Annotated in this window: 55 protein-coding genes and 1 pseudogene; 34 read left to right on the forward strand and 22 right to left on the reverse strand. The window is 66.8% G+C overall.

Features of this window, described 5'->3' with window-relative positions; genetic code table 11:
• The first annotated feature begins 145 nt into the window (after positions 1 to 145).
• The 3 genes from FHR72_RS25550 (at position 146) to FHR72_RS26375 (ending at position 1,365) form a co-directional block, all read left to right on the forward strand.
• On the forward strand, positions 146 to 685 hold the full coding sequence (locus FHR72_RS25550) for a hypothetical protein (RefSeq protein WP_183474292.1): 540 nt from the start codon (positions 146 to 148) through the stop codon (positions 683 to 685).
• A 176-nt stretch (positions 686 to 861) separates the two neighbouring features.
• Positions 862 to 1,029 (forward strand): sigma factor-like helix-turn-helix DNA-binding protein, encoded by a 168-nt coding sequence (locus FHR72_RS26845; protein WP_221194430.1) that lies wholly within the window; start codon positions 862 to 864, stop codon positions 1,027 to 1,029.
• 84 nt (positions 1,030 to 1,113) lie between these two features.
• Positions 1,114 to 1,365, forward strand: a complete 252-nt coding sequence (locus FHR72_RS26375; protein ID WP_260156251.1) for a hypothetical protein — start codon at positions 1,114 to 1,116, stop codon at positions 1,363 to 1,365.
• 264 nt (positions 1,366 to 1,629) lie between these two features.
• Here the strand turns inward: FHR72_RS26375 and FHR72_RS25560 are convergent, their stop codons facing one another.
• Complete coding sequence (locus FHR72_RS25560; protein ID WP_183474143.1) at positions 1,630 to 1,833, reverse strand: hypothetical protein; 204 nt, start codon at positions 1,831 to 1,833, stop codon at positions 1,630 to 1,632.
• A gap of 350 nt (positions 1,834 to 2,183) precedes the next feature.
• The gene (locus FHR72_RS25565; protein WP_183474146.1) at positions 2,184 to 2,825 is read right to left on the reverse strand and encodes a hypothetical protein; all 642 of its coding nucleotides are present in this window, start codon (positions 2,823 to 2,825) and stop codon (positions 2,184 to 2,186) included.
• Between the two features lie 80 nt (positions 2,826 to 2,905).
• On the opposite strand from FHR72_RS25565, the gene FHR72_RS25570 reads away from it, so the two are divergent.
• Positions 2,906 to 3,652 (forward strand): hypothetical protein, encoded by a 747-nt coding sequence (locus FHR72_RS25570; protein ID WP_183474149.1) that lies wholly within the window; start codon positions 2,906 to 2,908, stop codon positions 3,650 to 3,652.
• A gap of 42 nt (positions 3,653 to 3,694) precedes the next feature.
• Here FHR72_RS25570 and FHR72_RS25575 read toward each other — a convergent pair.
• Positions 3,695 to 4,539: pseudogene (locus tag FHR72_RS25575) on the reverse strand (DUF222 domain-containing protein).
• Positions 4,540 to 4,850: 311 nt separating this feature from the next.
• On the opposite strand from FHR72_RS25575, the gene groES reads away from it, so the two are divergent.
• Positions 4,851 to 5,153, forward strand: coding sequence for a co-chaperone GroES (groES, locus tag FHR72_RS25580; RefSeq protein ID WP_003929249.1), 303 nt, complete (start codon positions 4,851 to 4,853; stop codon positions 5,151 to 5,153).
• A gap of 89 nt (positions 5,154 to 5,242) precedes the next feature.
• Positions 5,243 to 6,868, forward strand: a complete 1,626-nt coding sequence (gene groL, locus FHR72_RS25585; protein WP_183474152.1) for a chaperonin GroEL — start codon at positions 5,243 to 5,245, stop codon at positions 6,866 to 6,868.
• Between the two features lie 50 nt (positions 6,869 to 6,918).
• Here the strand turns inward: groL and FHR72_RS25590 are convergent, their stop codons facing one another.
• Positions 6,919 to 7,197, reverse strand: a complete 279-nt coding sequence (locus FHR72_RS25590; RefSeq protein WP_260156255.1) for a hypothetical protein — start codon at positions 7,195 to 7,197, stop codon at positions 6,919 to 6,921.
• 245 nt (positions 7,198 to 7,442) lie between these two features.
• On the opposite strand from FHR72_RS25590, the gene FHR72_RS25595 reads away from it, so the two are divergent.
• Genes FHR72_RS25595 through FHR72_RS25605 form a run of 3 tightly spaced genes read left to right on the forward strand, consistent with a single transcriptional unit; the run spans position 7,443 to position 10,273 of the window.
• A complete protein-coding gene (locus tag FHR72_RS25595; RefSeq protein ID WP_183474155.1) occupies positions 7,443 to 8,498 on the forward strand; it encodes a 3-deoxy-7-phosphoheptulonate synthase in 1,056 nt (351 codons plus the stop codon).
• Positions 8,499 to 8,555: 57 nt separating this feature from the next.
• Positions 8,556 to 9,305 (forward strand): SDR family oxidoreductase, encoded by a 750-nt coding sequence (locus FHR72_RS25600; RefSeq protein ID WP_183474158.1) that lies wholly within the window; start codon positions 8,556 to 8,558, stop codon positions 9,303 to 9,305.
• Positions 9,305 to 10,273, forward strand: a complete 969-nt coding sequence (locus tag FHR72_RS25605) for a DUF4349 domain-containing protein (protein ID WP_183474161.1) — start codon at positions 9,305 to 9,307, stop codon at positions 10,271 to 10,273. The genes FHR72_RS25600 and FHR72_RS25605 overlap by 1 nt, the downstream gene beginning before the upstream one ends.
• Here FHR72_RS25605 and FHR72_RS25610 read toward each other — a convergent pair.
• The 4 genes from FHR72_RS25610 to FHR72_RS25625 form a co-directional block, all read right to left on the reverse strand.
• On the reverse strand, positions 10,212 to 10,559 hold the full coding sequence (locus tag FHR72_RS25610; protein ID WP_183474164.1) for a thiocyanate hydrolase: 348 nt from the start codon (positions 10,557 to 10,559) through the stop codon (positions 10,212 to 10,214). The two genes, FHR72_RS25605 and FHR72_RS25610, sit on opposite strands and share 62 nt — an antisense overlap.
• Position 10,560: 1 nt before the next feature.
• Positions 10,561 to 11,280 (reverse strand): thiocyanate hydrolase subunit gamma, encoded by a 720-nt coding sequence (gene scnC / locus FHR72_RS25615; RefSeq protein ID WP_183474167.1) that lies wholly within the window; start codon positions 11,278 to 11,280, stop codon positions 10,561 to 10,563.
• Positions 11,281 to 11,302: 22 nt separating this feature from the next.
• On the reverse strand, positions 11,303 to 12,142 hold the full coding sequence (locus tag FHR72_RS25620; protein ID WP_183474170.1) for an SH3-like domain-containing protein: 840 nt from the start codon (positions 12,140 to 12,142) through the stop codon (positions 11,303 to 11,305).
• A gap of 155 nt (positions 12,143 to 12,297) precedes the next feature.
• On the reverse strand, positions 12,298 to 12,588 hold the full coding sequence (locus FHR72_RS25625; RefSeq protein ID WP_183474173.1) for a WhiB family transcriptional regulator: 291 nt from the start codon (positions 12,586 to 12,588) through the stop codon (positions 12,298 to 12,300).
• Positions 12,589 to 12,978: 390 nt separating this feature from the next.
• Here FHR72_RS25625 and FHR72_RS25630 point away from each other — a divergent pair, with 390 nt between their 5' ends.
• From FHR72_RS25630 to FHR72_RS25640, 3 genes are all read left to right on the forward strand, one after another.
• Positions 12,979 to 13,779 carry a hypothetical protein gene (locus tag FHR72_RS25630; protein WP_183474176.1) on the forward strand — a complete coding sequence of 267 codons (801 nt, stop codon included), beginning with the start codon at positions 12,979 to 12,981 and terminating at the stop codon, positions 13,777 to 13,779.
• Positions 13,780 to 13,901: 122 nt separating this feature from the next.
• Complete coding sequence (locus FHR72_RS25635; RefSeq protein WP_221194431.1) at positions 13,902 to 14,480, forward strand: sigma-70 family RNA polymerase sigma factor; 579 nt, start codon at positions 13,902 to 13,904, stop codon at positions 14,478 to 14,480.
• Positions 14,473 to 15,678: an anti-sigma-D factor RsdA gene (locus FHR72_RS25640; protein WP_183474255.1), complete on the forward strand. Its 1,206-nt coding sequence runs from the start codon at positions 14,473 to 14,475 to the stop codon at positions 15,676 to 15,678. The genes FHR72_RS25635 and FHR72_RS25640 overlap by 8 nt, the downstream gene beginning before the upstream one ends.
• Before the next feature lie 25 nt (positions 15,679 to 15,703).
• Here FHR72_RS25640 and FHR72_RS25645 read toward each other — a convergent pair whose 3' ends face one another.
• Positions 15,704 to 16,108, reverse strand: a complete 405-nt coding sequence (locus FHR72_RS25645; RefSeq protein ID WP_183474179.1) for a DUF5319 domain-containing protein — start codon at positions 16,106 to 16,108, stop codon at positions 15,704 to 15,706.
• Between the two features lie 136 nt (positions 16,109 to 16,244).
• On the opposite strand from FHR72_RS25645, the gene guaB reads away from it, so the two are divergent.
• Entirely contained in the window at positions 16,245 to 17,798 is a 1,554-nt protein-coding gene (guaB, locus tag FHR72_RS25650; protein WP_183474182.1) for an IMP dehydrogenase, read from the forward strand.
• Positions 17,799 to 17,829: 31 nt separating this feature from the next.
• The gene (locus tag FHR72_RS25655) at positions 17,830 to 18,966 is read left to right on the forward strand and encodes a GuaB3 family IMP dehydrogenase-related protein (RefSeq protein ID WP_183474185.1); all 1,137 of its coding nucleotides are present in this window, start codon (positions 17,830 to 17,832) and stop codon (positions 18,964 to 18,966) included.
• 3 nt (positions 18,967 to 18,969) lie between these two features.
• Here FHR72_RS25655 and FHR72_RS25660 read toward each other — a convergent pair whose 3' ends face one another.
• Positions 18,970 to 19,578, reverse strand: a complete 609-nt coding sequence (locus FHR72_RS25660; protein ID WP_396888524.1) for a TetR/AcrR family transcriptional regulator — start codon at positions 19,576 to 19,578, stop codon at positions 18,970 to 18,972.
• Positions 19,579 to 19,650: 72 nt separating this feature from the next.
• On the opposite strand from FHR72_RS25660, the gene FHR72_RS25665 reads away from it, so the two are divergent.
• On the forward strand, positions 19,651 to 21,387 hold the full coding sequence (locus tag FHR72_RS25665) for a GMC oxidoreductase (protein ID WP_183474188.1): 1,737 nt from the start codon (positions 19,651 to 19,653) through the stop codon (positions 21,385 to 21,387).
• Between the two features lie 108 nt (positions 21,388 to 21,495).
• A complete protein-coding gene (locus FHR72_RS25670) occupies positions 21,496 to 21,993 on the forward strand; it encodes a hypothetical protein (protein ID WP_183474191.1) in 498 nt (165 codons plus the stop codon).
• Here the strand turns inward: FHR72_RS25670 and FHR72_RS25675 are convergent.
• Entirely contained in the window at positions 21,956 to 24,148 is a 2,193-nt protein-coding gene (locus tag FHR72_RS25675; RefSeq protein WP_311736258.1) for a sensor histidine kinase, read from the reverse strand. The two genes, FHR72_RS25670 and FHR72_RS25675, sit on opposite strands and share 38 nt — an antisense overlap.
• Positions 24,149 to 24,481: 333 nt before the next feature.
• On the opposite strand from FHR72_RS25675, the gene FHR72_RS25680 reads away from it, so the two are divergent.
• From FHR72_RS25680 to FHR72_RS25690, 3 genes are all read left to right on the forward strand, one after another.
• A complete protein-coding gene (locus tag FHR72_RS25680) occupies positions 24,482 to 25,162 on the forward strand; it encodes a response regulator transcription factor (RefSeq protein ID WP_183474194.1) in 681 nt (226 codons plus the stop codon).
• A gap of 177 nt (positions 25,163 to 25,339) precedes the next feature.
• Complete coding sequence (gene guaA, locus FHR72_RS25685) at positions 25,340 to 26,899, forward strand: glutamine-hydrolyzing GMP synthase (RefSeq protein WP_183474197.1); 1,560 nt, start codon at positions 25,340 to 25,342, stop codon at positions 26,897 to 26,899.
• Positions 26,900 to 27,224: 325 nt separating this feature from the next.
• Positions 27,225 to 28,160 (forward strand): alpha/beta hydrolase, encoded by a 936-nt coding sequence (locus FHR72_RS25690; protein WP_183474200.1) that lies wholly within the window; start codon positions 27,225 to 27,227, stop codon positions 28,158 to 28,160.
• Position 28,161: 1 nt separating this feature from the next.
• Here FHR72_RS25690 and FHR72_RS25695 read toward each other — a convergent pair whose 3' ends face one another.
• Genes FHR72_RS25695 through FHR72_RS25720 form a run of 6 tightly spaced genes read right to left on the reverse strand, consistent with a single transcriptional unit; the run spans position 28,162 to position 33,869 of the window.
• On the reverse strand, positions 28,162 to 28,725 hold the full coding sequence (locus tag FHR72_RS25695) for a TenA family protein (protein ID WP_183474203.1): 564 nt from the start codon (positions 28,723 to 28,725) through the stop codon (positions 28,162 to 28,164).
• A gap of 2 nt (positions 28,726 to 28,727) precedes the next feature.
• The gene (locus FHR72_RS25700) at positions 28,728 to 29,594 is read right to left on the reverse strand and encodes a MerR family transcriptional regulator (RefSeq protein ID WP_183474206.1); all 867 of its coding nucleotides are present in this window, start codon (positions 29,592 to 29,594) and stop codon (positions 28,728 to 28,730) included.
• Positions 29,595 to 29,601: 7 nt separating this feature from the next.
• Positions 29,602 to 31,104: a flavin-containing monooxygenase gene (locus tag FHR72_RS25705; RefSeq protein ID WP_183474209.1), complete on the reverse strand. Its 1,503-nt coding sequence runs from the start codon at positions 31,102 to 31,104 to the stop codon at positions 29,602 to 29,604.
• Between the two features lie 3 nt (positions 31,105 to 31,107).
• Complete coding sequence (locus FHR72_RS25710) at positions 31,108 to 32,046, reverse strand: ferritin-like domain-containing protein (protein WP_183474212.1); 939 nt, start codon at positions 32,044 to 32,046, stop codon at positions 31,108 to 31,110.
• 8 nt (positions 32,047 to 32,054) lie between these two features.
• Complete coding sequence (locus FHR72_RS25715) at positions 32,055 to 32,873, reverse strand: SDR family NAD(P)-dependent oxidoreductase (protein WP_183474215.1); 819 nt, start codon at positions 32,871 to 32,873, stop codon at positions 32,055 to 32,057.
• A 3-nt stretch (positions 32,874 to 32,876) separates the two neighbouring features.
• Positions 32,877 to 33,869 (reverse strand): alpha/beta hydrolase, encoded by a 993-nt coding sequence (locus tag FHR72_RS25720; protein ID WP_183474218.1) that lies wholly within the window; start codon positions 33,867 to 33,869, stop codon positions 32,877 to 32,879.
• 157 nt (positions 33,870 to 34,026) lie between these two features.
• Here FHR72_RS25720 and FHR72_RS25725 point away from each other — a divergent pair, with 157 nt between their 5' ends.
• The 3 genes from FHR72_RS25725 (at position 34,027) to FHR72_RS25735 (ending at position 36,797) form a co-directional block, all read left to right on the forward strand.
• Positions 34,027 to 34,728 carry a DnaE2-dependent mutagenesis accessory factor ImuA' gene (locus tag FHR72_RS25725; RefSeq protein WP_183474221.1) on the forward strand — a complete coding sequence of 234 codons (702 nt, stop codon included), beginning with the start codon at positions 34,027 to 34,029 and terminating at the stop codon, positions 34,726 to 34,728.
• 1 nt (position 34,729) lies between these two features.
• Positions 34,730 to 36,292 carry a DNA polymerase Y family protein gene (locus FHR72_RS25730; RefSeq protein ID WP_183474224.1) on the forward strand — a complete coding sequence of 521 codons (1,563 nt, stop codon included), beginning with the start codon at positions 34,730 to 34,732 and terminating at the stop codon, positions 36,290 to 36,292.
• A gap of 82 nt (positions 36,293 to 36,374) precedes the next feature.
• A complete protein-coding gene (locus FHR72_RS25735) occupies positions 36,375 to 36,797 on the forward strand; it encodes an organic hydroperoxide resistance protein (RefSeq protein WP_183474227.1) in 423 nt (140 codons plus the stop codon).
• Positions 36,798 to 36,856: 59 nt separating this feature from the next.
• Here FHR72_RS25735 and FHR72_RS25740 read toward each other — a convergent pair whose 3' ends face one another.
• From FHR72_RS25740 to FHR72_RS25755, 4 genes are all read right to left on the reverse strand, one after another.
• The gene (locus tag FHR72_RS25740) at positions 36,857 to 37,879 is read right to left on the reverse strand and encodes a nucleoside hydrolase (RefSeq protein WP_183474262.1); all 1,023 of its coding nucleotides are present in this window, start codon (positions 37,877 to 37,879) and stop codon (positions 36,857 to 36,859) included.
• Between the two features lie 5 nt (positions 37,880 to 37,884).
• A complete protein-coding gene (locus FHR72_RS25745; protein WP_183474230.1) occupies positions 37,885 to 39,894 on the reverse strand; it encodes an SDR family oxidoreductase in 2,010 nt (669 codons plus the stop codon).
• A 97-nt stretch (positions 39,895 to 39,991) separates the two neighbouring features.
• Positions 39,992 to 40,444 carry a hypothetical protein gene (locus FHR72_RS25750; protein WP_183474233.1) on the reverse strand — a complete coding sequence of 151 codons (453 nt, stop codon included), beginning with the start codon at positions 40,442 to 40,444 and terminating at the stop codon, positions 39,992 to 39,994.
• Between the two features lie 46 nt (positions 40,445 to 40,490).
• On the reverse strand, positions 40,491 to 41,312 hold the full coding sequence (locus FHR72_RS25755) for an SDR family NAD(P)-dependent oxidoreductase (RefSeq protein WP_183474266.1): 822 nt from the start codon (positions 41,310 to 41,312) through the stop codon (positions 40,491 to 40,493).
• Between the two features lie 210 nt (positions 41,313 to 41,522).
• Here FHR72_RS25755 and FHR72_RS25760 point away from each other — a divergent pair, with 210 nt between their 5' ends.
• From FHR72_RS25760 to FHR72_RS25795, 8 genes are read left to right on the forward strand one after another with little or no spacing between them, the layout of a single operon-like run.
• A complete protein-coding gene (locus FHR72_RS25760; protein ID WP_183474269.1) occupies positions 41,523 to 42,335 on the forward strand; it encodes an MlaE family ABC transporter permease in 813 nt (270 codons plus the stop codon).
• A gap of 9 nt (positions 42,336 to 42,344) precedes the next feature.
• Positions 42,345 to 43,193 (forward strand): MlaE family ABC transporter permease, encoded by an 849-nt coding sequence (locus tag FHR72_RS25765; RefSeq protein ID WP_183474236.1) that lies wholly within the window; start codon positions 42,345 to 42,347, stop codon positions 43,191 to 43,193.
• Between the two features lie 16 nt (positions 43,194 to 43,209).
• Positions 43,210 to 44,397 carry an MCE family protein gene (locus FHR72_RS25770; protein WP_183474272.1) on the forward strand — a complete coding sequence of 396 codons (1,188 nt, stop codon included), beginning with the start codon at positions 43,210 to 43,212 and terminating at the stop codon, positions 44,395 to 44,397.
• The gene (locus FHR72_RS25775; RefSeq protein ID WP_183474239.1) at positions 44,394 to 45,425 is read left to right on the forward strand and encodes an MCE family protein; all 1,032 of its coding nucleotides are present in this window, start codon (positions 44,394 to 44,396) and stop codon (positions 45,423 to 45,425) included. The genes FHR72_RS25770 and FHR72_RS25775 overlap by 4 nt, the downstream gene beginning before the upstream one ends.
• Entirely contained in the window at positions 45,425 to 46,507 is a 1,083-nt protein-coding gene (locus tag FHR72_RS25780) for an MCE family protein (RefSeq protein WP_183474242.1), read from the forward strand. Before FHR72_RS25775 ends, FHR72_RS25780 begins: the two co-directional genes overlap by 1 nt.
• Before the next feature lie 11 nt (positions 46,508 to 46,518).
• Entirely contained in the window at positions 46,519 to 47,970 is a 1,452-nt protein-coding gene (locus FHR72_RS25785) for an MCE family protein (protein ID WP_183474245.1), read from the forward strand.
• Positions 47,970 to 49,202, forward strand: a complete 1,233-nt coding sequence (locus tag FHR72_RS25790; RefSeq protein ID WP_183474247.1) for an MCE family protein — start codon at positions 47,970 to 47,972, stop codon at positions 49,200 to 49,202. The genes FHR72_RS25785 and FHR72_RS25790 overlap by 1 nt, the downstream gene beginning before the upstream one ends.
• A complete protein-coding gene (locus tag FHR72_RS25795; protein ID WP_183474249.1) occupies positions 49,202 to 50,725 on the forward strand; it encodes an MCE family protein in 1,524 nt (507 codons plus the stop codon). The genes FHR72_RS25790 and FHR72_RS25795 overlap by 1 nt, the downstream gene beginning before the upstream one ends.
• A 27-nt stretch (positions 50,726 to 50,752) precedes the next feature.
• On the opposite strand, the gene FHR72_RS25800 is transcribed toward FHR72_RS25795, so the two are convergent.
• A complete protein-coding gene (locus tag FHR72_RS25800) occupies positions 50,753 to 51,262 on the reverse strand; it encodes an Rv2253/PknI dimerization domain-containing protein (RefSeq protein WP_183474286.1) in 510 nt (169 codons plus the stop codon).
• Positions 51,263 to 51,451: 189 nt separating this feature from the next.
• Between FHR72_RS25800 and FHR72_RS26695 the strand changes: the two genes are divergently transcribed.
• The 4 genes from FHR72_RS26695 to FHR72_RS25815 all read left to right on the forward strand — a co-directional run bounded on the left by FHR72_RS26695 (position 51,452) and on the right by FHR72_RS25815 (position 53,682).
• Positions 51,452 to 51,784, forward strand: coding sequence for a hypothetical protein (locus tag FHR72_RS26695; protein WP_260156268.1), 333 nt, complete (start codon positions 51,452 to 51,454; stop codon positions 51,782 to 51,784).
• On the forward strand, positions 51,777 to 52,190 hold the full coding sequence (locus tag FHR72_RS25805) for an Rv2576c family protein (protein ID WP_183474251.1): 414 nt from the start codon (positions 51,777 to 51,779) through the stop codon (positions 52,188 to 52,190). Before FHR72_RS26695 ends, FHR72_RS25805 begins: the two co-directional genes overlap by 8 nt.
• Before the next feature lie 125 nt (positions 52,191 to 52,315).
• The gene (locus FHR72_RS25810) at positions 52,316 to 53,092 is read left to right on the forward strand and encodes an Rv1363c family protein (RefSeq protein ID WP_260156260.1); all 777 of its coding nucleotides are present in this window, start codon (positions 52,316 to 52,318) and stop codon (positions 53,090 to 53,092) included.
• Complete coding sequence (locus tag FHR72_RS25815) at positions 53,089 to 53,682, forward strand: hypothetical protein (RefSeq protein ID WP_396888525.1); 594 nt, start codon at positions 53,089 to 53,091, stop codon at positions 53,680 to 53,682. The genes FHR72_RS25810 and FHR72_RS25815 overlap by 4 nt, the downstream gene beginning before the upstream one ends.
• Positions 53,683 to 53,830: the final 148 nt, after the last annotated feature.

The following is a 53,830-nucleotide window of genomic DNA, read 5'->3' on the forward strand; positions in this document are numbered from 1 at the left end:
AGCAACCGCCTCGTCGAAGGCGCCATCGTGACCGGATGGAAGCACGCACTGGCAGCCCTCGTACTCAACTATCCAGACCGACTAGAGCCCTACATACTAATCAACCGCTGCTCATACACAGAAATCTTGACAAGCTCTGGCCAGAATGGGGGATTCGAGGCAAAAACCAATCACGTTACGCAATGTCATCGCCACAATCGCGGGCTTTACCGGCCTCATGCTGATAACGGCTTGTTCCACGTCTGATACCAGCACCGGGTCGACAAGCGCCAACGCGTCACCGACCGTGCCGGCCGCCACCGCTGCGCCCGGCGGAACGGTCGCACCCGCTACCACCGAGGCCGTCAGCACCAGGTACGCCCAACAGATCGAAACCGCAGTGCTCGACGGCCTGATGGATAACGACTACAACCGGCCCGCCGCCTTCAAAGATATGTGCACCACCGTCGTCGTCTGGGCGTGCGCCATCGGCAAGATCGAATCTGACGACCCCGGCAGTGTCAACATCACCCTCGCACCCGAAAGCGTCTGGATCGGCAAGTGGGAGGGGTCAACGGACTGGTACGACTTCGGCGAGCATGTCGCCCGAGGCGTCTATAACTTCACGCAGGGCGTTCAACCCCCTCTGACCCAGATTGACGTACTCACATCGACCGGCGACATTGCTTACTTAGGCAACTACTGAGCCGGTGCCCCGCCGACCATCCCACCCCTATTTCAGTGAAATGCAAGAGGCCATTCCGACTAGGAAGCCGTTTTGTGACTGTACGCAATGAGTACAGTCAGCGGTGGGGGTACCGACGGCAGGGTATGGCCGCCTGAATGTTTCCGGCATCCACCCATCGGAGGGAGAGCTACACAATGCCCCCTAGTCTGGAGCCCCGTAAACCGCTGACTCTCGCCATAATCGAGGATCTGAAGGGGAAGGGCTACAGCCAGTCGGAAATCGCACGTATGTATGGCGTTACACGTCAATATGTTTCGTGGATCAAGCACAACTACAACGGCCGACTGACCCCATCAGAGTAAGTCCTGCAGCACTTTCCGTTTAAGGTCGCTGCCTACCTGAGTCAGACCAGCCCCTATCGGCGCTTTCGCGAACACGGCCGGTACATGGCGACGTGTGGCGTCGGTATGGACCAGGGGACGTTGGGCCGTCTGCGCGGGTTCTACCGCAGGCTCATCGACCAGGTGGTGGAGTTCGACCCCAGTATCCCACCGATTGCGAGGGTGAGGCGCCGCGGTGGGTGGGCCTACCGCCCCCGGATGCCGGAAGACGGCGACCTGCTGATCCGCGTTAACGAGTACGCCGAACTGACCGTCGTGGGCCGCCAGATTTCGCGATTACCGGCCGTCATACCCTGAGGCGCGGGTGGGCCCACATCACGTGGAGCAGTGCGCCGAAGTCGGAAACCCGTAGACCGGCGGTGTAGCGAGCGTTCGCAGGAATGCCTAGAGGCCCCTACAGATAAACCCCATAAAGATGCCCGGCCTCTCGTGGCACACAGAGACCGAGCATCCGGCTCATGACCATTACGAGCGCAACCGACCACTCACAAGGATAGCCCCCTAGCCCACCACGCATCGAATCCCGCAGCGCAACACAGGCTTCGGCATCAACCCGCAGAGTCAGTTGGCAGCGGTGCGCTCATGCAGTCCGAACAACCTTGCCTGCTCATCGAGTTGCCGCAGCACCATCACAGAAGCGTGATAGTCACCGGCCATCGCATCAAGCCAGTTCGCGCGGATCAATGCCTCCGAGCCCCAGAACATCGCCCCCGCCTCCGAGGACAGGACCTCAAGACGGGCATCACCGGCCAATGCCTTCTGCATGATGGCGTGGACCGTGGACGACGACCGCAGACCCACTGCCGCCCCGGCCTCCCGTTACGAAGCTCCCGCCAGCACCAGCTGCACCACCCGCCGATGTCGACGCTCACGACCGCCGTCAACTGACTTCATACTGTTCGATGTTACGGTGCGCGTACAGGATTGCCGACGAGAACAAACGCCAGTTCAAGAGCGCCATCCGGACCGACCTGGAAGACGTTGTCGCAGAACAAAGTCGTTCGGCTGACCTCGGGTGGCTACCCCGACCAGGCGGCTAGGGCGGCGAGGAACGGGGAGAGTTTCGACCCACCCCCGGTCTGTCCCGGTGGGTCAGTTGGCGGTGACGGTGGTAGTCAGTCTTCGGGATACCAGCGGTCAAATGTAGCCAGGCTCGCGTCCTCGTGATGCCTGGGGTTACCTCGTGGTGTGCTCCAGTCCACGCGTTCCTCGATTCTGTGTGCGCGGCGCCCACCAATTGGTCCGAGGCGGTATGTGGACGCGCGCGCCGCTCGCAGGTCCGCCAAGTGTTCGCGAGCCTCTCGGTGAAAGTCCTGCAGCGCGCTCGGGAATTCGAATATCAAGACATTGCCGGCGTCGCTGATGAGGTCCGTTTGGCGTGTCAAGCGTTCGGCTTTGTAGACCACCGACGCCGTGACATGGTGGGCCTCGTCGTTACCCAACTTGGTCAGTACGTACCTGCCCGGGGTTTCCCAATCACCTTCCCAGTGGACATCGTGGCGCTCCGTCTCGCGCAGTTCACCGCGCCGGCTGATGTCGTTGGATTCCTCAGCGAGCTGCTTAGCGTCGGTCGCGATGGTGTTGGACTCGCGGGCCAGGTCATTGGCCTTCTCAGCCAACACTTTGGTGTCTTCGGCCGTCTGCTCCGACCTCTTAGCGATGGAGTTGCCAATGTGGGCGTACACAACCGCTCCAATTCCAATGGCGCTCCCGATCCCCCCGAAGACCAACCCAGCGATAGCTACTCCATCGGCCATGCGTCAGAATCTAGCGCGCTCTAACGGGCAACATGCAGGGACGGACCCGGCTGGGGTCTTTGCCCCGGCACAATACGTAGATGGACATAGGCTACGAACCGCGCCGAGGAGCCGTCGAGTGGTTCCGAGAGATCGGCGACCCGTGGATGATCAAGGGCAATGCGGATCGCCGTCCGCAGCCAGGGAGTGACCTGTTGGCCGACGGCCCAAATGCGGCGTCAGTGGCGCATCACAGCATCATCATGGCGCTGGATCAGTTGGGTTCGGTGGTGGATGCAATGGTGAGCGGAGAGCCGATGCGGCACTACGCGCCGTTCACCATTTTGCGGACCGTTCTGTTGGCATCGGCTAGGGCGATGTGGATGCTTCTTCCTGATACATCCCATGAACGGCAAACACGTTGCCTGCGAATCGAATACATTAACCTCGATGAACAACGCAAGGCGTTCAAGACGATATCCGGCGCCGCCGCCACCGAAGAGCTGAAGCGGCAGGCCGACCAGATCCTGTCCGACTTCGAGGCTCCGATGCAGGAATTCAACGCTCGCGCGCCAGAGCTAGGTATGGCGAAGCTGACCGCGCCACCCGACACAGTGACAATGCTTCAACAACTGGTCCCTGCCAACACTCCGGAAGGCTACGCCGCGCAGCATTTATGGCGTGTGGGATCGTCCACAGCCCACGGGTATTACTGGTCGGACACTCAACGTCCGAACCCGCATCTCTTCGATGAGAAAACGTTCGATACGGCGCTGTACGTGGCAACGCTGTTTGTCAAGGAGGCGATGAAGCTCTACGAGCAGCGAGCGACCGGCCGCGGGCACTAGGTGGCCACGACAGTCGTCGATCCCGCCGCAGCCGCTCCCGTCTTAGGCGCGGTTCGTGATGGCGGGCTGTACCGGCGGGCCGGGCCCGTGCCCGACGGAGCGCAGGATGCGGTGCCGAACCAGTTGCCGCAACCGCTGTTCCGGCATCTGCTGGGCTGCTTCCTCGACGGTCACGAACCCTTCGCGGTGTGTCTCGCCTCGTCCGATCGCCCCCATCGCATCGGAGCGCCGTTCCCCGGCGCTGCGCGGGTCGTGCGGACACACATCGGCCAGCATCGCGGCAAGCCGCGCCTTCAACGTGGCCGCGTCGGTGGGCAGCAGCTGGCCCCACACCGCCACGATCTCGTTGGGGTCGTCAAGGGCGCCGAATTTGATGTCGCGGCTCGCGATCACCTCTTTGGCCCGCTTGACCGCATCCGGGTCATAGCGCCCCACCACCGCATCGATGGCTCGCGCCAACTTCTCGTCCGAGAGTGCACCCCACCGGGTCCCCGCACGGACGATCGCCGCATCCACCGTGGCGGCCAACTCGTCGGTGACCAGTGCGGTACGCCAGGTGATCTCCGAGACCACCCGGACACTGAGCAGCCCCTGCGCGAACAAGCAGCGACCGCGGGCAGCCGATCGCGCAGCGCCACCGCGATCCGCATCTGCGCCGAGGCCCGCCGCGTACCGACCCCCAGCGCGGCCCCGACCTGGGCGGCTGTCGCCGCCCACGGATCACACGCCCATTCGCCGCGCACGTCGTCCTCGTCCACGGTCTGGTGCACCAGCTCGGCGATCGCGGCCAGCCGCCGCGCCGCGGCCACCGCCTCGGCCCGTGCGCCCTCAGCGATCGCCTCCACCACAGTGGACTCCTCCACGTCGGCGAACATACGATCGAACATACGTACGATTCTAGGACGGATCACCAGGCTGATCAGCGTCGATACCCGGATCTGTGGATAACCTCAGCCCCGAAACAAAGCTGTGGATAACCCACCCACGACCGACCCTCGCCGGGTAGGTGCGCCCCTGCGCTCTGCACCGCCCACTTACTTCCGCCCCGACCTTGAGCGCTAGCACTCTCGTGTATAGAGTGCTAGGCGGCAGGTCGGTTCACCCCTGTGTCGGCACCCGCGACGACGGCGCGAGGGTAGGCACCGGCCACCGTGTAAGCAGACACCCACATAAACAACAGAAGTGAAGGGGCTCCATCGTGGCGAGCGTGAACATCAAGCCACTCGAGGACAAGATCCTCGTTCAGGCCAACGAGGCCGAGACCACGACCGCTTCCGGTCTGGTCATCCCCGACACCGCCAAGGAGAAGCCGCAGGAAGGCACCGTCGTCGCAGTTGGCCCCGGCCGCTGGGATGAGGATGGCGAGAAGCGGATTCCTCTGGACGTGTCCGAGGGCGACGTGGTCATCTACAGCAAGTACGGCGGCACCGAGATCAAGTACAACGGCGAGGAGTACCTGATCCTCTCGGCCCGCGACGTGCTGGCTGTCGTCTCCAAGTAAGCGAACCGTGTTCCGCCCCGGACGTTCCCGCGTATGCGGGTGATGTCCGGGGCGGTGCGCGTTCCACCCGTCTCTAGGGAAAGACATTCATGAGTAAGCAGATTGAGTTCAACGAAACCGCGCGTCGCGCCATGGAGGTCGGCGTCGACAAGCTCGCCGACGCGGTCAAGGTGACGCTGGGCCCGCGCGGTCGCCATGTGGTCCTCGCCAAGTCCTGGGGCGGGCCGACCGTCACCAACGACGGCGTGACCATCGCCCGCGACATCGACCTCGAGGATCCGTTCGAAAACCTCGGCGCACAGCTGGTGAAGTCGGTCGCCACCAAGACCAATGACGTCGCCGGCGACGGCACCACCACGGCCACCGTGTTGGCGCAGGCGTTCGTCAAGGCGGGCCTGCGCAACGTGGCGGCCGGGGCCAACCCGATCGCCCTCGGCGCCGGCATCTCCAAAGCGGCAGAGGCTGTTTCAGAGGCGCTGCTGGCCGCCGCCACCCCGGTCAACGACGCGAAGTCCATCGGTCAGGTCGCCACGGTCTCGTCGCGTGACGAGCTGGTCGGCGAGCTGGTCGGCGAGGCCATGACCAAGGTCGGCACGGACGGCGTCGTCACCGTCGAGGAGTCCTCGACGCTGAACACCGAGCTCGAGGTCACCGAGGGTGTCGGCTTCGACAAGGGCTTCCTCTCGGCCTACTTCGTCACCGACTTCGACTCGCAGGAAGCGGTTCTGGAGGACGCGCTCGTCCTGCTGCACCGCGAGAAGATCAGCTCGCTGCCCGACCTGCTCCCGCTGCTGGAGAAGGTCGCAGAGGCCGGCAAGCCGCTGCTGATCGTCGCCGAAGACGTTGAGGGCGAAGCGCTTTCGACCCTCGTCGTCAACGCGATCCGCAAGACCCTCAAGGCTGTCGCCGTGAAGGCTCCGTTCTTCGGGGACCGTCGCAAGGCGTTCCTGGACGACCTCGCGGTCGTCACCGGCGGTCAGGTCGTGAACCCCGACGTGGGCCTGGTCCTGCGCGAGGTCGGCCTGGAGGTGCTGGGGACGGCCCGCCGGGTCGTCGTCGACAAGGACAGCACCGTCATCGTCGACGGCGGTGGCACCCAGGACGCCATCGAGGGCCGGAAGACGCAGCTGCGTGCCGAGATCGAGGTGTCCGATTCGGACTGGGATCGCGAGAAGCTCGAGGAGCGGCTGGCGAAGCTCGCCGGCGGCGTCGCGGTCATCAAGGTCGGCGCGGCCACCGAGACCGACCTGAAGAAGCGCAAGGAAGCCGTCGAGGACGCCGTGGCCGCAGCCAAGGCTGCCGTCGAAGAAGGCATCGTGGTCGGCGGCGGCGCCGCTCTGGTGCATGCCCGCAGCGCCCTGGACAAGCTCCGCTCGGAGCTCAAGGGCGACGAGGCGCTCGGTGTCGAGGTGTTCGCCGCCGGCCTGTCCTCACCGCTGTTCTGGATCGCCACCAACGCCGGTCTCGACGGAGCGGTCGTGGTGAACAAGGTCGCGGAACTGCCTGAGGGACAGGGCTTCAACGCCGCGACGCTGGAGTACGGCGACCTGATCGCCGACGGTGTGATCGACCCGGTGAAGGTCACCCGCTCCGCGGTCGTCAACGCCGCGTCGGTCGCCCGCATGGTGCTCACCACCGAGACCGCGGTGGTCGACAAGCCGGCCGAGGCGGAGGATGACGGCCACGGGCACGGCCACGGTCATCACCACCACTGAGTCAGTGCAACGAGACACCCCCGGTCCGAATGGGCCGGGGGTGTTTTCGTCTAGGCGGGCTTGCCGGCCGGATCGATCGGGGTGTACGAGAACTCGCCGTCGAGTTCGTTCTTCCAGGCCAGACCCATCTGCACCAATTCCTCGGCGGCGGCGAGATGTTCGTCGGGCAGCTCGGGGCGGTGTGCCATCACCTCGGCGGCCGACAGATGCCGCGCCTCGGTTCGCGAGTCCTCGGCGACCGCCGCGAGCCATCGTTGCCGAGCGGTGTCCTCGTTGTCGGTGTCCTCCGGGACGGCTTCGACGTCCGCGCTCTCCGATGATTCGCTCATACCGCCATTGTGCGCTTCGCCGACCGCGGTTTGTCCTCGGACCGGGCCCGGTATACCCTCGTCGCGTGAACATCGGTGTACGTGCCGCCTATTGGCGCTTTATCGAGGCTCCGGGTGGAGCCGATAACGCGCAGCGCTAACGCACGTATCCCCCCGGAGCCCAGGCAGTGACCATCAGGTCGCTGCCTTTCGTCATTCAAGGGCGCCGGTCGATACGCAGGTGCCCGTCACAGAAAGGCACCATCGTGAACCTGGCGCAGATCGCCGCCCCGCAGGAGACGTCCGACCGGCGGATCCGCCGCTTCAGCGAGATCCCCAGCCCCCACGACGTCGTCACCGAGTTCCCGCTGGGCGCCCGGCGGGCCGAGCGGGTGGCCCGCGACCGCGACGAGATCGCCGACATCCTCGCTGGGCGAGACGATCGGCTGCTGGTCGTGGTCGGCCCGTGCTCCGTGCACGACCCGGCGGCGGCGCTGGACTACGCGAGCCGGCTGGTGCCGATCTCCGATCAGCTGGGGGACCGGCTGAAGATCGTCATGCGGGTGTACTTCGAGAAGCCGCGCACCACGATCGGGTGGAAAGGCCTGATCAACGACCCCGCGATGGACGGCACCTTCGACGTGGCCCGCGGACTGCGCGTCGCCCGTCAGCTGCTCCTGGACATCATCGACATCGGTCTGCCGGTCGGCTGTGAGTTCCTCGAGCCGACCAGTCCCCAGTACATCGCCGACGCCGTCGCCTGGGGTGCGATCGGCGCGCGGACGACGGAATCCCAGGTGCACCGTCAGCTGGCCTCGGGACTCTCGATGCCCGTCGGCTTCAAGAACGGCACCGACGGCAACGTCCAGGTCGCGGTCGACGGCGTCAAAGCGGCTGCCGCGCCGCACGTCTTCTTCGGGATGAACGACCTCGGTCGCGGCGCGCTCGTGAGCACCACCGGCAACCTGGACTGCCACGTGATCCTGCGCGGCGGCACCGACGGGCCGAACTGCGACGCCGACTCGGTGACCGCCGCCGCTAACCGGCTCGCGGCAGCGGGTCTGCCCGCGCGCGTCGTCGTCGATTGCAGCCACGCCAACTCCGGCAAGGACCACATCCGTCAGGCCGGCGTCGCGACCGAAGTCGCGCAGCTGGTCCGCGACGGGCTGCCGGTGAGCGGCGTGATGCTGGAGAGCTTCCTGGTGGCCGGTGCGCAGGCGCCGGAGTCGCGTCCGCTGACCTACGGGCAGTCCGTGACCGACAAGTGCATGGACTGGGACGCGACCGAGGCGGTGCTGCGGGAGCTCGCCGATCGCCGCTGAGCGGACTATTTCGGCAATCGCGGCGCGCGATCTCGTCGAGAGCTTCATGATCAACCCATGCGAGTCGCAGTAGCCGGGGCGACCGGCAACATCGGTGCCCGCGCGGTGACGGCACTGCAGCGGCAGGGCCATCAGGCAGTGGGTATCAGCCGCTCCCTGGGCGTGGATCTGCTCAGCGGGGACGGGCTGGAGGCAGCGCTCGACGGCGTGGACGCGGTGATCGACGCGATCAGTTCGCCGCCGATCAGCCAGGAGGAGACCAAGCGGTACTTCGGCACCACCACGACCAACCTGCTGGAGGCAGAACAGCGGGCCGGGGTGCGGCATCACGTGCTGCTGTCCATCGTCGGCATCGACCGGATCTCGGGTGGCACCGACCACTACGCGGGCAAGCGGGAACAGGAGCGGCTCGTCGAGGCAGGCCCGGTGCCGTGGACCATCGTCCCGGCCACCCAGTTCCACGACTTCGCCGGACTGGCGGCCAGTTGGACCGAACACGACGGGGTGGCCACGATCGCGCCGCTGCTCGTGCAGCCCATCGCACCCGACGACATCGCCGAGGTGCTGGCCGAGGTCGCCACCGGAGACCCGCAGGGACGGCATGTCGACGTCGCAGGTCCGGAGACGCAGGATCTGGTGGACATGGCGCGTCGGACGCACCAGGTGCTCGGGCGCGACGTGAGGCTGGTTCCGACGTGGTCGGGTCCGCTGGGTGTGGAGATGGCGGGCAACGTGCTGCTGCCCGGCGACAACGCCCGTATCGCGCCGACGACCTTCGAGCAGTGGCTCGCCGCGGGCGCTCGTTGATGCCCCGCGTTCCCGCACTGGTGCTCGCGGGCGTGGTGGCGATGGGCGTCGCGTCCGGTTGCTCGGGGTCGTCGGGGTCCGGCGGCGATGCGCCCGCCAGCCCGATGATGCCCGGCGGTGGCGGTAGCGCCACCGACTCGGTGGTGGGCTCCGCGCCCGAATTCGGGCCGCCCCAGGCGCCCCCTCCGGCCGAGAAGCGAGACGTGGTCAAGACGGCGTCGATGACGATCACCGTCCAGGACCCGTCCGCGGCCGCCGATGACGCGGCCGTGATCGTCGAGCGCGTCGACGGCCGGGTCGACAGCCGCACCGAGGATGCGGGGTCGGGCACCGGGCGCGCCGTCACGTCGGTGGTGCTGCGGGTGCCGTCGGCCAAGCTCGACCAGGCGATGCGCGACCTGAAGGCGCTCGGGACCGTCGAGACGGCCTCGACCACATCCGAGGACGTCACCGCCCAGCGGGTCGACCTGGACGCGCGCATCAGGGCGCTGCAGACCTCGGTGGACCGGCTGCTGGGCATCATGCGCGACGCCCGCGATCCCGAGGCGCTCATCTCGGCCGAGAACGCGCTGTCGCAGCGGCAGGCGGAGCTCGACAGCCTGCGGGCCCAACGCGAGACGCTGGGAGACCGCATCTCCTACAGCACGGTGGACGTCAGCTTCTACGCCCAGGAGGAGGGCGGTCCCGCGCCGGAGAAGTACGAGGGCTTCCTCGGTCAGATCCACCGCGGATGGGACGGGCTGATCGCCGTCGCCGGTGGCGCGATCATGGTGCTCGGCCTGATGCTGCCATGGTTGGGTGTGGCCGCGGTGATCGGCGCTGCCGTGTACGGCATCGTGCGGTGGGCCCAGTCACGCGCGACTCGGGCACCCGCGCCTCACGCACGCGCGACCCCTGCGCCGGCCGTCACGCCTCCAGACGAGCCCGCACCGCCGCCATCTTCTGAGCCAGAGTCGCCTCGTCGATGACCCCGCGGGCCAGCAGCGAGTGTGCGAGGGACACCAGCTGGTTCTCCGGGTAGGGGAGTTCGGCATAGAGCGTCGAAGACAGCGCGTCCTCCTCGTCGCGGCGCTCCTGGAAGTTCGGCACCTCTGCGTCGCAGGCGGCGTGATCGAGGGCGTCGCAGAATCCGTCGAGGCTCGTCTTCCACGGCGGCACCGGGTTCTCCACGCCGTACTTGGCGGCCATCCTCGGCCACACCTGGTTTCGTTCCACGATGCCGTCGAGCACGTCGACCCTGTCGGGGGCGTCCATGTCAGTCCCCGATCGGGTGCACGGCGGGGCGGGTGTCGACGATGACGTTCGTCGTGACACCGGGTTTGGGCAGGGCCACCCCGATCAGGCAATCGCGGGTGACGATCTCGGCCAGCTGTTCCTCGCTCCAGCCGTCGGTGCCCTCCGGACGCATCGGCATCACCATGAAGCGGTGCTTCTGATTGGAATCCTGCACACGGACGTCCACGTCGTCAGGGAGGTAGAGGCCGAACTCGGCGAGCACCTGGCGCGGCCAACGCACAAGGCGCCGACGGTAATTCGGTGTGCGGTACCACTCGGGCGAATTGCCGAGGATGGGGCGGGGATAGCAGGAGCACAAGGCGCACACGATCACGTTGTGCAATGTCGCGGTGTCTTCGAGGATCGAGAAGGCGGTGAAGTCGCTCGGCGTTCCGAAACCCGTGGGTTCCATCCAGTCGACCCCGACCTGCTTGCTCGCGGTCATCGGCTCGCTGAGCGCGAGCTGTTTGAAATCCGGATCCAGCCACGCTCGCGCCACCAGCGTGGCGGCGGGCGTGGGACCGATCTGTTCGGCGAACTCGGTGAACCGCCGGTGTTCCTCGGCGGTGAAAATGCCCTTCTCGATACAGAGTTCGCGCAGGGCGATCTCCAGCACCTCGAAGTCGGTGACCTCGTCCACCATCGGCTTCACGGTGCGGTCGTGGTCGTGGTCGTGGTCGTGGTCGTGGTCGTGCGACATGAGCGTCCTCTCCGGCGTCGAGTCAGTGGGCGGCTTCGAGCCAGCGCTCGGGAATCTCGGTGCGCAGGACATCGGTCGCCGTTCCGGTGTATCCGTGCCACAGGTCGGACATCGTGAACGCGACGACGTAGAACCACTCCGGCTTGGCGTCGGGGCGGTCCCAGGTCTCGTCCTCGGCGGCGGGGCTCTCGTAGGCGACGGCCGCGATCTCCCCGCGGGCGCCGCGGACGTATTCGGGGGTGCGGGTGTAGAAGAGGACCGGGAGGTCGCGCACCGTCACCGGGTCGCCGACGGCGAACTTCGGATCACCGGCCAGGCCCGCGTAGACCTGCGGATCGCCCTTGCCGACGGCGTGCAGGTGGTGCTCATTGCGCTTGACCTGGGATCCGTCGCCCTCGGACTTCGGTTGCGCCACCAGCTTCCGCCCGTCGAGGCCACTGCTGTAGCGGCCCTGGACCTCGGCCATCCGTTCGCTCAGCTCGCCGAGACTGATGTGGTGCTTCTCGACCAGGACCCGGGCCACGGCGAGAAGCCAGCGGCCGTAATAGGGCAGCCCCAGGTACTCTGCACGTCCCACGTCGACGTTGCCGATGCGGCGCCGCTCCTCGGACAGCCAGATCCCCCGCCACGCGAGCACCTCGCAGATGACGTACGTCATCTCTTCCCACTGCTCGTACTGCTTGTTCTCGTACTTCATCGGGGCGTCCGGTTCGCCGCCGACGTCGTGGACGGGCTTGAGGTAGGCCTTGATGCGTGCGGCGTCGAGGAGGTCCGGGGTGGGCGCGTCCGGCAGCTCGGGGAACGCCGACTTCAGGCGCGCCACGAGTTCGAGTTGCGCCGCGCGCTCGGCCGCGGTGCTCACGGTAAGACCTTCGGGTGGTGTGACATGGCAATCCCGTCCCACGAAACGCAGAGCTGTCGCAACGAATGCTCTCAACTCTGCGCTTCGGGTGGGTGGCGTTTGCCCACAAAGCCCACCCCGGCGGCGACTCCGGGGTGGGCTCGGGGACGGTCGTCCTAGGCGGTGCGGCGGATACCGCGCTTGAGCAGAAGCTCGCGCTCGGCCTCGCTCAGGCCGCCCCAGATGCCGTAGGGCTCACCCACGGCAAGGGCATGGGAGCGGCACTGGGCGATCACCGGACAGCGGCGGCACATCTCCTTGGCGCGCATCTCGCGCTGTGCGCGGGCGCGGCCGCGCTCGCCGTCGGGATGGAAGAACATGGACGAGTCGACGCCCCGGCAAACACCCTGCATCTGCCAATCCCAGATATCAGCATTCGGTCCCGGAAGCTGCTGCGGCTGTGGCAATGGAAAACCTCTCCCTCAGACCCGATACGCGTCAATAGAAGCGCGAGTCGTGGAACAAATCCGAGCACAGTCGCCGATGACCACTCGTGCACACAACGTAGAAGGGCTTCCGAATTGCCGTCAATAGTCGCGCGGTGTGCGGAACCACATATCCGCAGGCAGAAAATTTACATCACGTTCATCGAAGTGTGGCTTTGCCAACGGAACTGGTGGTACGCGCGTGTGCCGAAGGCTCCGTCGACCCGCGGTTTCGGCCGGTGCGGCATTGCGACACAGGACATTTGCGCACGTTTGTCAGGTCTGCGGTTGATCTCGTTGTAACACGCCATCCATCAACTGTTAACTGACGCGATTTTCAAAACAGTCCGGAATTGATACGGTCGCGATCCGATGAGCACCGAACCGGCGGATTCCGCAAACGATCTCGCGGACGCGGCCTTCGGTGGCGACCCCGGCAGATGGCCGCTCCCGCCCGCTGCCGACGCGCGCGAGCTATGGCTGCGCGCGGTTGCGGCCGGCGGTCAGGGGCGTTACGCCAGCGCATTCGCAGACCTGGATCGGCTGCGCCGCGTGCCGGCCGGTGATGCCGTCGCGTCCCTGGCCCTGACGGCGCGGGCGTCGTTCGTTCGTCAACTCGGCTGGCACGACCTCGCACGCTCCTGGGACGGCGGCGCCGAGGCCCGCGCACGCTCCGGCGAGGCCCGCGCCGACGCTCTTATCGGACTGGCCGCCGACGCGTTGGGTGTGGGCCGCTTCGCCGCTTCCCAGCGGGCCCTCGAACGCGCCGCCCCGCTGGTCGCCGCTTCGGGGTCCGCCCGCCTCCCGGTCCGGCATGCCTGGGTCTCGGCCGAGCTGGCGATGTTTCGCGGTGACGGCGCGGCCGCAGTCGGGCACGCCCGTCGCGGGCTGCAGCTGGCCCCGGAGTCGGGCTCGGTACGACACGGGGTCAAGTCGCAGGTGGTGCTGGCGGCCGCACTGTGCAGCGCCGGCGACCTGTCGTCGGCACGCAGCGAAGGCGACGCCGCGCTGGAAGACACGCGTCGGTTCGGCCTCGTCCCGCTGCAGTGGGCCATCGCCAGCCTCCTCGCCGACATCGGCTCGTCCACGCTGTCTCCCGACCAGCTGGTGCGTCTGCGGGAAGAGTCGGCGCAGAAGGTGACCAGATGGGGCGGCGTGTGGCGTCCGCGCTAACGGGGTTGCGCCCCTCTCGGTCGTTATTGTTTAGCTGAGCCGGCGCCGCTTCGGTACCGGCCGGCACTGCCACCTCCCCTCCGGGATGTGGGCCCGACGTAACGCTGGAGAGCCTGTTCACGATGACAATTTCGGGAGAACGTCTCGATGCTGTCGTTGCTGAAGCAGTGGCCGGCGATCGGGACGCACTCCGGGAGGTGCTGGAGACCATCCGCCCCCTCGTCGTCCGGTACTGCCGGGCGAGGGTGGGAACCGCGGAACGTAGTGGTCTCTCAGCTGATGACGTAGCTCAGGAGGTCTGCTTGGCCGCCATCACGGCGCTGCCGCGGTACAAGGATCAGGGACGCCCGTTCCTGGCCTTCGTGTACGGCATCGCAGCGCACAAGGTTGCTGACGCGCACCGTGCCGCCGGTCGCAACCGGGCCGATCCGATGGATGTGGTCCCGGAGCGTTTCTCCGGTGAGGCGGGCCCCGAGCAATTGGCGATCGACTCGGAATCGTCGGCGCGGATGGCTGCGCTGCTGCAGATCCTTCCCGAGAAGCAGCGCGAGATCCTGATCCTGCGTGTCGTCGTCGGCATGAGCGCCGAAGAAACTGCAGACGCCGTCGGCAGCACCGCGGGGGCGGTGCGGGTGGCTCAACACCGCGCACTGACGCGGTTGAAGGCGGAGATCATGGCGACGGGGCGTGACCATGCCTGACTTCGGACGGTGGAACGCCGGTGGCGGCGATCCCTCACTCAACGAGATCAACCGCACCGACCAGTTCCTCGATGCGCTGGCCACCCAGGACCAGCCCTACGCGACGGACCACGGTGAGGCAGAGCTGGCTCAGCTGCTTGCGGGCTGGCGCGACGACGTGCGCGAGACCCCGATGGGCCACGTGCTGACGACCGAGCAGGCCGCGGCGGCGCTCGACCGGGTGACCCGGCCCGCCCCGAAGCGGCGGTTCCCGCTCGCGGTGGTCGGCTCGGCCGCCGCGGCGGTGCTCGCGATCGGCGGGGTCGGCGCAGTGGTGGCCGGGTCCGGTCCGGGCGACGCACTCTATGGACTGCGCACGATGCTGTTCGGCGAGCAGACCCAACCGCGCGACGACGCCGTCATCCTGGCCGCGCAGACCGAGATGCAGCAGGTGCAGCAGCTCATCGAGCAGGGTGACTGGCAGGGTGCCCAGGACAAGCTGGAAGCGGTGACGACCACGGTCGCGACCGTGGACGATGTTGCGCGCAAAGAGGAATTGATCGAGCAGTGGCAGGAGCTGACCGTCAAGGTCGAGGCTCAGAACCCTGTCGCGACGGTGCCGCCGGGTGCGCCCCTGCCCACGTTCCCCGAGGTGGTCGTGGACCCCGCGGTGACGGTGCCCTCGGGTCCCTCGGAGACGACGACGCCTCCGTCGTCCGAGACGACACCGCCCTCGGAGAGCGCCACGCCGTCGGAGAGCGCCACGCCGTCACAGAGCGGCGCGCCGTCGTCCACGCCTGCGCCGTCGACCACGCCTGCGCCGACGACCACCGCTGCGCCGTCTCCGACGTCCATCCCGCCGTCGGTGACGACGAGCGCGGTGCCGTCGCCGACGTCCACGACGGTGATCATGCAGTCCTCGACGACGAGGCCCCCGCAGTCGACACCGCCCGCAGTGCCGGCTCCCTCGCCGACGCCTGTGCCGACGCCGCTGCCGACCACCACGATCGAGTTCAGCGGTGACGATGTCGTGGAGGATGAGGTGGTCGTGTTGCCGACTCCGACCACGACCACTCCGATGGCGCTTCCGATTCCTCAGGTGCAGCTGCCGGCGCAGCTCCCCGTGGTGGCTGTTCCGGCGCTGCCGGCTGCCCCGGCGCTACCCGGCAGGCCCGCCTTGCCGGCACCCGCACAGCAGGCGCCCGGCCAGACGCGCTGATCACGCGTCGCGGGTTGTGCAGCTATCAGCGATAGCCGTCGGACTCCGACGTGGCCTCATTCAGCGACGCGTCGGCGTACCCGCGGCAGTAGTCCCAGGTGACGTACGAGTCGGGCTCGGGATCGTAGGCGGGCTCGTGCGGACGGACCGTGCCGTCGACAAGAAGCTGGAGCAGGTTGGCGCGCAGCATGTCCCAGTCGTGGTAGTGATCCTGCTGACATTCGTCGCAGCAGACGACGAGACCGCGAATTCCCCTGTGCGCCAAGAGCGCCTCGTACACGGCCAGATCGGCCAGGTCTGCCTCGACCGCGGTGCGCTCCTGCGGATCCAGCGGTTGACCAGGCTCCAACGCATCGAGTGCAGCCGACGGATCGCTCGGGTCGTCAGCGAACGGGTCAGGCGGCAATCCTGGTGGCAGGTGGTCTCGCACGCTTTCAGACTACGCAGCCTTGCAGGCATCGCGCCAGCGCTCGCCCGGCACGTCGTGGCGAACGGAAACGACGAGGTCTCGGGGTGATATGGGAGCCGATAAGATGGAGCTTTCCAGGTGTACGGAGGCTTCATACATGTCGATCGCCGAAAGCAGCATGCCCCTCGCAATGCCGGTGCCCACCGGCGGCGATGACCCGACGAAGATCGCGATGCTCGGGCTCACGTTCGATGACGTCCTGCTGCTTCCCGCCGCGTCGGATGTGATCCCTGCCACAGCAGACACTTCCAGCCAGCTGACCCGCCGCATCCGCCTCAAGGTGCCGTTGGTCAGCTCTGCGATGGACACTGTCACCGAGGCGCGGATGGCGATCGCGATGGCCCGTGCCGGCGGCATGGGCGTGCTGCACCGCAATTTGCCCGTCGCCGAACAGGCCGGGCAGGTCGAGACCGTCAAGCGGTCCGAGGCGGGGATGGTCACCGACCCGGTGACGTGCTCGCCGGACAACACGCTGGCCGAGGTCGACGCGATGTGTGCCCGGTTCCGGATCTCCGGACTCCCGGTCGTGGACAGGGACGGGCAGCTGGTCGGCATCATCACCAACCGCGACATGCGCTTCGAGGTCGACCAGTCCAAGCCGGTCTCGGAGGTGATGACCAAGGCTCCGCTGATCACCGCACAGGAGGGTGTGTCGGCCGAGGCGGCGCTGGGATTGTTGCGGCGCAACAAGATTGAGAAACTCCCCATCGTCGACGGGCACGGCAAGCTGACCGGCCTCATCACCGTCAAGGACTTCGTCAAGACCGAGCAGTTCCCGTTGGCCACCAAGGACAGCGACGGACGCCTGCTGGTGGGCGCGGCCGTGGGTGTCGGCGACGACGCCTGGACGCGGGCGATGACCCTCGCCGACGCAGGCGCCGACGTGCTGATCGTCGACACCGCGCACGCGCACAACCGCGGCGTGCTCGACATGGTGCACCGCCTCAAGGTGGCCGTCGGCGACCGCGTCGACGTCGTGGGAGGCAACGTCGCGACTCGTGCCGCCGCCGCGGCGCTCGTCGATGCGGGTGCCGACGCGGTCAAGGTCGGTGTCGGCCCCGGCTCGATCTGCACCACCCGGGTGGTGGCCGGTGTGGGCGCACCTCAGATCACCGCGATCCTGGAGGCCGTTGCGGCGTGTGCCCCGCACGGGGTGCCGGTGATCGCCGACGGTGGCCTGCAGTACTCAGGCGACATCGCCAAGGCGCTGGCTGCCGGCGCATCGACCGCGATGCTGGGTTCGCTGCTGGCCGGAACCGCCGAATCGCCGGGTGACCTGATCTTCGTCAACGGCAAGCAGTTCAAGAGCTACCGGGGCATGGGCTCGCTCGGTGCGATGCAGGGCCGCGGCGCCACCGGCAACCTGCGGGGCAGCTTCTCCAAAGATCGCTACTTCCAGGACGACGTGCTGTCCGAGGACAAGCTGGTGCCCGAGGGCATCGAGGGCCGGGTGCCGTTCCGCGGCCCGCTGTCGACCGTCATCCACCAGCTGACCGGCGGTCTGCGGGCAGCCATGGGCTACACCGGCTCGTCGACCATCGAGCATCTGCAGCAGGCGCAGTTCGTCCAGATCACCGCCGCCGGGCTCAAGGAAAGCCACCCACACGACATCACGATGACTGTGGAAGCCCCGAACTACACCACCCGCTAGGGTCTGCAGGGGCTGAACAGGGGAGCACAACATGCGAGACATGGTGGAAATCGGCATGGGCCGGACCGCCCGTCGCACCTACGAACTCGGTGACATCAACATCGTGCCGTCGCGGCGGACGCGGTCGTCCAAAGATGTCTCGACGGCGTGGCAGCTCGACGCGTACCGCTTCGAGATCCCGGTGGTGGCACACCCCACCGATGCACTGGTGTCGGTGGACTTCGCGATCGAGATGGGGCGTCAGGGCGGGCTGGGGGTGCTCAACGGCGAAGGGTTGATCGGTCGCCACGCCGACGTCGAGGACAAGATCGCCCAGGTCGTCGAGGCCGCCGAGAAGGACCCGGACCCGTCGGCGTCCACGCGCCTCCTGCAGCAGCTGCACTCCGCGCCGCTGGACCCCGAGCTGCTCGGCGCGGCGGTGGCACGGATCCGCGATGCCGGGGTCACCACGGCGGTGCGGGTGAGCCCGCAGAACGCACAGGCGCTGACGCCGTCCCTGGTGGCCGCTGGTCTCGACCTGCTGGTCATCCAGGGCACGATCATCTCTGCCGAGCGGGTCGCGCAGGACGGCGAGCCCCTGAACCTGAAGAAGTTCATCTCCGAACTCGATGTGCCGGTGGTCGCCGGCGGCGTGCTCGACCACCGCACCGCGCTGCACCTGATGCGCACCGGTGCGGCCGGCGTCATCGTCGGCTACGGCTCGACCTCGGGGGTGACGACGTCGGACGAGGTGCTGGGCATCAGCGTGCCCATGGCGACCGCGATCGCCGACGCCGCCGCAGCCCGACGGGAATACCTGGACGAGACCGGCGGGCGCTACGTCCACGTGCTGGCCGACGGCGACATCCACACCTCCGGGGATCTGGCCAAAGCGATCGCGTGCGGCGCCGACGCCGTGGTCCTCGGAACCCCGCTGGCCATCGCGGCCGAGGCGCTCGGTGGTGGCTGGTTCTGGCCTGCGGCCGCCGCGCACCCGTCCCTGCCGCGCGGTGCCCTGCTGCAGGTGGCTGACGAGGAGCGTCCGGCGCTGGCGCAGGTCCTCAACGGCCCGTCCGACGACCCGTTCGGCTCGCTGAACCTGGTCGGTGGGCTGGCCCGGTCGATGGCCAAGGCCGGTTACTGCGACCTGAAGGAATTCCAGAAGGTCGGCCTCACGGTCGGCAGCTGAGCCTCACTGCATGCTGCGCAGCTGCCGGTTCAGGTAGTCGTCGATCAGCCCGGAGCGCCCGGTGTCCTCGTCGGTGGTGACGAGCAGCGCGTAGAGGCCGAGCAGGAAGTACACGGCACAGTTGATCGGCGTCACGTCGGCCGCGACGTCCCCGCGTTCCTGTGCACCCTCGATCTGACCGGCCACCAGCACGATCAGGGGATGATCCTCGCCGTGCTCGGCAGGGGGACGGGTGGGGGAGAAGTGCAGGGCCAGAAAGTCTTTGAACAGCAGAGCGCCCAGCCGGCGTTCGAGGCCCATCACCAGGTCGGCCGCCTCGCGCAGCGTCGCCGCCAGGTCGCGCGGGGTCTTGGTGAAGGTGGCGAAACGTTTGGCGATCCGGTCCTCTTCCCGGCGCTCCAACTCGAGCAGTACGTGCTCCTTGGTCGGGAAGTGGAAGAAGAACGTCCCGTGGGCCACACCGGCCGCCCCGACGATCGCGCCGACGTCGGCGTCGGCCATGCCGGCGCGCTTGAACTCGACGATCGCCGCGCCCAGCAGACGTTCCCTGGTCTGCAGGCGCTTGGCTTCGCGGGCGCTGATCCCGCCGGGTGTCCGAGGTGGCACAGCCACAGACAGTACTTCCCGGCGAAGTTAGGGTCGCCTTTCTAGCAGGTTACCGGCCGGTAAGGTGATACTGGGCTGATGAAGCCTGACTATGACGTGCTGATCATCGGCTCGGGGTTCGGGGGCAGCGTGAGCGCGCTGCGACTGACCGAAAAGGGCTACCGCGTGGGCGTCCTCGAGGCCGGCCGGCGCTACGCCGACGACGACTTCGCCAAGACGTCGTGGAATCTCCGCAAATTCCTGTGGGCGCCGCAGTTCGGCATGTACGGCATCCAGCGCATCCATCTGCTGCGCAACGTCATGATCCTCGCGGGTGCCGGAGTGGGCGGTGGATCGCTGAACTACGCGAACACCCTGTACGTCCCGACGGAACCGTTCTTCAACGACCCGCAGTGGAGGGACATCACCGACTGGCGCGCCGAGCTGACGTCGCACTACGACCAGGCGCAGCGGATGCTGGGCGTGGTCACCAACCCGACGTTCACCGACGCTGACCGCATCATGAAGGAAGTCGCCGAGGACATGGGCGTGGGCGACACGTTCGTGCCGACGCCCGTGGGTGTGTTCTTCGGCCCCGACGGCGAGAAGGCCCCGGGCAAGACCGTGGCCGACCCGTACTTCGGAGGTGCGGGCCCGGAGCGCACCGGCTGCATCGAATGCGGCTCGTGCATGACGGGATGCCGGTACGGGGCCAAGAACACGCTGGTGAAGAACTACCTGGGGCTCGCGGAAAAGGCAGGCGCACAGGTGCATCCGCTCACGATGGTGTCCAGCTTCGAGCAGCGGCCCGACGGGGTGTGGGAGGTGCGCACCGTCCGCACCGGTGGCAAGCTACGGCGCAGACGGCGGACGTTCACCGCCAACCACGTGATTCTGGCCGCGGGCACCTACGGCACGCAGAAGCTGCTGTTCAAGATGCGCGATCAGGGCAAGCTGCCGAAACTGTCCGACAAGTTGGGCGTGCTGACCCGCACGAACTCGGAGTCGATCGTCGGCGCCGGGCGGCTCAAGGTGGGCGATGACCTCAACCTCACGCACGGCGTCGCGATCACCTCGTCGATCCATCCGACCTCCGACACCCACGTCGAGCCCTGCCGTTACGGCAAGGGGTCCAACGCGATGGGGCTGTTGCAGACGCTGATGACCGACGGCACGGGGCCGCAGGGCAGCGACGTGCCGCGCTGGCGGCAGCTGGTGCAGACCGCGCGTAGCGATCCGAGAGGCACACTGCGACTGCTCAATCCGCGGCGGTGGAGCGAACGCACGATGATCGCTCTGGTCATGCAGAACCTGGACAACTCGATCACGACGTTCACCCGCAAGACCAAGTTCGGCTTCCGCATGCTCGACAGCAAGCAGGGCCACGGCGAACCGAACCCGAGCTGGATCCCTGCGGGCAACGAGGTGACCCGGCGCATCGCGGAGAAGATCGACGGCGTGGCCGGCGGCACCTGGGGCGAGCTGTTCAACATCCCGCTGACGGCGCACTTCCTCGGCGGCGCGGCCATCGGCGACAGCCCCGAGCACGGCGTCATCGACGCGTACCACCGGGTGTGGAACTACCCGACGCTGTCGGTCGTCGACGGGGCGGCCATCTCGGCCAACCTCGGTGTCAATCCGTCCCTTTCGATCACGGCGCAGGCGGAGCGCGCGGCGTCGCTGTGGCCGAACAAGGGCGAGGAGGATCTGCGGCCGCGTCAGGGCGAACCGTATCGCCGGCTGTCGCCGATCGAGCCGAAGAACCCGATGGTGCCCGCGGAGGCGCCGGCCGCGCTGCGCAGGATCCCGATCGAGCCGGTGAGCTCGGCGGGCTAGGTGTTACACCGGCGGCGGGCGCAGAAGCTGATCGACAGAGCTCAGCCGTTCGCCGCCGAGCCGCTACTGGCGTGCGCCAATTTCAGTTGGCGACATGCGGAGTGGGTATTGGTCGGGGTCGGTGCGACGCGGCTGTGGATCATCGAGGCGCACCGCCTGCGTCCCGATGCCGGTACGTCGCTGATCGGTTCCTGGCCGCGGGGAGACGTCCGCCTGACCGAGGAGCGGTTGCCCTACCGGCTGGGTCCGGTGCGCGTGGGAACGAGGCGGGCGATCCGGTTCGAGTTCCCCGATCGGGAATCCGCTGTGCTGCAGCCCTTCGGGCCCGAGGTGAACGCGCTGCTGGACGCGCACCGGGACTGGCCCGGCGGCATCCGCTGGGATGACCTCGTCCAGGTCGCGTTGATCGCGTCCTCGGAGGCCCCGTCGCGTGAGGACGTCTACTTCGCGCTGACCTACGACGACGAGACGACCGACTTCCTCGCTCTCGGCGACGCCGGCCACGCGCTGCCGAAGCTGCAGGCGCTGCCGGGTTTCGACAACCGGGCGTTCGAGCAGGCGATGAACATCACCGACGAGGCCGCGTCGGTGCTGTGGCGGCGGTGAGCACACACCACAGTTCGCGGCCGGACGTGATCACTTCGGCGTCGTTCAACGCTCCCGGGGGAGGGCCCTCGGCGGCCCGGTCGACCACCACGCTGATCTCCGCCTGATCGCCGGCGGTCGTCAGCACGACACGGGCCGCGGTCGTAGCGAGGTCGAGCACCGTGCGCAGCGGTCTGATCAGCGCGTCGATCTGCTCGTCGTCCAGGTCGGGGAGGGGCCCCGACAGGTCGATGACGACGTCGACCCGCCGGGCTTCGGCGTCGTCGATCAACGGCCTGACACGCTGCATCAGTGGGTGGTCGAACGTGGCGGCCTGATCGAAAAGTGCGCGGAGGCGGCGGTTCTCGGCCCTGGCACGCAACTGCGTGTCCTGATCGAGGTGCTCGCCGCGGGTCAGCGCGTCGAGCAGAGGGACCACACCGGCCACGATGGTGGCGTATCTGCGCTGATACTCACTGCGCAGCGCCTGCGAGATGCGGTCCCGGGTCAGCAGGCGCTGACGCGCGCTGTTCTCGACCTCCACGGCGGTGGCGGCCTCACGCATGAGGCCGTTGAAGACCAGCGCGAACAGCTGCACCCCCAGGATGCTCGCGCTGCCGAACCCGATGTTGACGAGGAGAGGTGTCGAGGGGTCCCGCGCGAACGCGACCGCGCTGTTGATCACCCAGTAGGTGACGATGATGGCCGCACCGCTGCCGGTCCGCAGTGACAGCATCAGCGGCACCATGCACCAGCCGATGGCGCCCTGCGCCCAGTGCGCGTAGCCGAGCACCATGTCCTGCGGCAGCGATGCCGGCTGGGCGACAGCCACGATGAGCACGGCGATCGCAGCCGGCCACGCGAATATCCACCGCTGCCAGAGGATCCCGGGAACGGCGGCCGCCGCGGCGAGTGCGGCGAGAACACCCAGCACGGCATCCTGCGGCGGCACCGTGATGGCGAGGTTCACCAGCGCGTAGGCGGTGAGCGCGAGACCGTAACGGGTGCGGGTCCGGTCGATGAGCCGGTCCGGGTCGACTGCCGGCGGATCGATGATCGGTGGGGTTGTGCGCCAGCACAATTCGGTCACTGTTCCCGATCCCGGTGAGGACGTGACCGCGGCCCGGCCGTGGGCCCGACGCATCCGTCCGACGATCGACTCGTCGATACCGTGGCCTCGGCGCCGGGCCAGTGGATCGAACCCGACGCCATCGTCGGCGAGGCGCACCGAATGCTCTGAGACGGTGACCCGTAGCAGGCCGGCACGCGCGTGGCGGTCGACGTTGGTCATCGCTTCGCGCGCCGCGGCGATGACCGAGTGGGCGGTCTCGCCGGCCACCCAGAGTCGTTCAGGGCCGTCGAATTCCACCGGTGTCGAGAGGTGCGCGGCGCAGTCCCGCAGAGCGGCAACGAGTTCGACGCGCGGTGGGGGTGGCTGCCAGTTGCCCTCGCGCAGCAGCTCGAGATCGCGGCGAGCCTGGGCGGCGACGCGTTCGGACGGCAGGGTGGTGCCGTGGCCCACCATGAGCAGCGTCGAGGCGGCGGTGTCGTGCAGGAGGGCGAGTTGTTCGCGTTCGTAGTCGCGGACCGCGTCGGTGACCCGCCTGGCGATCTCGGCCTCCGCGCGGTCGCCGCGCGCCCGGTCGATGGCCCCTGCCACGTGCAGCAGCATGAGCCGGATGATGGACGACGTCGCACACTGGACGGCGAAGTAGTAGAGCGCTGCCACCGAGGTCACGTCGTCCCAACCGGTCACCGCCGCCGCGCCCATCGCATACGTTGCGGCGATACCGAGGGTCATGGGAATGCTGGCGAGCGCCGACACCGACACGGAGATGCCGATGACCGCCGTTCCCGCGATCGCCTGCGGCGCGGTGTTGCTCAGGTGGAAATTGGAGTCCGGCACCAGGATCGGGACGGCCAGACACACCGCGATCGTGACGGCGTAGTCGACGACAAGCCAGCGCAGTGCCGGGGACCGGGTCATCAGGCGGTAGGCCGACCAGCACGCCACGGCGGCGAGCAGCGCCGTACCTGTGGGCAGCGCCGCCGAATTCGGATCAACCAGCGCGATCCCCGACACGGCGAGGTTGACGGTGTGCCGCATCAGCAGACCCACCTGCGCCGCGCGGCTCATCAGCTGATGCCGCGCCTCCGGCCCCCCACGTGTCGCCACGGCCCTCCCCAGCGAACCCCACGCCCTCGTGCCGGTACGTTAGCCCGCGCCTCGTGCTCCCGCAGACGCCGGCGGGGCCCGGGAGTGTCGGTCGAACGTATCAATTCGCCGATGTCGGCTTTTCCTACCCGTGTCGCGCTTCCTAATCTCGAACGAGGCCTACCTACCCCACACCGCTCGGCCGCCGTCGAGCGTTCCCATCGACGACCCACGAACCTGTTCGCAACGCCGCAGACGTTTCCTCGCGCGAGGAGATCGACGTCTGGGTATAAATACCCGCAGGGTAGGGAGGCACTTGCCGAAAAGTGTCTATCTGGGGGAGGTGTCGGGGGGATGTCCCGCGAGGGGGATGCGCGCAATCCGGTGCGCATCGCGATCATCGACGACCACGATGTCGTCCATGCCGGAATCCAGGCGTGGTGCGCCGATGCCGATCCGCCCATAAAGGTGGTGGACAGTTTCACGCGCCCGGCCGAGTACTTCGCGAAGTACCCGGGACCACCCGACGGCATCGACGTGGTGCTGCTCGATCTGCAGATCGAGGGCAACCGGCCGGATTTCGACGTGCTGTCCAGCCTCGCCGACCGGGATCAGCGGGTCATCGTCTACTCCCACATCACCACCGACGAGGTGATCCTGACGTGCCTGGAGCTGGGGGCGGTGACCTATCTCGTGAAGTCCGAGGGCAAGCGGCACCTCATCGAGGCGATCCACTCCGCTCACACCGTCACGCCCTATGTCGGGCCGCGCATGGGCAAGGCCATGCTCAACGACAGCACCGTGGGGCGGATCAAGCTGACCGACCGGGAGAAACAGGTCCTCGTCGCCTGGTTTCAGACCGAGAGCAAGGACCTGGTCGCCAAGCGGCTGTTCATCGCTCCGACGACGGTGCGTACCCACCTGCAGCGGGCCCGGGCCAAGTACGCCGGGGTGGGTCGGCCGGCGCCGACGAAGTCGGCGCTGCTGGCCAGGGCGATCGAGGACGGCATCCTGAGCCTGAAAGACCTCTACTGAGCGCTTTCGTTCGTTCGGCCGACAGACAGTCCGGCACCCGGCCGATAGCGTGGCCAGTGCTCGGGGGAGCCAATGTGGTCGCCGGTAGCGCTGGGGTAAATCGGCGGCAAGGGGGTTCGCCGAATCGGGGGCGCTCCGGCGATCACGTTGCCCGACGACCTTCACTACACTGACCCGGTGGAATCTGCAGCTCCCCGTCCCGTGTTGGTCGTCGACTTCGGCGCGCAGTATGCGCAGCTGATCGCCCGGCGGGTCCGCGAGGCGCGGGTGTTCTCAGAGGTCATCCCCCACACCGCGAGCGTCGAGGAGATCAGGGCGCGCAATCCGCGGGCCGTCGTCCTGTCGGGCGGACCGTCGAGTGTCTACGCCGACGGCGCCCCGCGGCTCGACCCCGCACTGTTCGATCTCGACGTCCCCGTGTTCGGCATCTGCTACGGCTTCCAGGCGATGGCCCAGGCGCTCGGCGGCACCGTCGCCCACACCGGCACCAGCGAGTACGGCCGCACCGAGCTGAATGTCGCTGGCGGCGAATTGCATTCCGATCTTCCCGGCATCCAGCCGGTGTGGATGAGCCACGGCGACGCGGTGACCGAGGCCCCGGAGGGGTTCGAGGTCGTGGCCAGCAGCGCCGGTGCGCCCGTCGCGGCGTTCGAGAACCGGGGCCGCCGGCTGGCCGGTGTGCAGTACCACCCCGAGGTCATGCACAGTCCGCACGGGCAGCAGGTGCTGAGTCGCTTCCTGCACGAGTTCGCCGGGATTGACGCCGCCTGGACACCTGCCAACATCGCCGACGCCCTGGTCGAGCAGGTACGCACGCAGATCGGCGAGGGGCGTGCGATCTGCGGACTCTCCGGCGGCGTGGACTCGGCGGTGGCCGCGGCGCTGGTGCAGCGCGCCATCGGCGACCGGCTCACCTGTGTCTTCGTCGACCACGGACTGCTGCGCGCCGGTGAGCGCGCACAGGTTCAGCGGGATTTCGTCGCCGCGACCGGCGCCAAGCTGGTGACCGTCGACGTCGCCGATCGGTTCCTGGAGGCGTTGTCGGGGGTCACGAACCCCGAGGGCAAGAGGAAGATCATCGGTCGCGAGTTCATCCGCGCGTTCGAGGGCGCGGTGCGCGATGCCCTCGGCGTGGTCGACGGCGAGGTCGAGTTCCTGGTCCAGGGGACCCTCTATCCCGACGTGGTCGAATCGGGCGGGGGTTCGGGAACCGCCAACATCAAGAGCCACCACAACGTCGGCGGCCTGCCCGACGACCTGAAGTTCGCGCTTGTCGAGCCGCTGCGTCTGCTGTTCAAGGACGAGGTCCGGGCAGTCGGGCGCGAGCTCGGTCTGCCTGAGGAAATCGTTGCGCGCCAGCCGTTCCCGGGTCCGGGCCTGGGCATCAGGATCGTCGGCGAGGTCACCGCCGACCGGCTCGACACGCTGCGCCGCGCGGATGCGATTGCGCGCGAGGAACTCACGGCGGCCGGCCTGGATCACCAGATCTGGCAGTGCCCGGTGGTGCTGCTGGCCGACGTGCGATCGGTCGGTGTGCAGGGCGACGGCCGCACGTACGGCCATCCGATCGTGCTGCGGCCGGTGTCGAGCGAGGACGCCATGACGGCCGATTGGACGCGGGTGCCTTACGAAGTGCTGGAACGCATCTCGACACGGATCACCAATGAGGTGCCCGAGGTGAACAGGGTGGTGCTCGACATCACCAGCAAGCCACCGGGCACGATCGAGTGGGAGTGACCGCCCCGATTGCTGAGCACCCCGGGGCGTTGACCCTGGATGCCGGTGGCTGGCATGGGATTCCGCGCCCAGGGCGACACCCCGGGCTAGCAAACTCGTTTGCCGACCCGTCGCCGCGGTGGACGTGGCACTTCGGACCGTAGTTTTGCTGCGGAAACCGGTGCAGGCGCACTGAATCTGGCCGCCGCGCCGCTGAGTCCCGGCGAAACGCTGAAATGGCAGTCAGGCGCAAAGGCTTGCTGAAAATTTTCTTTGACTACATAATCAGCCGATGATCAGCCCGACGCGCTGGAGAATCGCGCTTGCTGTTGTGTTGGCTTCTGTATTGAGTTTCCTGACAGTGCATGTCGGCCCGGCCGCGTCGGCACAACCTCAGGGCGCGCACATCACCGGCATCGAGCACGTCAACGAGCGGTGGGACAAGGTGTCGGTGTTCTCCCCGTCGATGAACAAGGTCGTCGTCAACGACGTGTACAAGGCGGCCAAGCCGGGTGCCCCGACCTTCTATCTTCTGCCCGGCATCGACGGCGGCGACGACCTGGCCGGCGGCGGGATCGCCCCCGGTGGCAAGAGCTGGTTCGGGATGACCGACATCCAAGGCTTTTTCGCCGACAAGAACGTCAACGTCGTGTCGCCGCTCGGCGGCCCCTACAGCTGGTACACGAACTGGGTCGCCGATCCCAGCAAGCAGTACCAGACCTACATGACCCAGGAACTGCCCCCGCTGATCAACGAGGAGTACGACACCAACGGCAAGAACGGTGTCGGTGGGCTCTCCAGCACCGGGGGCACGGCACTCGACTACGCGGTCCAGATGCCCGGCATGTACCAGGGTGTCGGCTCCTACAGCGGCTTCCTCACCCCCTCCGACAACGCCGGGCAGGTCGCCCTGACGCTGTCCAGCGGCGGCGCCAGCGCCGACGCGATGTGGGGGCCGCAGGGCGGGCCGCTGTGGGTGGCCCACGACCCGTCGAAGAACGTCGAAAAGCTGCGCGGTGTCGCCATTTACGTCGCGGCGTCCGCGTCGGGCAACATCGGTTCCGTCGACCGTCTGCCTCCGAATTTCGGACCGAACATCACCGGGGGCTTCATCGAGCGCATCGTCGCCGACAGCACCCGGGTGTTCGCCGACAGGGCTGCGGCAGCGGGCGTTCCGGTCACCTACGTGGTGCGACCCGACGGTTCGCACACGTGGGGTCTGTTCGAGTCGGAGATGCAGGAATCGTGGAACACCACGATCGGTCCGGCGCTGGGCGTCTGACTCAGGCGCCCGGGAGGGCCATGTCCCAGAAGGCGATCTCGCTCCTGAGGACCTCGGCTATCACGTCGTCCTGACCCTCAGGCGTCGCCAGTTCGCCGAGAAGTTCGACGTATGCGGCGAATTCCGGGACGGTCCAGTGCTCGACGAACTCACGGTACGGCGATGACTCGGAGGCCGCCGTGGACCACGCGAGTAGGTAGACCCGTTCGACGACCCAGAGCGCGGTGACCGCCGTGTGGTAGGGGGCGGCGTCAAGTCGTTGCAGGAGTTGGCGATACGCCAGTGTCGCCGGCAGCGGCGGCTGGTCCATGTCGATCCCGCGATGAGCCGCCTGGTCCTCGAACCAGTCCAGCTCGGACACCAGGGCGGCGCATCCACCGACCAGCGCCGAGTGGGCAGGACGCGGTGCGCGGGCGAGCAGCCGCGCCTGGAATGCCAGCAGGTCGGCGACGAAGATCGCATCCTGTGCCAGCCATCTGTCGAAATCCGCGTCGCTGAGGGTGCCGTCACGCACGGCGATCAGAAAGCGATGCCGGGTGGCAGCAGACCACAATTCATCGAGCACGGTCACTCCCCGGCGGCCTCTGCGCTCTTGGTGATCAGATCACCGAGCAACTGCGCGACCGTGGATTCGACGGCCGACTCGATCGAGAACGCCAAGGTCGCCCCGACCGCGGACACCGCCTGGGTGCGGAATCGGACCAACGTGGTGATCAGCTCGGCGACCTCGACATCGTCGGGCACGGCCGCGCCGGGGTTGATCTTGTCGATGACGGCGTCCAGGCCGGCTTGGACCAGGATCTCGCTGATCCGGTCGAGCAGAGGACCCACCTCGACGTGGACATCGATGAGTTTGTCGAGAGCCACGCCGTACTGCCGGATCTCGGTGAAGGCCTCCACCAGGGTGGGCCGCACGATGGTGGCGTGCTCGTCGTCCTCGATCCGAATGATGCCGAGGCCGACCATGCGGTCGAACCCGGCCGGGTCGTCGATCAACCGGTGCGCCTGGGCGAGCGTCATCCGCTGCGGCTTCTCGGTGGCCCAGCTGCCCGCGATCGCCGACTCGAGACCCAGCATGTCGCCGAGGTCCTTGCCCTGCTCCCAGGCCGACAGCATCTCGTTGACGTGGGCGATGTTGTAGCCGCGATCGAGCATCGACGTGATCAGGCGCAGCCGGGTCAGGTGCGTGTCGTTGAACAGCGCGATCCGCCCGACCCGAAGCGGCGGATGCAGCAGACCGCGGTCGCGGTACACGCGGATGTTGCGCGTCGTGGTGCCCGCCAGCCTGGCCAGTTCGTCGATCCGGTACTCACCCGATTCGGCCGACCCGTGCGGTTGCACCGCGGCGTCGAACAGCTGGGACACCGCATTCTCGATCACATCGCGCGAACCGCGGCGGATCCTGCGCAGGATCGTCGGGATGGGACCGGACATGTCGTCCTCAGGCCGTCGACGTCGCGACCCGCGGCGACGCGTCGTGCGCCACCGCGTCGAAGTCCTCGAACCGAATCCGTCGCATCTGTCGAAGATACTGGGTCGCGAAACCCGGGTACATCGAGGCGTTGAATCCGTCGGCCGTCAAATACCAGCTGTTGCAGCCCGACATCCAGGTCGTCCTGGTCAGCCGTTCCTGCAGCTTGTCGTTGTACCTGGCCTGGACGTCGGCGCGCACGTCGAGGTAGCGCAGATTCTGGTGCACGATCGTCGTGATGGCGGTGACCGCGTAGTCGATCTGCCCCTCGACGTACACCAGCAGCGAGTTGTGTCCCGGTCCCGAGTTGGGCCCGGTCATGAAGAACAGGTTCGGATAGCCGTGGGCGCTCGCGCTCTTGTACGCCTCGGCATGGTCGGCCCATTCCTGCTGCAGTGACCGGCCGCCCAGCCCGGTGACCGGAAACGGCGGCCCCGACAGATGGACGTCGTAGCCGGTGGCGAACACGATCGCGTCGAGATGGTGCTCGACGCCGTCGCTGGTCCGGATTCCGACCGGGCTCAGCGTCGCGATCGGCCAGTCGATCAGCTTGCAGTTCTCCCGCTGCAGCGCCGGGTAGTACTCGCTGGACATCAACATGCGCTTGCAACCCGGGGTGAAGTCGGGGGTCAGCTGACGCCGCATCCACGGATCCTTGACCTGCGCGCGCAGATGCGACCTGCCGAGACGGGCGACCAGTCCCGACAGCGGCGATTTCCACACCAGTGCCGTCGCGGTGGCTTCGTGGCCCCAGTACAGCGCCTGGCGGGCAATCTCCTGTGTGACAGGCATTTTGGCGAACAGTGTCTGCACCGCTGCCGGCATCGGGACGTCGAGGCGGGGGAGCACCCAGCCGGGGGTCCGCTGGAAGACCTTCACGAAGGCGGCCGTCTTGACCAACTCGGGGACGATCTGCACTGCGCTTGCTCCGGTACCGATGACCGCGACCCGCTTGCCGGTGAAGTCGTAGTCGTGGTCCCAGTCCGCGCTGTGGATCGTGTGACCCTCGTAGGTGTCGACACCCCGGATGTCGGGGAGCTTGTGATCGGCCAGTGGTCCCGAGGCCAGCACCACGGTCCGTGCCAGCAGGTGTGTGCCCTCCGCCGTCGTCGCGGTCCACACGCCGGCGTACTCGTCGAAGCTCAGGCCGCTGACCTCGGTGCCGAACCGGATGAGCGGGCGCAGCCCGTGGTCGTCGGTCAGAGCCTCGATGTGGTCGCAGATCTCACGACCGGACGGATAGGCCCGCGACCATGACGCGTTCTTGGCGAAGGAGAACGAGTAGAGCAGCGACGGGATGTCGCAGGCGACACCGGGATAGGTGTTGTCGCGCCAGGTCCCGCCGACCCGGTCGCCGCGTTCGACGATGACGATGTCGTCGATCCCGGCTTCCCGGAGCTTGATGGCGGTGCCGAGCCCGGTGAATCCGGCGCCGACGATGAGGGTTTCGTGGACGTGCTGAGGATCGGTCACGGGTCAGGCCGCCGGCTCGTGGGTCAGTTCCTTGAACCAGCTCGGGATCGGCTTCAACAACGCCTTCGGATACAGCTCCGATGCCCGCACCATCGTGTTGGCCAGCAGATGGTAGGGGTGGCGGGGTTTGACGACCATCGCCGCATGCCGGCGCAGCACCCGGTAGGTAGGCACCCGGTGGGTGAACTCACCGCGTTCACCGAGGGTCTGAAAGCGCTTGACCGCGTTGTAGAGTCGTTCGGGTTCCAGACCCATGCCGACGATCTCGTTGCGGATGCGGTTGAGCAGCGGGATGTACATGATGGCACCGAGGATCAGGCCGGGGGTCGCCACGCTGCCGATGAACTCGATGGCCAGCCGCCGGAGATCGGCGTGCCCGATCATGTTCAGCACCTCGAAATCGACAGCGATGTGCCGTGATTCGTCGTTGTTGATCTTCTCGAAGACCTGATGGCACACCGGGTCGTCGACCTCTTCGAGCAGGAACTTCAGCAGCGCACCGTCCAGGGCCACCTCCAGCATCGGGATCACGGTGCCCAGAATCGACAGAGACATGTCGTCGGCATAGGTGTCCAGCCAGTCCATGGCCAGCCGGATGTTGACGTTGGGTTCAGGCATCTCGACAGTCGCTCCGCTCTCGTCGGTGTCGAGCATGCCCCACCGCTTCATCAACGCCAGTTCGGCATTCGCGTGCCGCTGCTCCTCGGCGTGGAAGTAGCGGTAGATCTCGGCGATCGTCGGGGTGGGCGCCTTCTTGGCCAGTGCCGCGAAGCCGCGGGCGCCGATGTTCTCGATCCAGCAGAGGTCGGCCATGAAGGCCTTGAGCTTCGGCCGCTGCTCGTCGGTGATCTTCTCGGCGCCGGGGGCGTCCCAGTCGATGTCGGCCAGGGCCCACTGCCGGTCCTTGATCTTCGCCAGCATGATGTCCATGTCGATGGCCACAGGTCCTCCTAGGTGGTGATGCGGGTGGCGAGACCCGCGGCGCGGGTGTACACCGTCGGGGTGAAACGCTTGATCCCCCAACCGATCCGGGCTTCGGGATTCGGCATGCAGTAGAGACCGCCGCGGTCGAGGGTGTCCAGACACGTTCGCGCGACGCGGTCGGCCGGGAATCCGGTGATCCGCATGAGCCGGTCGGCCAGTTGGGTCGTCTGGGCCGGGATCCGACCGGAACTGACGATGTTGGTCTTCACGAAGGTCGGGCACAGCACCGTCACGGTGATGCCGGTGCCCGCCAGCTCGGCGGCCAGTGTCTCCGACAGCGACAGGGTGCCTGCCTTGCTGACGTTGTAGGCGGCCATGCCCGGGGCGGCGCCGAACGCGGCGGCGGATGCGACGTTGATGATGCCTGCCGGACGACCGGCTTCCCGCAGGAGGGGTGCGAACACGTGGCAGCCGTGGATCGGTCCCCACAGGTTGATGTCCAGGACCCAGCGCCAGTCGCCGAGCTCCGCGTCGCCGATGACGGCCCCGCCGGCGCCGACACCGGCGTTGTTGATGACGAGTGACGGTGGGCCCCCGAACCACGACTGTGCCTCGTCGGCAAGGCGATACATCTCGTCGACATCGGTGACGTCGCAGCGCAGGGGGAGTGCCGCAGCGCCGATCTCGTCGGCCGTGGCCTTGGCGGCGTCGAGGTCGATGTCGCTGCACACCACCCGTCCGCCTCGACGTGCCAGCTCGATCGCGAACGCGGCGCCGATGCCACTGCCTGCGCCGGTGACGACCGCGTCGGCGTCCTGGGAGCGTTTCGTCCCGAAGGGCCACATGGGTCAGCCCGCCTGTTCGATGTCGTGTGAGCGCAGGGCGTCGGCGACGAAGCCGGCGATCTTCTGCATCGCGGGGGTGGCTTCCGGGGTGAGTCGCGGCAGCGCCTGGAAGACATGCACCTGGTCGGGCCAGATCTGGAGTTCGCACGGGGTGCCGGAACTTCCGAGATCCTCGGCGAGGGCGAGGGCATCGGCGGCGAGCATCTCCGCACCGCCGGCCTGGATCAGTGTGGGCGGCAGCGTCCGTCCACCGGCCACGTCGAGCCGCAGCCGCGGGTGACCGGATTCTGTTCCGGTGCAGTATAACTGGATGAGTCGAGCGGCATCGCGGGAACGGATGGCGGGGTCGGGGCGGTCCTTCTCGCGGGATCGGGCCAAGCCGAAGGTCAGATCCACCAGCGGGGACATCAGCACGAGGCCGGCCGGGTGACGGACGTCGGGCTGCAGCAGGAGGTCGACGGCGAGATGTCCGCCGGCCGAGTCTCCGGCCACCACGATCTGGTCGGGGGCGATACCGCACCGTTCCGTGAGCCAGTCCCAGCCGTTGCGGACATCGTCTGCGGCGGTGGGGAATCGGTGCTTCGGGGCCAGTCGGTAGTCGATGCTGAAGACAGGCAGTCCGGTGAGTTGTGACAGCCATGCCGTGAGTCGCCGGTGGGTGCGGGGTGAGCACAGGACGAAGCCGCTGCCGTGGACGAAGTAGATCGCGCGGTCTGTCGCTGTGCGGGACACGCCGGCCCCGTACACCCACTCGCCGATGACGCGTCGGCCGTCGGGGGTGGTGGTGTCGACCCGGACAGCCTTGGTGTTGGCCAGGGACGGGCCGAAGGTGTCCATGATGCGGGCGACGATCTGGCGGGAGGTCCACAGGCCCCACGCCTGGTCGGGTGGAAGCACGCTGCTGATCTGTCGCAAGGTCAGGCTGCTGACATAGGCCGCTCCCCGGGAGCGCCAGGAACCGCGTTTCGCCGACTGCGCCGACTCGTCGTTGAGCACCCGACGGATACAACTCGCAATGATGACATTTGTCAATGTCCCTATTGCGCGGTGGCACCGTCCATCTTGTTGACGCTGTCGGTGGGTGGGTGTTTACTGGCTTCATCGAACAAAGTTTCGAATAACGCAAGTGTCGGATGGTGTGAAAGGTGCTGTTGTGACGACACCACAAGGTCTGAATCGGTGTCCGGTCACGCGCGCTGAGCAGGTAGAACAGCTGCGCAAGCAGATCGCGTCGGTACCCAGCAAGGTGGGGGGAAGTCGTCGGGCCGTTGCGCCGGTTCCCGAGCCTTCGCCGACGCCGGATTCTTTGCTGCCGGTGCCCGAATCGCTGGCTGAAGTGCTTCCGGATTCGTTGCCCCGGGGAACGGTGGCGGTCGTTTCGGGGGCTCGATCGCTGCAGCTGAGCATGATCGCGGCGGTGACGGCCGACGGCGGCCACGTCGCGATCATCGGCCAGCCCGACACCGGGCTGTTGGCTGCCGTCGAGATGGGCGCCGATCTGAGCAGGATCGCGGTCATTCCCGAACCGGGTGCCGACCCGGTCGAGGTGGCGGCGGTGCTGATGGACGGAATGGATCTCGTGGTCCTCGGACTGGGAGGCCGAACGGTGCCGGCGACCCGGGCCAGGGCAGTGGTGGCCCGGGCGCGGCAGCGGGGGTGCACGCTGCTCGTGACCGACGGGGACTGGCAGGGCGCGTCCGCTCGGCTGGCCGCGCGCGTCAGCGGATACGAGATCGCAGGCGGTCGCGACGGGATGCCGCCGGCTCCGGGGTGCGGACGGATCAGCAGGGTGCGGTTGACCATGCGGGCCCGGGGCCGTTCCGTCGGCCGCCCGGCGCGCGCCGTGGGCGGATGAGATGGCAGGCAGGGTACTGGCGCTCTGGTGCATGGATTGGCCCGCCGTGGCGGCTGCCGCGGCGGCCGAGCTGCCGCCGACGGTGCCGGTTGCGGTCACGCTGGCCAACCGGGTCATCGCGTGTTCGGCGGCGGCCCGGGCCGTGGGGGTGCGGAGGGGGTTGAGGCGTCGGGAGTCGCAGGCCCGCTGTCCCGAACTGCACGTCGCCGCCGCCGATCCCGCCAGGGACGCACGTCATTTCGAGAACGTGACGGTCGCCGTGGATGATCTGGTGCCCCGTGCGGAAGTGATGAGACCCGGGCTGCTGGCGTTGTCGGTCCGCGGTGCCGCCCGGTACTTCGGGTCCGAGCAGACCGCCGCCGAGCGACTCGTCGACGCCGTGGCCGCGGCCGGCGCCGAATGCCAGGTCGGCATCGCCGATCAGCTGCCCACCGCCGTCTTTGCGGCCAGGGCGGGCCGGATCGTCGATGCCGGTGGTGATGCGCCGTTCCTGGCGGGTCTGTCCATCCGGCAACTGGCCACCGAACCCAGCCTCGCGCCCGCCACCCGCGAAGAGCTGGTGGACCTGTTGTGGCGCATGGGGATCCGCAAGATCGGGCAGTTCGCCGAGTTGTCCCGCAGCGATGTGTCGTCCCGCTTCGGAGCCGATGCCGTCGCGGCGCACCGCATCGCCCGCGGAGAGCCAACCCGGGGTCCGTCCGGGAGGGAACCCGAGGCCGAGCTCGACGCGGTGATGAACTGCGATCCGCCTGTGGACCGGGTCGACGCGGCTGCCTTCGCGGGCAGATCGCTGGCCAGCGTGCTGCACCGGAGCCTGGAGGCGGCAGGTGTGGGCTGTACCCGGCTGGCCATCCATGCCGTCACGGCCAATGGTCAGGAGCTCGAACGTGTCTGGAGGTGCGCCGAGCCGCTGACCGAGGACGCCACCGCCGACCGGGTCCGCTGGCAATTGGACGGATGGCTGAACAGGCGCAACCCCGGCGATCGTCCCGCCGCGCCGATCACGACATTGCGTCTGCGTCCCGTCGAGGTGATCTCGGCAGAAGCATTGCAGTTGCCGCTGTGGGGCGGCGTCGGTGAAGAGGACCGGCTGCGGGCGCGGCGCGCCTTGGTGCGCGTGCAGGGTCTGCTCGGCCCCGACGCCGTCAAGGTTCCGGTGCTCAGTGGGGGGCGGGGGCCTGCCGAGCGGATCACCTTGACCTCCCTGGGAGATGAGCTTGTGCCCCAGGCGAATCCGGACCAGCCATGGCCGGGCCGGTTGCCGGAGCCGTCACCGACTGTCCTGCTCGACGACCCGGTCGAACTGTTCGACGCCGAGGGAAACCCGGTACGGGTCACCAGCCGGGGACTTTTCTCGGCGGATCCGTTCCGTTTGCATGCTCCCGGGCGGTCCGGCCGATTGTCGTGGTGGGCGGGGCCGTGGCCGGTCGACGAACGATGGTGGGACCCCACGCAGTCGAAAAGTGGCAGGACGGCGCGGGTCCAGGTGCTGCTCGATGCCACGCAGGCCATGCTGCTGTGCTACCGGCAGAGGAGGTGGTACCTGGAGGGAATCTATGAGTGATGACACTTTGATTGCGCACAATTGAATCGCGTCCTACTGTTAGACCGTGGCTTCGGCCACTCTGACCGAGGAAGGAAGACGCATGAAAACGCTCTATACCGCTGAGGCTCTGGCCACCGGGGAGGGACGTGACGGGCACGGCCGCACGGCCGACGGGACCCTCGATCTCGATCTGGCGGCTCCCAAGGAAATGGGTGGCAGCGGAAAAGGAACGAATCCGGAGCAGCTTTTCGCGGTGGGCTACGCGGCGTGTTTCCACAGCGCTCTGCGTCTGATCGGCCGGCAGGACAAGATCGACGTCTCGGATTCGTCCGTGGGAGCGCGGGTTTCGCTGGGTGCGCTCGACAACGGCGGTTTCGGGCTCGCGGTCGAGCTCGAGGTGACGCTCCCGAACGTCGACCACGAGACGGCGAAACAGTTGACGGAGAAGGCGCACCAGGTGTGCCCGTACTCGAACGCCACGCGCGGCAATATCGAGGTGGCGCTGAGCGTCACAGACGACTGAGGTGGCGCTGAGCGTCACAGACGACTGAGGTGGCGCTGAGCGTCACAGACGACTGAGCCTTATAGGCGGCGGGCAAATTCCCCGACGCGGGCGATGAAGTGGTCGAAGAACGCGGCGGGGTCCACCTGAACGGCGATGAGCGCGTTCGGTTCTCGTCCCCAACGGTGGCTCCAGTCGGCGATGGTCATCCCGCGGGTCAGGGTGCCGGTGAGTTCAACGTCGACCGGCGCCGGGCGGCATTGCACCAGTGAGGTGTCGAGCGCGACCGCGGCGGCCAGTGGGTCGTGCAGGTGCGCGAGATAGCCTTCGCCCTGGTCGTGGTGAAATTCGAAGTAGAACCGCATCGCGCCTTCGAGCACCCGGATCAGCGGATTGGACGCCGTGGACACGGTGCCGCGCGCGTCGTGCAGCGACATCGGAAGCGAGGTCGATCCGGCCGCCTCGGCCAGCCTGCTCAACAGCTCCGGCGTCATCGCGGCGTGTTCGGTGAGGTTGAGACCCAGCACGATCGGCAGGTGATCAGCGCCCGCGTCACTCCACGCGCGGAACACCTCTGCGGCCGATTCCGGGTCGACGCTGACGTTCCATTCCGCCACCGGCGTGGTGTTGCCGCGGTAGTCGAAGGCGCCGCCCATGATGACCAGCCGCTTCAACAGCCGCGGCAGCGCGGGTTCGGCACGCATGGCCAACGCGAGGTTGGTCAGCGGTCCGGTGGCGATCCCGATCAACTCACCGGGGTGCGCGCGTGCGGCCCGCACCCACGCCTCGGCGGCGTCGTGCTCGGTGAGTGCCGCGGTCGGCGCCGGCAGCTGCGCGTAGCCGAGGCCCTGGGGTCCGTGGGTGTCCTCGGCCGTGCGCAGGGGAGCCACCAGCGGGGTCTCCGAACCGCGGGACACCGGTACGCCACTGATCCCGCACAGCTCCAGAAGCGCCAGGTTGTTCCGGCAGACAGCGTGCACGCCAACGTTTCCCGCGGTCGACGCGATACCGACCAGTTCCGCCTCGGGGCTGCCGAACAGGTACACCAGCGCCATCGCATCGTCCACGCCGGTGTCCACGTCGAAGAACACCGGTTCGCGCATCGCGGTCACCAGTGCACGCCGGGCACGAGCCGCACCGCGTGCCTGACGGTGCGGGGGACACGCATCGACGGAACGGGCAGCCCGGGTCGTCTCGTGCGGCGCGCCGAGGGTGGCGCCGGCTCCGGACGGTCCGAGGCGATCCCGCGTGCCGCAGGCGAATCGGGATAGCCCAGGTAGAGCTGGTGCAGCACCCGCCGGGAGAGCCTCGGCGTGAAGTACATCCCGATGTCGGACAGGGTTCCGACGGGGGTGTCGATACGGGCGGGCTTGTCGACGAGCCCACGGACCACCATCGCGGCGGCATATTCGGCGGTGATCGGCGGCATCGGGTTGAGCCTACGGGACGGTGCGATCATCGGCGTGCGCACCAGCGGCATGTGGATGTTGGTGAACGTGATGTGATCCGAAAGTGTCTCGGTGCCAACCACTTCGGAGAACGCATCGAGTGCTGCCTTGCTCGGGACGTAGGCACTGTACTTCGGGCTGGCCGCCTGCACGCCGGCGCTGGAGACGTTGACGACGTGCCCGAACCGGCGCTCGCGCCAGTGGGGCAGCAGCGCCAGCACCATGCGCACCGGGCCGAAGTAATTGACCGCCATCACCCGTTCGTAGTCGTGCAGCCGATCGGTGGACGCCACGACTGAGCGTCGAATCGAGCGGCCCGCATTGTTGACCAGATAGTCCACGTGGCCGAAGCGGTCGAGGATGTCGGCGATCGTGTGCTCGACGGCAGCCGCGTCGGTCACGTCGCACAGGAACGCGTGCGCGTCGCCGCCGGTCTGCCGGATCTCCTCGATCAGCTCGTCGAGCGCCTCGGCGTTGCGCGCCAGCGCGAACACGGTGGCGCCCCGTGTGGCCACGGCGATCGCCGAGGCGCGGCCGATTCCGCTGGACGCGCCGGTGATGAGGACGTGCTTTCCGACGAGGGGCCCCTGCGGGTCGTCGCGTCGCGACCGGTCCGGATCGAGGTGTGCGGCCCAGTACCGCCACAGCCGGGGCGCATACGAGGCGAACTCCGGCACCACGATCCCGGTGCCGCGAAGTGCCTCGTCGGTGTGCTCGCAGGTCAAGGTCGGCGCGAGCTCCACGACGTCGAGAACCTGTGCCGGGATGCCGAACTGGATGGCCGCCATGTCACGGACGACCTTCGCCCGCCCGCGGGCCGCCAGCAGCGGTGCGGCAGCCGCCCGGGGCAGCGACCCGACCAGCGGGGGCAATCCGGCGGCGCGTGCGACGCCGCGGTAGATCCCGCGCAGGCCGACGGTCCTCGGGGCGGTCAGGTGGAACGTCTGTCCGTCTCGGCCGTCGGCGTGCATGAGTGCGGACATCGCGTCCACCACGAAATCGACCGGCACGATGTTCGTCCGCCCGGTGTCCGGCAGCACCATCGGTGTGAAGCCGGGGAGCGCCGACAGCTTGGCCAGCAGCCCGAAGAAGTAGTAGGGGCCGTCGATCTTGTCGATTTCGCCGCTGCGGGAGTCGCCGACCACCACCGCGGGGCGGTAGATCCGGTACCGCAACCCGGCTGCGTCGCGGACCAGTCGTTCGGCCTCGAACTTGGTGCGGTGATACGGGGTCGGAAGGTCCTGACCGAGGTCGAAGTCGTTCTCGGTGAAGACGCCCCGGTGCGTGCCTGCGACGGCGATCGACGACACGTGGTGCAGGGTGGCGCCGAGCCGCTGAGCCAGCGCGATCACCGCGGCGGTCCCCTCGACGTTGGCGGCGCGCTGGGGGGCCTCGGGTGCGGTCAGGTCGTAGATGGCCCCGCAGTGCACGACGTGCCCGACGGGACCGAGGTCGGCGACCGCGGCGTCGGACAGGCCGAGACCGGGCTCGGTGAGGTCGCCGGGCAGCGGCTGCACCCGCTCGTCCCAGTGCTGCGCGCGGTGCTCGAGCTTGGCGAGGGATCCGCGGCGCACCAGGATATGGACCGCGGTGGTGTCGGGACGGTCGAGGAGTGTGGAGACCAGCCGGCTGCCAATGAACCCGGTACCGCCGGTAACGACATAGCGCATGCGAGCTATGGTCACCCGTCCCGGGAGTCCGGTCAACTGTGGATTCTCCGTCCAATCTCCCCGCAGTGAGGACAGACTCCACGCTGCCTTCGCAGTTTCAGAGCCGCACCAGCGAGAAGGGGTAGGTCAACGTGCCGCCCGGCGCTCCGTCGCAGCCCACGGCAAATGTTGATGTCAGCGTGCCTTGCAGCGTGGTCGCGTCCCAGGTGTAGACATCGTGAGTCGCAATGACGGGTCCGTAATAGACGTTGCCGCAACGCATTCCGTCCGGAATGTCGACGGACAGCGTGTAGCGACCGTCGGCGAGGTGCGCGTCGCCGCTGTACTCGAAGGCCTTTGCGACGGGCATCGGTATCGCGTCGATGCGTCGACAGTCCGGTGCATCCGGGATGCAGTAGCTCACCGCCCACGTCCAGGTATGAAAGTCGTACCGCCCTTGAATGAGGAGCGAGTAATTGGCAAAGAACGGGGCGGCATGTGACGGCGATGCCAAGGAGGTCGTCACCGCAGCAGCGGCGAACAGCACCCACAGCGAATTCGCGACCTTCATCGCCTGCCTCCCCACTTGCGTGACCGCCATCCTGTGACAGCCCGCATCACATGTGCGAGCCACCATCGATGCGTACCTCGGTGCCTGTCATGAAATAGGCATCATCGCTGCCCAACATCGCGACCACACCGGCCACCGCATCCGGCGGGGCGAAGATCGCGCCGCCGTCGAGGGGAAGCATCGGCGCCACCTTGCCGAACAGGGCGTAATCCGAGTCCTCGGGGAGGCCCGGCCCGATACTTTGGCGTGAGGACCCGGTGCCATCGGTCATGCCGGACGAGATCGACCCCGGCTGAACGGAATTGAAGCGAATGCCGGCCTTGGCAAATTCCATCGCCCACGAATGGGTCATCGACAGCACGCCTCCCTTGGAGGCTGCGTAAGCGGCCATATAGGGGTGGGCGAAATGCGCGGAGGTGGAGCTGAAGTTGACCACCGCGGCGTGACGGCCCTCGTGCAGCGCGGCAATGCATTCGCGGGTGACGAGGAACGTTCCGATGAGATTGATACGCAGAACCTGCTCGAAGTCGGCGAGCGTCGTCTGGGCGAGATGCGCCGACCGCAGTATCCCGGCGGCATTGACCAACGTGTCGAGGCCGCCCAACGTGTTGAGAGCGTCCGCCACACCCGCGGCGACGGACTCCTCGTCGCTGATATCCATGACGACAGTCGTCAGGCGATCGCCGTGAGCGGTCGCTGTGGTGGCAGTGTCGGCGAGTCCCTCACTGCTGATGTCGGCAGCGACGACGTGGCCTCCTTCACCGAGGATACGAAGCACGCACGCCTGCCCGATGCCCGATCCGCCCCCGGTGATGAGCACGCGTCGTCCGGAGTAGCGCGAGAGTGGGAGGGGCGGCTCTGCGGACATTGCGGTCACGACACGGCTCCTGTCGAGTTTTCTGCGGCATTGATCGCCGATTGTGGCATCGGCTGTCCAACTTCGCGTGCAGAGCGGCGCGAGCGTGGCGCGGTTCCCGGTGGGTGGGACGCGATGTGTTCTACGTCATGTCGACCTGCCAACGTGTCTCTCGCCGCAACGACAGGTAGCAAAGAGTCACCGAGGGAGGTTCACCGGCATATGGTCAATAAGGCCGCGGACCGTCGGTCCCTGGGGCTTTCGGTACTCGGTTCGGGTGTGGCGGCGCCGATGCAGGGGGTCGGGGGACTTCTGTCCATGTCCGCTGATGCAGTGAAGTTCCTCTTTCGGCGGCCGTTTCAGGGCAGGGAATTCCTGGAGCAGTCCTGGTTCGTCGCACGCGTGTCCCTTATGCCGACCCTGTTGGTGGCCATTCCGTTCACCGTGCTGGTCAGCTTCACGTTGAACATCTTGTTGCGGGAGTTGGGGGCCGCCGATTTGTCCGGCGCCGGTGCCGCTTTCGGCGCCGTCACCCAGGTCGGGCCGATGGTCACCGTGTTGATCGTCGCGGGAGCGGGAGCGACGGCAATGTGCGCCGATCTCGGTTCGCGCACGATCCGGGAGGAGATCGACGCGCTCGAAGTGCTGGGAATCAACCCCGTTCAGCGTCTGGTCACTCCTCGGATGCTGGCGTCGGGACTGGTCGCCTTGCTGCTCAACAGCTTGGTCGTGATCATCGGAATCCTTGGTGGTTACTTCTTTTCGATCTTCATCCAAGACGTCAACCCCGGCGCCTTCGCCGCCGGTATCACGTTGTTGACCGGTGTCCCCGAGGTCATCATCTCGTGCGTCAAGGCCGCACTCTTCGGTCTGATCGCGGGTCTCGTCGCCTGTTACCGCGGGTTGAGTATCAGCAGCGGCGGCGCGAAGGCGGTAGGCAACGCCGTCAACGAGACGGTGGTGTATGCCTTCATGGCGCTGTTCGTCGTCAACGTCGTGGTCACTGCTATCGGCATTCGAATGACGTCCGGATAGCGAACGATCATGGCAACCGCACGCACGCTCTATCCGCGTCTGACCCAGCAGCTCGGACGCCCTGTGGACACTGTGAGCCGGATCGGCGATCACACCTCCTTCTACGGCAGGGCCCTCGCTGGGGTTCCCCATGCGGCCGTCCACTATCGCAAAGAGATCATCCGCTTGGTGGCCGAGATCAGCATGGGCTCGGGAACTTTGGCCATGATCGGCGGCACGATCGTCATCGTCGGGTTCTTGACCTTGGCGGCGGGCGGCACCCTTGCGGTGCAGGGCTACAGCTCGCTGGGTGACATCGGAATCGAAGCCTTGACCGGCTTCCTCGCCGCGTTCATCAACGTGCGCATCTCGGCGCCGGTGGTGGCCGGAATCGGTCTCGCGGCGACATTCGGAGCGGGCGTCACCGCACAGCTGGGCGCCATGCGGATCAACGAGGAAATCGATGCCTTGGAGACCATGGGAATTCGCCCTGTCGAATACCTGGTCAGTACCCGCATCGTCGCCGGCATGATCGCCATCACGCCCCTTTACTCCATCGCCGTGATGCTGTCCTTCGCTGCGAGCAAGCTGACCACCGTTGTCCTGTTCGGGCAATCGGCTGGGCTCTACAACCACTACTTCACCACCTTCCTGAATCCGAAGGACCTGTTGTGGTCGTTTCTTCAGGCCATCTTGATGGCGATGGCAGTCCTGTTGGTGCACACCTATTTCGGCTACTTCGCCAGCGGGGGACCGTCAGGGGTGGGTGTCGCGGTCGGTAACGCAGTGCGGACGTCGCTGATCGTCGTGATTTCGGTGACCTTGCTCGTGTCGTTGTCGATCTACGGCTCCAACGGCAACTTCAACTTGTCGGGTTAGGGGTTACCGGATGGCAATGCAACCGAGCGTGCGACGGCCGTTGATCGGGACGGCGACCGTGGTCGCCCTACTGGCTGTCGTCGGGCTCGCCGTCGGTCTGTTCCGCGGCAGCTTCACCACCACAGTTCCTGTCACCGTGCTGTCGCAGCGCGCCGGTTTGGTGATGAATCCCGACGCCAAAGTGAAACTGCATGGTGCACAGGTCGGTTCGGTGCACTCGATCGAGTCCCTACCGGACGGGCGGGCCGCCATCCACCTCGCGATGAATCCATCCTTCATGGACATCATCCCGTCCAACGTCACCGTCGACATCGCCTCATCGACAGTGTTCGGGTCCAAGTTCGTCGAGTTGGTGCCACCCGCAGACCCGGCGCCGGAGTCATTGCAGGCCGGTCAGGTGCTGGACGCCGACCACGTCACCGTCGAGATCAACACGGTCTTCGAGCAGCTCTCGACGGTGCTCGCCAAGATCGAACCGGCGAAACTCAACGAGACCCTGGGGGCACTGGCGACCGCCTTCAGCGGCCGCGGCGACCAGATCGGTCAGATGATGGTCGACTTCGACGGGTTTCTCGCCAAGATCGAGCCGAGCCTCCCGACCATGGAACACGAGCTCGCGACAGCTCCGCAGGTGCTCGATGCCTACGCCGACGTCGCTCCCGAGTTGATGAGCACACTTGACGCGACGACGCAGATCAGCCGGTCGATCGTCGATGAGCAGCACAACCTGGATTCGTTACTGGTCAGCGTGATCGGGCTGGCTGACCAGGGTAACGAGGTGATCGGTGGCAACCGGCAGGCGATCACCACCACCATGGACCTGCTCGTCCCCACAACCGATCTGCTGAACCAGTATCACGAAGCCCTCAACTGCGGGCTGGGCGGTGCGGTCCAGCTCGCCAAAGCGCCGGGTACCCCGGTCCCCGGCGGTCTACTGCTGCAGACCATCGTGCTGGGACAGGAGCGGTACCGGTATCCGCAGAACCTCCCCAAAGTCGCTGCGACCGGTGGACCGCAATGTACGGACCTGCCCAAGGTGCCGTTCCAGAAGAGCCCGCCATTCGTCGTAGCTGACGTGGGCGCCAACCCGGCGCAGTACGGCAATCAGGGCATCGTGCTCAACTCCGATGGCCTGAAGCAACTCCTGTTCGGTCCCATCGACGGACCGCCTCGCAATAGCGCCCAGATCGGCCAGCCGGGATGACGAGTGTAGGCAGATCGGCGGTGAAGTTCGGCGTCTTCGGGCTCGTCATGGTGGTGTTGACGGCCGGACTGTTCGTCATCTTCGGGCAGTACCGGTCGAGTTCCACCAACGTGTACTCGGCAGTGTTCACCGATTCCTCCAGCTTGCGGACCGGAGATTCCGTTCGGGTCGCGGGCATCAGGATAGGGACCGTCCGTGGTATCGAACTACAGGGCGACAACACCGTCATCGTCGAGTTCGACGCTGATGACAACGTCAGGCTGACCGAAAGTACGCGCGTTGCGGCGCGTTACCTGAACCTCGTCGGAGACCGCTACCTCGAACTGCTCGATCAGCCCGGATCCACACGGATCCAAGAACCCGGCTCGCGCATAAGCCAGGACCGGACCGAGCCGGCACTGAACCTCGACCTGCTGCTGGGTGGTCTCAAACCCGTGATCCAGGGTCTGAACCCCGACGACATCAACGCACTGACCAGTTCGCTCATTCAGATCCTGCAGGGCCAGGGCGGAAATTTCGAGTCACTGTTCGCCAGGACCTCGTCGTTGGCCAACACACTGGCCGACAACGGCCAGACCGTGGAAGCGCTCATCGACACCCTCAACGACACGCTGGCCACCGTCGCCAAGGACGGCGAAAAGCTCTCCGGCGCCGTCGATCAGCTTGAGCAGTTGGCCACCGGACTGGCACAGGATCGCGACCCCATCGGCGAATCGATCAGCGCACTGGACGACGGAACGGCGTCGCTGGCCGGCCTACTCACCCAAGCGCGGCCCCCGCTGGCAGGCACCGTCGATCAGCTGAACCGCATGGCCCCGCTGCTCGCCAACGAGACCGACCTGGCCCGGCTCGATCTCGTACTGCAGAAGACACCGCAGAACTATCGCAAACTCGTGCGGCTCGGTTCTTACGGGAGCTGGCTGAACCTCTACCTGTGCGGCATCTCCATCCGGGTCTCCGACTTGCAGGGCCGCACAGCACATTTCCCGTGGGTTATTCAAAACACCGGAAGGTGCGCCGAGCCGTAATGCAGAAATATCGTGGATCCTCCTTGATTCGCGCCGGCTTCATCGGCGCCGTGCTGATTGCCCTGGTGATCGTCGTCGGGCTGCAGCCCCAGCAGCTGTGGGCCATGGCGACCTCCGTCCGCTACCAGGCCGTCTTCGCCGAAGCCGGTGGATTGTCCGCCGGCAACGACGTCAAAGTCTCCGGTGTCACCGTCGGTACCGTCTCCGATATCGCCCTCGACCGCGGCACCGCCATGGTGACGTTCTCGGTCAACAGCTCGGTACCGGTGGGCAGCGACACCACCGCGAGTATCGGCATCGCCACCGTCCTGGGTGAACGCGTCCTTGTCCTGAAACCTGCGGGCACGCACAGTCTGGGTGCGGCAGGCGTGATCCCGCTGTCCCAGACCGGATCCCCGTACTCGTTGACCGATGCGGTCGGCGAGTTCACCTCCAACACCGCGGCCACCGACACCGCCGCGATCAATCAGTCGTTGGACACGCTCTCGGACACCATCGAGAGGATCGCGCCGCAGCTGGCGCCCACCTTCGATGGAGTGACCCGCTTGTCCAGATCGCTCAACAGTCGCAACGAATCCCTGGGCAGCCTGCTCAAGTCCGCATCGGACGTGACCGGCGTGCTCTCGGAACGCAGCGCCCAGGTCAACTCGTTGATCCTCAACGCGAACGATCTGCTGGCTATGCTCCACGAGCGTCGGTACGCCATCGTCAATCTGCTCGCGAGCACAACTGCGGTGGCTCAACAACTCTCCGGACTGGTCGCCGACAACGAGCACGAGCTCGCCCCGACCTTGGAGAAGCTCAACACCGTGTCCGAGATGCTCGAACGCAACCGAGACAACATCTCGGCGTCACTCAAGGGCCTTGCGAAATATCAGGTGACACAGGGAGAAGCGGTCAACAACGGGTTCTACTACAACGGTTTCGCCTCCAACCTGCTTCCCGGGCCGGCGATTCAGCCCTTCCTCGACTACGCGCTGGGATTCCGTCGAGGTACCGACGCCGGGCAACCGCCCGACAACGCGGGACCGCGTGCCGAGTTCCCGTTCCCGTACAACGGCATTCCCGGAGGCTCGCGATGAGGATTGACGGGATGCGTCGGGCTCCTCTTCGCGCGGTGCTGGTGACTGCGCTGGCCGTGTTGGCGGTAGCGGGGACCGGATTCGTGGTCTACCAGCAGATCTTCAGTCCGAAGACCATCACGGCCTACTTCCGTTCGGCGACGGCCATCTATCCCGGGGACGAGGTGCGGATCGCCGGCGTCCGGGTCGGGACCATCGACGCCATCGAACCGCAGGGGACCCGGTCCAAGCTGACGTTGGCCGTGGACCGTGACGTGCCGATCCCGGTCGATGCCGAGGCGATCATCGTGGCACCGAACCTGGTGTCAGCCCGGTACGTTCAGCTGACGCCGGCCTGGGGCGCTACACCGGAGACGAGTGGGCCGGTCATGAGCGACGGGGCCGAGATTCCGGAGAACCGCACCGCAGTGCCGGTCGAGTGGGATGAGATCAAGGAACAGCTCACCCGTCTGGCATCCGAGCTGGGCCCCGGCACCGGCATATCCGGAACGTCGCTGGGACGCTTCATCGACACCACCGCTGATGCCATGGCAGGTAACGGCGACAAACTGCGAGAGACCATCAGCCAGCTCTCGGGAGTCGGCCGGGTCCTCGGTGAGGGTAGCGGTGACATCGCCGAAGTCATCAAGAACCTTCAGGTGTTCGTCAGCGCGTTGCGCGACAGCAACGTTCAGATCGTGCAGTTCCAGGACCGGCTCGCCGACGTGACCAGCGTGGTCGACGGGAGCCGTGCTGAACTGGACTCCGCCATCACGACACTGTCAGAGGCCGTCGGCGAAGTGCAGCGCTTCGTCCAGGGTTCCAGAGAGCAGACCGTAGAACAGGTCCAACGGCTCGCGAACGTGACTCAGGTACTCGCCGACGACAGCATGGTGTTGAAGAACATCCTGCATGCGGCGCCCAATGCGCTCGTCAACGGCTACAACATCTACAATCCGGATTCCGGCGGTCCGCGAGGATCATTCGCGATGAACAACTTCGCCAACCCTGTGACGTTGATCTGCTCATCCATCGCAGCGGTCGAGAACGTCACCGCAGAAGAATCCGGGAAAGCGTGCGCTCAATACCTGGGACCCGCGCTGCGGTTGATGAACTTCAACTACCTGCCGCTGCCGTTCAACGCTTATCTGAGTCCGGCGCCGCAGAACATCGTCTACTCCGATCCGGCCATCGCGCCCGGGGGTGGGGGGACCGAACCGGGGCCCGCCGAGATGCCGCCTGCGGTGTCGGCCTACACCGGCACCGGCGACGTCGCACCGCCACCGGGGTGGTCGGATCCCTCTCAACCACCGGGTGCCTACGCCCCGCACGGGCTGCCCGCCAACCCACAGCCGGCCCTGTACCCGGGCGCGCCCATTCCACCCGGCGTACCGCCGCCGCCGCCGGCGGAGCCCGGTCCCACCAGCATCGACGAGATGCTGCTGCCCGCAGAGGCAGCCCCGACGCAACAGGGAGCCCCGTGATGCCGCGCATCGCGAGCAAGACGGCGCGCACATGGGCCGCCATCGCCGCTTGTGTCACCATGACCGCCTCCGGCTGCACGTTCGACGGCCTGAACTCACTGCCCCTGCCGGGCACGGTGGGCACCGGTTCGGGAGCGGTGACGTATCACCTCCGGATCGCCAACATCGGTACCCTGGAGTCGAATTCGCCGGTGCTTCTCAACGACGTCGTCATCGGCGCGGTACGCAAGATGACTGTCAGCGACTGGCACGCCGATGTGGACGTCTCGGTGAAACCGGACGTCGTCGTCCCCGCCAACGCGGTCGCGACCGTCGGCCAGACCAGCCTGCTGGGTTCGATGCACATCGCCCTCGATCCGCCGGTGGGAGAGGAGCCGTCGGGCCGGCTTCAGCCGGGCGCCGACGTGGCTCTCGACAGGACCTCGACGTATCCATCCACCGAGCAGACGTTGTCGTCGCTGTCGCTGGTCGTCAACGGCGGAGGGCTCACCCAGATCGGTGACATCATCCACAACTTCAATGCCGCCTTGGACGGCCGTCAGATCCAGATCAGGGATTTGTTGACCCGCATCAACAACGTCGTCGGAATGCTGGATACGCAGCGCCACAACATCGTCGCCACCATCGACGCGATGAATCGGTTGGCTGGAACGTTTGCCGGCCAGCGTGACGTACTCACCGAAGCTCTTCAGCGGATTCCGGCTGCCCTAGAGGTGCTCAACAACGAACGTCCGCGTTTCACCACAGCAATGGAGAAACTGGGTGTGTTCAGTTCCACGGCGAGCCAGTTGATCAACGACTCGCAGGACGACATCGTGCGTAATCTGACCAATCTTGAGCCGGCCATCAAGGCGCTGGCCGACATCGGGCCCGATCTGGCGACCGCGCTCGGGTTCCTGCCGAGCTATCCGTATACCCAGGAGTTCATCGACCGTGGCATCCGCGGTGACTACATGAACCAGTTCATCGTCTTCGACTTCACCATCCCGAGGCTCAAGCAAGGCATGCTGCTCGGCACCCGGTGGGGTGATGCGAACGCGTCGCTGGTTCCCGCCCCAGGCGACCCCTGGTACTCGTCGTACACACTGGACCCGCTTCAGGCGCCGGTGACGCCGATCCCAGCCCAGGTCGCGCCCGTGCCGCCGCTGATCGACCCACCGGTGGAAGGCGCCGGGGCCGCACCCACCGAGTCCGCGCCCCCCGCTCCGGCCCTGGCCGGCGGAGGCAGCTGATGCTGACCCGGTTTGTTCGAATTCAGCTGGTGATCTTCACGATTGCGTCTGTGGTCGGGCTCGGCGCGATGGTGTTCGTCTACCTGCAGGCGCCCGTTCTCTTCGGGTTCGGCCGCATCAGCGTCAAGGTCCAGCTGCCCACCACCGGCGGGCTCTACGAGTTCTCCAACGTCACCTACCGCGGCACCGAAGTCGGCAAGGTGACCGACATTCGTCCGACGCGTGACGGTGTCACGGTCACGATGTCGTTGAACACCTCGCCGCAGATCCCGGCCGACCTGAAGGCAAGTGTGCGCAGCGTCTCGGCGGTCGGCGAGCAGTACGTCGACCTCGTCCCTGCATCCGACGGCGGGCCTTATCTGGAAGACGGTTCGGTGATCGTCGCCGACGAGGATTCGATACCCCCGGCGGTGGGGCCGATGCTCGACCAGATGAGCGCCCTGCTGGAGAGCATTCCACAGGGCAAGCTCAGCGGACTGCTGGACGAATCGTTCACAGCGTTGAATGGGACCGGTTATGAACTCGGCGCGCTGTTCGATTCGTCCTCCCGGCTGGCTTCCGACGCCAACGCCGCCGGCGACCAGTTGCGCTCCCTCGCAGAGGATGGCCGTCCGCTTCTCGACGGACAGGCAGAGAGCGTCGATGCGATCGACACCTGGGCGCGTAGCCTCGCCGGGATCACTCAGCAGGTCCAGGCCAACGACCAGGCAGTTCGCAACATCCTGCGCACGGGTCCCGGAACGGCCGACGAAGCCTCGCGATTGCTGAGCGACGTGAAGCCCACGTTGCCGGTGTTGCTGGCGAACCTGACGACGGTCGGTCAGGTCGGGGTCGCGTACCACCCGTCGTTGGAGCAGTTGTTGGTGCTGCTTCCGCCGTATTTGGCAGCGACGCAGTCGTACGGCTCCTCGCTGAACAATCCGACCGGTATGGCGTTGTCGGAGTTCACCCTGACTCTGGGCGATCCACCGGCGTGCACAGTCGGATTCCTGCCGCCGTCGTCATGGCGCTCACCAGCCGACCTCAGTGATGTGGACACTCCGGACGGCCTGTATTGCAAACTGCCGCAGGATTCGCCGATCGGGGTGCGAGGAACGCGCAACTTTCCCTGTATGGAACAGCCGGGCAAGCGCGCACCGACGGTCGAAATATGCGAGAGTGACAAGCCTTTCGAACCTTTGGCGATGCGTCAGCACGTCCTCGGCCCGTACCCGATCGATCCGGGACTTCTCGCCCAGGGTGTACCGCCTGACGACCGCATCGACTTCAGTGACCAGATCTTCGGACCGCTTCAAGGGACGCCGCCGCCCCCACCGGAGTCGAATCCCGTTCCGGTGCCGCAACCAGGACCCGCCGCAGCGGCGCCGAGCAGTTTCGGTCAGCAAGAAGGCAGTCCATCGGTGGCGGTCGCAACCTACAACCCGGAAACCGGGCAGTACGCGACACCCGACGGTGGGGTCTTCACGCAGACGGATCTCGGCGATAGCGCGCCCAACAGTTGGCAAGACCTTCTGCCCCGATAGCAGGTCGGTGCGAGGGGTGCGGAGAACTCAAGAAACCTTGACGAGCTTGAACGGCATGTTGATGTACACGGCCTTGTTCACGCCGCAGGCTCCGCTGGGGCCTGTGGTGATGTCTTCCCCGACCAACGTCGTGGATGTCGGATCAGTCATCGCACCCTCGGGGGTCATGGCTTTGAAGCGGAACACCTGGAGTCCTGGAGCTGCTGTGCCGTCCTGACAGGGAATCCACTTCTCGACGGTGTGCTTCACATACCAGACTCCGCTCTTCTGGTAAATGGGTGCGCGCCAACCCCATTCGCTGTCTACAGTCCCAGTGCACTCCCCGGGATAACTGCATTGAGTGGTGATTGTCCAGGTGCTGCGCGAGCTGGCCTGGTCGTAGAACACCTCGTTCTTGCGCGCCCATTCACCATTGGAGGTTGCGGTATAGGTGCCGTTGAGTCCCCACTCCGGGTTCGCCGCAACGGTGGGCGCAAGCGGGACGGTGCTGAAGACCGCCGTTGCTGCAACAGTGCTCACGAGAACGGGTACACGCATCTTCGCCTGCTCCTCAGACCGGCCGCTGGACACAGGCCGGCAGCTTCGGAAATTAGCATGGCCGGCTCGCATCGATAGCCGAATGTCCACTGAGCGGACGGATCTGACGCAGGCCGCCGCGGTCCGTGTCACGGTGATCACGTGCGCATCGGAGCTGTAGCTGTGGCCGCCTCGGTTGCTGCTGGATTGATGAGCGCGGCTCCGGCCGCCGCTCAGCCACCACCGTGTGACGGCCCTTCCTGTGCGCCAGGGATCAGACCGGGTGTCGTGCTGGGGGCTCCGTGCTCGGACACCGCCTATTACGTCTTCGGCACGACGTCGTGGGGTCGACTTGTGTTCTGCGGCTCTCCTCGGCGTTACGAGCCCCGGTACTTCCGTTCGCCCTCGATGGCTGGAGTCAGAGAGTTCAACAGCGCCTGCACAGGATATGAGAATTGGGTGGCCCAGGGCGTAGACGGGCTTTTCCTAATGTGCCAATCGAACAACGGCGCCGCACGGTGGGGACGGGGTGACGATGAGTAGGGTGGCAGCCCTCTCGATGGGGGTGGTGATCGCTGCCACGGCCTGGTCTGTGCCTGTGCCACCGGCGGCCGCGCAGCAGGTGCCCCACAAGATCACCTATAGCGTCACGACCGCGCAACCGGTGACAGCCGACATCTACTTCCGCGATGCGGATCCCCCCACATGGGCGGACTACAGCCATAACCCTTACAGGTACAGCCCAAAGGTCACCGTCGAGGTCGGTCCCGAACGGCCGTGGGTGCTCAACGCAACGTTGCTGGACCCGAATCGCTGGGCGATGGTGTCGGCGACAAGCGGGATGTCGCTGCAGGATCCGGAGTTTCGATGCGAGTTATCCGTCGACGGCGTGGTGGTGTCGACCGCCGACGGCCCCAAGGGGGCGCTGTGCTCGATCCGGCACTGGTAACCATCGGTGCAGTGTGACGGGGCCCACTGGGTGGGAACGTCGGTGAACCTGCGTGCCGCGACGTTCTAGGGTGCAGTCGTCGAGCGATCCGGCGGTGCCGCCGGCAAGGAAGGGAACGCGGGAGTATGTCGAACTCCAAGACACCGAGGGGCGAGGAGCGGCAGCTCACCGATACCGACGACAACGATGCGGACAGCAGCACGCGCACCCCCGGGGAAGCTGCCGACGATCTCGAACAAGCTGAGGCAGACGCCGCGGAAGCCGAGGCGCTCGCCGTCGCCGCCCGGGCCCGTGCCCGCGCGGCCCGGCTTCGCGCGACACCCCGCACCCCGTCGACGGAAACGGGCGTCACCGTCGACGCCGCCGAGGACGGAGAAGGTCTACCCGCCTCGCCTCAGGTCGGCAACGCCTGGCGTAGACCACGAATTGGCGCGCTGTGTACCGCCGTTGCGCTCCTGTGTTCGGTCGCGATGCTGGCGGTCAGTGGCTACATCGTCTGGACACATCATGACGCGACGCTGGAGCAGCGCACCCGTGCAGAGTACGCAGCGGCGGCCAAACAGGCGGTTGTGACTCTGATGTCGATCGACTTCGAGGACCCCCAGGCCGGCGTACAGCGCATCATCGACAACTCTGTCGACCCCTTCCGCGCCGAATTCGAAAGTGCAGCCGAGGACTTCGTCAAAGTCGCCATCGACGCCAGAGTGACCACGAAAGCAACGGCGAATGCCGCTGCGGTGCAATCGACAACGGCTGACTCCGCCGTCGTCCTGGTCAGTGCCTCGTCCACGGTGACCAACGACGCAGGTGCTCAGGAAGCACCGCGAAATTGGCGACTGAACGTCGACGTGAAGCGAGAGGGAGATCAGATCAAGATGTCCAAAGTGGAGTTCGTGCCGTGACGGTCGATGAGTTGACCGAGTCCGACAGCCTGTGTGATAGCGCATCGCTACCGGATGCGGAGGCGAGCGAACAGCGTTCCGCTCTGGCGCGTCCTCTTCACGAACACAGGCCGCGTTGGCGTTCACTTGTGGTGGTGGTCCTGTTGGCCTGCTCAGCCGCGGTGCTGGCGACGGTTTACCTGACCCAGTACCGGGTCGATCGGCAGACGAGTGCTGCCGCCGAGCAGGCGGCGGTTGCGGCAGCCTCCAGCGGAACAGTGGCCCTGCTGTCTTATTCGCCCGAGACGATCGAGACGGACCTCGCCACGGCCAAGTCTCGGATGACCGGCGAATTCCTCACGTACTACGGAAAGTTCACCACGGACGTGGTCGCTCCCGCTGTACGCGACCGGGGCGTCAAGGCCAGTGCGCGCGCGGTCAGTGCGGCGGCGATGGAGATCCACCCCGGCGAGGCCAAGGTGCTGGTGTTCCTCAACCAGGAGACAACCAGCCGTGACCATCCAGAACCGGCATTGACCGCGAGCAGCGTCATCGTGAGTCTCGTCAAAGTCGATGACACGTGGCTTATTTCGGCATTCGATCCGGTGTGACCAGGCGAGGTGACGGCGTCACTCGGCGACATCCTCGGTCCTAGCGGGCGATGATGACTGAGGAGCCGTGGCCGAAGAGGCCTTGGTTGGCGGTGATGCCGACGGTGGCGGTCTCGACTTGGCGGCCGGTGGCTTGGTTTTTGAGTTG

The organism is Mycolicibacterium iranicum, from assembly GCF_014190915.1.
Lineage (GTDB): Bacteria > Actinomycetota > Actinomycetes > Mycobacteriales > Mycobacteriaceae > Mycobacterium > Mycobacterium iranicum_B.

Coding starts and splice junctions, on each gene's coding strand:
- FHR72_RS26695 (WP_260156268.1), top strand. CDS start 51,452: ATGAGCGCGGCTCCGGCCGCCGCTCAGCCACCACCGTGTGACGGCCCT.
- FHR72_RS25560 (WP_183474143.1), bottom strand. CDS start 1,833: ATGCAGAAGGCATTGGCCGGTGATGCCCGTCTTGAGGTCCTGTCCTCG.
- FHR72_RS25700 (WP_183474206.1), bottom strand. CDS start 29,594: ATGTCCGGTCCCATCCCGACGATCCTGCGCAGGATCCGCCGCGGTTCG.
- FHR72_RS25780 (WP_183474242.1), top strand. CDS start 45,425: ATGCAGAAATATCGTGGATCCTCCTTGATTCGCGCCGGCTTCATCGGC.
- FHR72_RS25790 (WP_183474247.1), top strand. CDS start 47,970: ATGCCGCGCATCGCGAGCAAGACGGCGCGCACATGGGCCGCCATCGCC.
- FHR72_RS25755 (WP_183474266.1), bottom strand. CDS start 41,312: ATGTCCGCAGAGCCGCCCCTCCCACTCTCGCGCTACTCCGGACGACGC.
- FHR72_RS25600 (WP_183474158.1), top strand. CDS start 8,556: ATGCGAGTCGCAGTAGCCGGGGCGACCGGCAACATCGGTGCCCGCGCG.
- FHR72_RS26375 (WP_260156251.1), top strand. CDS start 1,114: ATGGCGACGTGTGGCGTCGGTATGGACCAGGGGACGTTGGGCCGTCTG.
- FHR72_RS25640 (WP_183474255.1), top strand. CDS start 14,473: ATGCCTGACTTCGGACGGTGGAACGCCGGTGGCGGCGATCCCTCACTC.
- FHR72_RS25570 (WP_183474149.1), top strand. CDS start 2,906: ATGGACATAGGCTACGAACCGCGCCGAGGAGCCGTCGAGTGGTTCCGA.
- FHR72_RS25565 (WP_183474146.1), bottom strand. CDS start 2,825: ATGGCCGATGGAGTAGCTATCGCTGGGTTGGTCTTCGGGGGGATCGGG.
- FHR72_RS25775 (WP_183474239.1), top strand. CDS start 44,394: ATGACGAGTGTAGGCAGATCGGCGGTGAAGTTCGGCGTCTTCGGGCTC.
- FHR72_RS25655 (WP_183474185.1), top strand. CDS start 17,830: ATGCGAGACATGGTGGAAATCGGCATGGGCCGGACCGCCCGTCGCACC.
- FHR72_RS25740 (WP_183474262.1), bottom strand. CDS start 37,879: ATGCGCGAACCGGTGTTCTTCGACGTGGACACCGGCGTGGACGATGCG.
- FHR72_RS25770 (WP_183474272.1), top strand. CDS start 43,210: ATGCAACCGAGCGTGCGACGGCCGTTGATCGGGACGGCGACCGTGGTC.
- FHR72_RS25750 (WP_183474233.1), bottom strand. CDS start 40,444: ATGAAGGTCGCGAATTCGCTGTGGGTGCTGTTCGCCGCTGCTGCGGTG.
- FHR72_RS25665 (WP_183474188.1), top strand. CDS start 19,651: ATGAAGCCTGACTATGACGTGCTGATCATCGGCTCGGGGTTCGGGGGC.
- FHR72_RS25610 (WP_183474164.1), bottom strand. CDS start 10,559: ATGGACGCCCCCGACAGGGTCGACGTGCTCGACGGCATCGTGGAACGA.
- FHR72_RS25590 (WP_260156255.1), bottom strand. CDS start 7,197: ATGAGCGAATCATCGGAGAGCGCGGACGTCGAAGCCGTCCCGGAGGAC.
- FHR72_RS25765 (WP_183474236.1), top strand. CDS start 42,345: ATGGCAACCGCACGCACGCTCTATCCGCGTCTGACCCAGCAGCTCGGA.
- FHR72_RS25715 (WP_183474215.1), bottom strand. CDS start 32,873: ATGTGGCCCTTCGGGACGAAACGCTCCCAGGACGCCGACGCGGTCGTC.
- FHR72_RS26845 (WP_221194430.1), top strand. CDS start 862: ATGCCCCCTAGTCTGGAGCCCCGTAAACCGCTGACTCTCGCCATAATC.
- FHR72_RS25760 (WP_183474269.1), top strand. CDS start 41,523: ATGGTCAATAAGGCCGCGGACCGTCGGTCCCTGGGGCTTTCGGTACTC.
- scnC (WP_183474167.1), bottom strand. CDS start 11,280: ATGTCGCACGACCACGACCACGACCACGACCACGACCACGACCGCACC.
- FHR72_RS25785 (WP_183474245.1), top strand. CDS start 46,519: ATGCGTCGGGCTCCTCTTCGCGCGGTGCTGGTGACTGCGCTGGCCGTG.
- FHR72_RS25810 (WP_260156260.1), top strand. CDS start 52,316: ATGTCGAACTCCAAGACACCGAGGGGCGAGGAGCGGCAGCTCACCGAT.
- FHR72_RS25800 (WP_183474286.1), bottom strand. CDS start 51,262: ATGCGTGTACCCGTTCTCGTGAGCACTGTTGCAGCAACGGCGGTCTTC.
- groL (WP_183474152.1), top strand. CDS start 5,243: ATGAGTAAGCAGATTGAGTTCAACGAAACCGCGCGTCGCGCCATGGAG.
- FHR72_RS25730 (WP_183474224.1), top strand. CDS start 34,730: ATGGCAGGCAGGGTACTGGCGCTCTGGTGCATGGATTGGCCCGCCGTG.
- FHR72_RS25745 (WP_183474230.1), bottom strand. CDS start 39,894: ATGCGCTATGTCGTTACCGGCGGTACCGGGTTCATTGGCAGCCGGCTG.
- FHR72_RS25735 (WP_183474227.1), top strand. CDS start 36,375: ATGAAAACGCTCTATACCGCTGAGGCTCTGGCCACCGGGGAGGGACGT.
- FHR72_RS25605 (WP_183474161.1), top strand. CDS start 9,305: ATGCCCCGCGTTCCCGCACTGGTGCTCGCGGGCGTGGTGGCGATGGGC.
- FHR72_RS25795 (WP_183474249.1), top strand. CDS start 49,202: ATGCTGACCCGGTTTGTTCGAATTCAGCTGGTGATCTTCACGATTGCG.
- FHR72_RS25630 (WP_183474176.1), top strand. CDS start 12,979: ATGAGCACCGAACCGGCGGATTCCGCAAACGATCTCGCGGACGCGGCC.
- FHR72_RS25805 (WP_183474251.1), top strand. CDS start 51,777: ATGAGTAGGGTGGCAGCCCTCTCGATGGGGGTGGTGATCGCTGCCACG.
- FHR72_RS25635 (WP_221194431.1), top strand. CDS start 13,902: ATGACAATTTCGGGAGAACGTCTCGATGCTGTCGTTGCTGAAGCAGTG.
- guaB (WP_183474182.1), top strand. CDS start 16,245: ATGTCGATCGCCGAAAGCAGCATGCCCCTCGCAATGCCGGTGCCCACC.
- FHR72_RS25550 (WP_183474292.1), top strand. CDS start 146: ATGGGGGATTCGAGGCAAAAACCAATCACGTTACGCAATGTCATCGCC.
- FHR72_RS25680 (WP_183474194.1), top strand. CDS start 24,482: ATGTCCCGCGAGGGGGATGCGCGCAATCCGGTGCGCATCGCGATCATC.